Raw genomic sequence first — 53,520 nt, 5'->3', positions numbered from 1 at the left:
CCAACGAGAGCGTGAGCCAGTCCCCGAGGCGCGAGGGCGCGGTGAAGCGCGTCTCGATCTTGCCCATGGGGGTGCAGAGGCCCGCATCGCCCATCTCGCACCAGTCATGGCCGAGGCCTTCTGCGAAGAAGCGTTCGACCAGCGCCGAGATCATCTCGTAATAGCGCGGATAGAACACGAGGCCGGCGGGGTCGCAGTGGTTGAACTCGACCTGGCGGCGGATGGAGAAGCGGGTCATGTCTCCCCTCCGCAGATCGGGATCGCCTGGCCGGTGACCATGGAGGAGCCGGGGGCGCAGAGCCACAGGACCGCCTCGGCCACATCCTCGGGGGGGACGAGGCGGCGCATGGGGCTCACGGCCTCCAGCGCCGCGCGGGCCTGGTCCGGGCTGCGGCCGGTGGTGGCGGCGATGTTGGCGATGGAGCGGTCGGTCATCTCCGTATCCAGGAAGCCGGGGCAGAGGGCGTTGACGGTGATCCCCTTGCGCGCGACCTCCTGCGCGGCGGAGCGGACCAGTCCCACCACCCCGTGCTTGGCCGCGGCATAGGGCGCCACGTAGGCCGCGCCCTTCACCCCGGCGGTGGAGGCGATGGCGACCAGGCGGCCCCAGGGGCGGGACTCCATGCCTCGCAGGCCTTCCCGCAGGGTGAGGAAGGCGGAGGTGAGGTTGGAGTCCATCATCCGCCGGAACGCCGAGAGCGAGGTTTTCGCGAAGGGCGCGCTTTCGGAGGCCCCGGCATTGGCGATGACGATGTCGAAGCCGCCCGCCTCGGCGAAGAGGGCGGCGAGGGCGGCCTCGTCCGTCACGTCGCAGACAAGGGGCGTCGCGCCGATGCGGGCGGCGGTCTCGGCCAGCGGCCCCTCGCGGCGCCCGCAGATGGTGACGGACGCCCCCGCCCCGGCGAGCGCCGCGGCGATGGCCGCGCCGACGCCCGAGCCGCCGCCGGTCACCAGCGCGGATTTGCCCGAGAGGGGGCCGGAAAGGGGGCCGGGGGCGCCCCCGGCATCCGCCCCGCTCATGCCATCGCCTTGGCGCGTTCGGCGAGGGTGATCGCCTGCCGCCGCCCGCCCTCGTACGGCGCGGGCCAGTCCTGCGCACCGTCGCCAAGCTCCACCGCCGCGTGCAGCGTCCAGTAGGGATCGGCGAGATGCGGGCGGGCCAGCAGCACCAGGTCCGCGCGCCCCGCCATCAGGATCGAGTTGACGTGGTCCGGCTCATAGATGTTGCCCGCGACCATGGTGGGGACCGAAAGCTCGTTGCGGATGCGGTCCGAGAACGGGGCCTGGAACATGCGGCCATAAATCGGCTGCTCGGCCTTGTCGGTCTGGCCCGAGGAGACGTTGATCGCATCCGCCCCGGCGGATTTGAAGGCGGCGGCGATGTGGACGGCCTCTTCCGGGGTCACGCCCTCGTCGCCCATCCAGTCATGGGCCGAGATGCGCACCGTCATCGGCCTGGCCTCGGGCCAGGCGGCGCGCATGGCGTTGAACACTTCGAGGGGGAAGCGCAGGCGGTTCTCGAGGCTGCCGCCGTACGCGTCCTCGCGCTTGTTGGTGACGGGGGACAGGAAGCTGGCGAGCAGGTAGCCATGGGCTGCGTGCATCTCGATCATGTCGAAGCCGGCCTTGTCGGCGGCCTGCACGGCGGCGACGAATTCACCCTTCACCCGGTCCATGTCGGCGCGGTCCATGGCCTTCGGGACCACGTTCCCCTCCATCAGCGGGATGGCGGAGGCGGAGAGGAGCGGCCAGTTGCCTTCCGGCAGCGGCTGGTCGATCCCGTCCCAGGCGAGGCGGGTCGAGCCCTTGCGGCCCGCATGGCCGATCTGGGCGCAGATCTTGGCGTCCGTCTCGGCATGGACGAACTCGGCCAGGCGCGCCCAGGCGGGGACCTGCGCGTCCGTCAGGCAGGGGCAGCCGGGGGTGATGCGGCCCTCCATGCTCACGCACAGCATCTCGGTGAAGACGAGGCCCGCGCCGCCCTTGGCGCGCTCGGCGTAATGCACGAAATGCCAGTCGGTCGGGTTCCCGTCCTTCGCCTTGTACTGCGCCATCGGGGACACCACGACGCGGTTCTTCAGCGCCATGCCGCGCATCTGCCAGGGCGCGAACATCGGGGAGCGCGCCGCCTGGCCGCCCGCCTTGCCCTGGAACCACGCCTCGGCCGAGGCGAGCCATTCGGGGTCGCGCAGGCGCAGGTTCTCGTGGCTGATGCGCTGGGACCGGGTGAGCAGCGCGTAGTTGAACTGCATCATGTCGAGGGGCAGGTAACGCTCGATCTCCTCGAACCACTCGGTCGAGTTGCGGGCGGCCGAGGTGACGCGCAGGACCTGGAGCTTGCGCTCCTCCTGGTAGTCATGGAGCGCCTGTTCCAGCGGCTTGCCGGCATGGAGTTCGTCGGCCAGGGCGATGGCGCTTTCCATGCCCAGTTTCGAGCCCGAGCCGATGGAGAAATGCGCCGTGGCCGAGGCGTCGCCCAGCAGCACCACGTTGCCGGTGTACCAGTTTTCGCAGGTCACCCGCGGGAAGCGGATCCAGGCCGAGCCGCGGATGTGGTTCGCGTTGGTCATCAGGCTGTGACCATCGAGGTGCCGGGCGAAGAGCTTCTCGCACAGCGCGATGCTTTCGGCCTGGGTCATGTCCGCGAAGCCGAACGCCTCGAACGCCTCCGGCCCGCATTCGACGATGAAGGTCGCCGTGTCGTCGTCGAACTGGTAGGCGTGCGCCCAGACCCAGCCGTGCTCGGTCTCCTCGAAGATGAAGGTGAAGGCGTCGTCGAATTTCGCCTTCGTGCCGAGCCACACGAAGTGGTTCCGGCGCATGTCGATCTCGGGCTTGAACTGATCGGCGTAGAGCGTGCGCGTCTTCGAGTTCAGCCCGTCCGAGGCGACCACGAGATCGCATTCGGCGCGCAGGGCCTCGATGGCCTCCTCGCCGGTGTCGGCCTCGAAGTGGAGGTTCACGCCCAGCTGGCGCGCGCGCTCCTGCAGCAGCAGCAGCAGCTTCTTGCGGCCGATGCCGCAGAAGCCGTGGCCGCCCGAGGTCATGCTCTCCTCGCCCCGGATCACCTTCACGTCGTCCCAGTAGGCGAAGTTGGAGCGGATCATCTCGTCCGACACGGGGTCGTTGCCCGCGAAGTTGCGCATGGTCTCGTCCGACAGCACGACGCCCCAGCCGAAGGTGTCGTCGGCGCGGTTGCGCTCGTAGACGTCGATCTGGTGCGCGGCGTCGCGCAGCTTCATCGAGATGGCGAAGTAGAGCCCGGACGGCCCCCCGCCCAGCACGGCGATCTTCATGGCGCGGCTTCTCCTGGTGTCGGGCCGGGGGAGGCGGCCCTTCGTCTGGCATGAGTCAGTGCTAGCAGGCGGCCCGATTTGCTTCAAGCCTAAAATAAATCCCGCGGCGGATTCCGGCGGGGCAGGGGGTCGCGCCGCGCCGCAAGGCTTGACCGGGGGCGCGGCGCATGAAAGTTTAGGCTTAAAGCAAAACGCGGCCCCGGGGCCGCCCCATCACAAGGACGAGGCCGACATGCCCTTCACCACCTCCAAGCGGATGCGCTTCGGCGATTGCGACCTGACCGGCATCGCCTATCACCCCGCCTACCTGTCGATGCTGGTCGACGTGAACGAGGAGATGTTCCAGTCCTTCGGCGTGGAATGGAAGGAGCTGATGGAGGTGCGCCGCCTCGGGCTGCCCTCGGTCACCATGCATATCGAGTTCAAGAAACCGGCGGTCTATGGCGACATCCTGACCTTCACGGTGACGCCGAAGAAGGTGGGGCGCGCGTCGCTGGACCTGTGGACGGTGGTGAAGGTCGGCGAGGACGTGATCTGGACCATCGAGCAGCGGATCGTGATGACCTCGACCGTCGATCACAAGTCGCATCCCTGGCCGGATGACTGCCGCGCGGGGCTCGAGGCGCTGATGGAACCGGCGGCCGAGGCTGCGGCGGAACCGGCGGCGTGACGAAATCCGCTTTGGTTCAGGCGGGGAAATTTGATACGTCGAATAACGGTCGCGGGGGGCGTTCCCCCGCTTCGTCCGCAGCTGAGACACGAGCGAGATCGTCCATGAGCCCCCAGCCCGACGCCGCGCCCGCCGCCGCCGAGCCGATCGCGCGCGGTCCCGAAGACCTCGCCCTCGCCCGCCAGCGGCTGCGGCTCTGGCTGCAGATGCTCAAGGCCGTGCGTTATGTCGAGAACGACCTGCGCGAGCGGCTGCGGGCCAATTACGACATGACCCTGCCGCGCTTTGACGTGCTCGCCGCGCTTCATGCGGCCCCCGAGGGGCTGAAGATGGGCGACCTGTCGCAGCAGCTGATGGTGTCGAACGGCAACGTGACCGGCATCGTGGACCGGCTGACCCGGGAGGGCCTGGCCGAGCGCAACCCGGTGGCGACCGACCGGCGGGCCTTCCTGATCAAGATCACCCCCAAGGGCGCGGCGCTGATGGATGACATGGCCGCGGCGCACCTGTCCTGGATCGACGGGCTGTTCGAGAACGTCCCGGAAGGGGACGTGGCGCGGGCGATCTCGATCATGCTCGACCTGCGGCACAAGGCGCAGGGCTGAGGTCCCACCGCCTTGCGGAACGGAAAAAGGGCGGCCCCGCGCGGGGCCGCCCTTTTCGCTTGGGCTCGGGGCGGTCAGAGCAGCCCGGTTTCCTGCGCCACCCGCCGATAGGCGGCGCCGGCGGTGAAGCCGCCGTCGATGACGAAATCCTCGCCGGTGATGAAGCTGGATGCGTCCGAGGCGAGGAACAGCACCAGCTGCGCCACCTCCTCGGCCCCGCCGGAGCGGCCCATCGGCGTCATCTCGATCATCGGCTTGAGGTGCGGCGAGCCGCGGTTGAGCTCGGTCTCGATCAGCCCGGGGCAGACGGAATTGACCCGCACGCCGCTGCGCGCGAACTCCATCGCCGCCGAGCGGGTCAGGCCCCGCAGCCCCCATTTCGACGCGGTATAGGCGGCGTCGTAATGGCCCGAGAAGGCGCTGTTCGAGGCGATGTTGACGATCGACCCGCCGCCCGAAGCCGCCATCATCGGCGCCGCGCGGCGCACGCCGAGGAAGGCGCCGGTGAGGTTGACGTCCAGCACCTTGCGCCAGTCCTCGGGGGTCATGTCCGCGATGATCTTGCGGCTGATGATCCCGGCATTGTTGACCAGCACGTCCACGCGCCCAGTGGCGGCGGCGGCGGCGGTCAGCGCGGCCTGCCACTCGGCGTCCGAGGTGACGTCGAGCTTGAGGAAGGTCGCGTCCAGCCCCTCGGCCCGCAGGGCCTCGGCCTTCGCCTCGCCCTCCTCCACCAGCACGTCGCAGAGCCAGACCGCGGCCCCGGCGCGCGCCAGGGTCTCGGCCTCGACCGCCCCCTGGCCCCGGCCGGCGCCGGTGACCAGGGCGGTGCGTCCCGCCAGCGCGCTCATTTCGCGCGGAACCCTTCGAGGGCGCTGTCCGGCACGTCGGGCAGGTTGGTCACCAGGTTGTCCGGTGTGCGGCAGGTGAGCCAGACGAGCTCGTTCTCGGTGCTCATGTTCACCTCGACATGCGGCATGAAGGGGGGGACGAACACGAAGTCGCCCTCGTAGAGGTCCACGAACTCCTTGTAATCATCGCCGAAATAGATGCGGCCATGGCCGGAGAGGACATAGCCCCCGGTCTCGCAATGCTCGTGGTGATGGGGGGGCGAGCGGTGGCCGGGCTCGTTGCTCACGCGGCCAAACCAGATCTTGGTGGCGGGCGTGTGCTGGGGGCTGACGCCCGAGCGGCGCACGCAGTCGCCGGACTGGTTGGTCTGGTCGGACAGGTCGGTCGCGCGGGTGACGACGGGGACGGCGCGGGCGGGGGCGTCGGGGGCGGCGGCGTCGGTCATGGGGTCTCCTCCTGGGTTGTGTCGGGCGGGGCTGTGTCGCGGGCCGCGCGGTGCGGCGGTCCCACTTGGGTAAGCTTCAAAGTTCTAAATTTCAAACATAAAATAATAGGACGCAACGCGCCTAGGGGGATACGCGCGGCGCAGCGCTCCGCCCCCGGAGCGACGGGGGGGCGGGCTGCTGCGCCGCAACACGCAACGCGAGGGAGGCGCGGCCTGAACTCCGCGCCCCGCCGGTCCTGGCGGGCGCCTCCCGGACGAGGCGCCCGCGCCGGGGCTTACATCTTGCAGTCGGCGACGTAGGGATCGACGTAGTCGTCGAAGATGGTCTTGACGATCGAGGTCGCGTACTTGCCGTCTTCGCGCTCCACCACCGTGGTCAGGTAGAAGTCCTGCACCGGGAAGTGGTTCGAGGAGAACTTGAAGTCCCCGCGCAGCGAGGTGAAGTCGGCGGCCTCGAGCGCGTCGCGCACCTTGTCCATGTCCGACAGGTCGCCCTCGACCCCCTTGATCGCGCTGTCGATCAGCAGCGCCGCGTCATAGGCCTGGAAGGCGAAGGAGGCGGGCACGCGGTCGTATTTCTGGACATATTCCTTGGTAAATTCGACGTTCTGCGGCGTGTCGAGATCCGGGGCCCAGTTGGCGCCCGAGAACATGCCGAGCGCGGCGTCCTTCTGCGCGGGCAGGGTCGACTCGTCCACCGTGAAGGCCGACAGGAACGGGATGTAGTCGAGGCCGGACATCTTGAACTGCTTGACGAAGTTCACGCCCATGCCGCCGGGCATGAAGGCGTAGATCGCGGCGGGCTGGGCGGCGGCGATCTGCGCAAGCTCGCCCGAGTAGTCGAGCTGCCCCAGCGGCACCAGCGTCTCGCCCAGGATCTCGCCCTTGAAGGACCGCTTGAAGCCCGCCATCGCGTCCTTGCCCGCCTGGTAGTTCGGCGTGATCAGGTAGGCGGTGGGGTAGCCCTGCTCCTGCGCGTATTCGCCGGAAACCTGGTGGATCTGGTCGTTCTGGTAGGAGGTGACGAAGAGGTTCTCGTTGCACTCCGCGCCCGCCAGGAGGGACGTGCCGGCATTGGTGGAGATGAGGAACGCGCTCTCGGTCACGCTCGGCAGGATGGCGTAGAGCACGTTGGAGAAGATCGGGCCGACGACGAAGTCCACCTTGTCGCTTTCGACCAGCTCGCGCGCGCGGGAGACGGCGAGGTCGGGCTTCTGCTCGTCATCGATCACGTGCAGCTCGACCTCGAGCCCGCCGAGCGTGCCGCCGAGTTTCTCGAGGGCCAGCAGGAACCCGTCGCGGGACTGCTCGCCGAGGATCGCGGCGGGGCCGGAGAGGGTGTAGAGCAGGCCGACGCGGACCTTGCCGTCCTCGGACAGCGCATGGGCGGGCAGAGCCCCCGCGGCGGAGAGGGCGAGGGCGGCGACGGCGGATTTGAGGGCTTTGGTCACGGGCGTTCTCCTTGGAAAATCAGGGGGATGCGCCGCCCCGGGCCGGGGCGGCGCGGGGCCGTCACTCGGCGGGGGGCAGGAAGTCCACGTTGCACTCGGCCGAGGCCTTCACGACCGCCTCGGGGTCGCTCATGCCGTCGAGGGTGCAGAACAGCTCCCAGATCTTGTCGGAGGGGGAGACCCAGAACAGGGTCGTGACCTCGGCGCCCGAGCGGTTGAACAGGCCGTGCGGGATGCCCTTGGGCATGCACAGCATGTCGCCGGGTTTCGCGACGCCTTCCTTGCCGTCGAGGATGTATTCCAGCTCGCCGGTCAGGATGTAGACGAACTCGTCCTGGCCCGGGTGGATGTGGGGCGGAACGAAGGTGCCCGCGGGCAGGGTCGCGTGCCAGGAGGTCGAGGACTCGCAGCGGGATTTCGGCACGTAGGTCTGCCCGAGGACGTCCCAGACGACGCCTTCGACGGAACCGGCGGCGGGGGTGACTTCAGCTTTCATGGGGATGCTCCTTGAAGGGCGCGCTCAGGCGCGCATGCGGGTCTGTTCGGCCGAGAAACCGGCGGTGGAGGCGTAGCCGCGCACGATGGCGGCGCGTTCTTCCTGGGTGATGACGGCGTCGAGATCGGCGAAGCCGTCCGGGGCGCGGCGCTCGACCTCGTCGATCACGCCCTCGGGGCCGCCCTGGCGGTTCATCGCCACCACCTGCGCGGTGGCCGGGCGGCGGGCCGCGTCATAGGCGGCGAGGGCGGGGATCGGGTCCTGCGCCGCCAGCAGGTCGGCCAGCGCGCGCCCGTCGATGATCGCCTGCGAGGCGCCGTTGGAGCCGACCGGGTACATCGGGTGCGCGGCGTCGCCGAGCAGCGTGACGCGCCCGTCGGTCCAGCTGGGCAGCGGGTCGCGGTCGGCCATCGGGTATTCGAGGAATTCGGGCGTGGCGCGCACCAGCGCGGGCAGGTCGATCACGTCGACGCCGAAGGCGCGGGCCAGCGGCATCAGCTCCTCGAGCGTGCCGCGGCGGTTCCAGTCCTCGCGCTTCGGGGCGACATCGCCCTCCTTGCCCGGGCGGTGGCAGACCACCCAGTTCATCAGCACCTTGCCGGGCGTGGTCCCGGGGGCGATGGGGTAGAGGACCAGCTTGGTCTCGAAACCCCCCGCCACGATCATGGTGCGGCCATCGGCGAGCGGGTCGGCCTCGATCGCGCCGCGCCACATCATCACGCCGTTCCACTTGAGGCCCGGCTCGTCCGGGAACATCTGGCGGCGAATCGCCGAGTGGATGCCGTCGGCGCCCAGCAGCACGTCGCCCGCGGCCTTGCCGCCGCCTTCCAGCAGCAGGCGGGCTTCGCCCGCGTCCTGCTCGAAGCCGATGCCGCGGGAGGAGAGGGTGATGGCCTTGTCCCCGAGGCGCGCGCGCACCGCGTCGGCCAGCATCTTGTGCATGAAGCCGCGATGGATCGAGAATTGCGGGTAGTCCTGTCCCTGCTCCACGCCGCGCAGCTCGCGCCAGATTTCCTGGCCCTGGCGGTTCATGTAGATCAGCTCGCGCGTGCGGATGGCGATGCGGTCGAGTTCCGGCAGCAGGCCCAGTTCCGCCAGCTCGCGGATCGCGTGGGGCAGCACGTTGATGCCGACGCCGAGCTCGCGCAGCTCGGGGGCTGCTTCGTGGATCTCCACCTCGATGCCGCGGGCGTGGAGCATGAGGGCGGCGGTCAATCCGCCGATGCCCGCCCCGTTGATGAGCACCTTCATCTGGCGCCTCCTTGGTTGGATCGTCTCGCCCCTGGCGGGGCCGTTGGACCCAGAGTTCGCGAGGGGGCGCCCCCGCGCCATCGGCTCAGCGCCACGGAATCGCGTCAGCGCCAAAGCGCGCGAAAAATCCGCATCCCCCGCGCCCATTTTTGTGCAAAGCAGCATCAGACCGGCGCAGGGCCGCCTGTTTTGCGGGCAGGGCGTGCTTGTATGGCAGTTTTATGGTCAATGCGCTTGACCGATTCTGCGGGGCGGATACCCTTTAAATATGAAATGTTCCAAGGAGCGTCCCCCGTGCAAACCGTGACCGACGACCGATCCGCGCTGTGGCGGCGCAGCGACTCGCTGGCCGATTTCGAGGCGACCATGTCCGGCCTGCTGCGCCCCTGCCGCGCGCAGGAGCGGCGCGGCGCCCGCTACCGCACCGAGGTGCTGCACGACCGAATCGGCGGCGTCGGCCTGACCGCCGTGCGCACCGGCGGCGCGGCGCGGATCACGGTCGAACCCGACCGGGCGCTGTCGCTGCTGCAGATCCCGATCCACGGCGCCTTCGACAGCCATGCCCCGCGGCAGGAGAGCGAGCGCTACGAGGCCGGGGCGGCGGCGCAGCTGGTCGACGCCTCGGCGCCGCTGGAACTGGATTTCCACGCCGCCACAAGGATGCTGATCGTCGATCTCGCGCCCGAGCAGCTCGAGGCCCTGGGCGGGTCCGGCATGGCCCGCGCGCGCGGCGGGCGGCGGCGCGTGTCGCTGGAGAGTCCCGCGGGCGCGCGGCTGCTGCGGCTGTCGCGCTTCCTGCTGGCCGAGATCGAGGCGCAGCCGCTCGATCACGGCGCCGATGCGCTGGCCGAGGGGCTGGAGCAGGCGCTGATCGCCGCCGTGGGCGGGGCGCTGGACCATTCGGCGGCGCCCGAGCCTGCCGCGTCCGTTGTGGCGGCGGGCGATGGCGGGCCGCTGGACCGGGCCGAGCGGTTCATGCGCGCGCATCTCGACCAGCCCGTCACCCCGGCCGAGATCGCCGCGGCGGCGGGGGTGAGCCTGCGCAGCCTGCACCGGCTGTTCCGCGCCCGCCGCGGGGCCACGCCGCTGGCGGTGTTCAAGGAGATGCGGCTCGAGCGGGTCCACCGCGAGATCGTCTCGGGGCGCTGCAAGCCCAACGGGCTGACCGCGCTGGCGCTCGACTGGGGGTTCAACCACGCGGGCCTGTTCGCCGCCGATTACCGGCGCAAGTTCGGCCAGGCCCCGTCGGAGACGCTGCGCGCCCGCGCGGCCGGGTCTTCCTGCGGCTATATGCTTTAAGCATGAATATATTCACCGGCCCGCACCGCCCGAATCCCCGCGCGCCGGGGCCGCCCGGCGACTCCCGCGGCGCCCGGCGATTTCCCCCGCCGCGCATTTACCCCTTGCATAAAAATTTTAAACCTGAACCATTAACCCGTCCCCTCCTCCCACCTCCCGGAGACGCCATGACCCCCTCCCTCCCCCTCCGCGAGCCGCGCCGATGACCGACCTTCTCCTCCTCCAGGCGATCGGCGGCGCGCAGTTCGGCGTGCTGCTGTTCCTCGTCGCCGCGGGCCTGACGCTGGTCTTCGGCATCATGGACTTCATCAACCTCGCCCACGGCGTGCTCTACATGATCGGCGCCTACCTGATGGCGAGCTTCGCGGCCTTCTTCGACAATTACTGGCTCGGGCTGCTGCTGACGCTGCCCGCGGTGCTGATCCTCGGGCTGGCGCTCGAGTTCCTCGTGTTCCGCAAGCTCTATGACCGGCCGCATCTGGACCAGGTGCTGGCGACCATGGCGCTGATGATGATGATCACGGAAGCCGTGCGGATGATCTGGGGGGCGGCGCCGCTGAACGTGGACATGCCCGACGCGCTCTCGGCCTCGATCCCGCTGGTGGGGCCGATGCGCTTCCCGGTCTACCGCCTCGCGATCATCGCCGCCGGGGTCTCGGTGGCGATCGGGCTGTGGCTGGTGATCGCGCGCACCCGGATCGGGATGCTGCTGCGCGCCGGGGCCTCGCGCCGGGCCATGGTCTCGGCGCTCGGCGTCGACATCTCGAAGCTGTTCATGATCGTCTTCGCCTTCGGCGCGATGCTGGCGGGCTTCGCCGGGGCCATCGTGTCGCCGGTGCTGTCGGTGGGGCCGGGGATGGGCGATTCCATCCTGATCCTGACCTTCGTGGTGATCGTCATCGGCGGCGTGGGGTCGATCAAGGGCGCCTTCGTGGCCGCGATCCTGGTCGGGATCATCGACACCGTGGGCCGCATCTTCGGCCCGATCCTTCTGCGCGAGATCATGGACCCCGGCGCGGCCGCCTCGGCGGGCCGGACGCTGGCGCCCATGCTGATCTACATCCTGATGGCCGCGGTGCTGTGCTGGCGCCCCTCGGGCCTGTTCGGCCGGAGGGCCTGAGACATGAGCGACATGACCTCCACTTCCCTCCCCGCCCTTCCCGGCGCGCGGCTTGCGCCGCGGCTGAAGGCGGCGGCGGCGATCTTCGCCGTGCTCGCGGCGCTGCCGCCCGTCTTCGCGGCGATGGGCGAGCCCTACCTGACCTCCATCGCCACGCGGATGATGGTCTATGCCATCGCGGCGCTGTCGCTGGACCTGATCCTGGGCTATGGCGCGCTGGTCTCCTTCGGCCACGCGGCTTACCTCGGCATCGGCGCCTATGCGGTGGTGGGGTTGTCCCGGAACGGGATCGACGAGATCTGGCTGCAGATGGCGGCGGGGATCGGCGCCTCGGCGGTGTTCGCCGCCATCACCGGCGCGATCTCGCTGCGCACCCGCGGGATCTATTTCATCATGATCACGCTGGCCTTCGGGCAGATGGCGTATTTCTTCTTCGTGTCCCTGTCCGCCTGGGGCGGGGATGACGGCACGGCGCTGGCCGCCCGCTCGACCGTGTTCGGGCAGGACTGGCTCGGGGACGACCTCTCGCTCTTCTACCTCGTGCTCGCGCTGCTGGCGCTGTGCTTCGCGCTGCTGCACGCCATCACCCGGTCGCGCTTCGGGCGGGTGCTGGTCGGCGCGCGCGAGAACGAGACCCGCATGCAGGCGATCGGCTTCACGCCCTTCCCCTACCAGCTGGCGGCCTACGTGATCTCGGGCTGCATCTGCTCGGTCGCCGGCGTGCTGCTGGCCAATTCGACCGAGTACGTGTCCCCCGATTTCATGACCTGGCACCGCTCGGGCGAGCTCATCGTCATGCTGATCCTCGGCGGGATCGGCACGCTGACCGGGGCGCTGGTCGGGGCGCTGATGACCATCGGCCTGGAAGAGGGTCTCGCCCGCGCCTGGGACCACTGGCGGCTGATCTTCGGCTTCCTGCTGCTGATGGTCGTCCTCTATTCCCCCGGCGGCCTGTCGGCGCTGGCGGACAAACTCGGGCTGGGAGCGCGCAAATGACCGTCCTTCTGAACGTGAGCGACCTGCGCAAGTCCTATGGCGCGCTGAAGGTCACCGACAGCGTGGACCTGCAGGTCGAGGAGGGGATGCTGCACGCCCTGATCGGCCCCAACGGCGCGGGCAAGACGACGCTGATCAGCCAGCTTTCGGGGCAGCTTCGCCCCGACAGCGGCCACGTGGTCTATGACGGCAAGGACGTCACCCACCTGTCGATGCCCCAGCGGGTGCGGCGGGGGCTGGCGCGCAGCTTCCAGATCACCAGCATCCTGCCGAGCCTGTCGCTGCTGGAAAACGTCGCCGTGGCGGCGCAGGCGCGGGACGGGTCCTCCTTCCGCTTCCTGCGCGCCGCCGCCGCGGAGGCCGCGCTGAACGACGAGGCCATGCGCTGCCTGGCGGAAGTGGGCCTCTCCGCCGCGCCCCACCGCCTCGCCGGCTCGGTGAGCCACGGGGAGAAGCGCCAGCTCGAGATCGCCATCGCGCTGGCCACCCGCCCGCGGATGCTGCTGCTGGACGAGCCGCTGGCCGGGACCGGCCCGCAGGAATCCGAGATCCTGGTCGAGGTGATGCAGCGCCTGAAGGGGCGCGTGACCATGCTGCTGATCGAGCATGACATGGACGCGGTCTTCGCCCTCGCCGACCGGATTTCCGTGCTGGTCTATGGCCGCGTCGCCGCCGAGGGCAGCCCCGAGCATATCCGCACCGACCCCAAGGTCCGCGCCGCCTATCTGGGCGAAGAAGAAGGAGCCGCCTGATGCTGGTGATCGAGGATCTTCACGCCGCCTATGGCGACAGCCGGGTTCTGTTCGGCATGAATCTGTCCATCGACCGGGGCGAGGTGGTCGCCATGCTCGGCCGCAACGGCATGGGCAAGACGACCACCGTGTCCTCGGCCTTCGGGCTGGTGCGGCCCACGAAGGGCAAGGTCAGCGTGGATGGCCGCGACCTGACCGGCGCCGCCCCGCACCTGGTGGCGCGCGCGGGTCTCGGGCTGGTGCCCGAGGGGCGGATCATCTTCCCGAACCTGACGGTCGAGGAGAACCTGGTGGCCACCGCCCGCGCCAGCGCGCGCAAGGGCAAGTGGACGCTGGAGGCGATCTACGACCTGTTCCCGCGCCTCAAGGAGCGTCGGCGCAACATGGGCGACCAGCTTTCGGGCGGCGAGCAGCAGATGCTCGCCATCGGCCGGGCGCTGATGACCAACCCCGAGCTGATCGTCCTCGACGAGGCGACCGAGGGGCTGGCGCCGCTGATCCGCGACCAGATCTGGGACTGCCTCAAGCGGCTGAAGGCCGAGGGCGAGGCGATCCTGGTGATCGACAAGAATGTCGACGCGCTGGCCCGTTTCGCCGACCGCCACGTGGTGGTCGAGAAGGGCCAGGTGGTGTGGGAGGGGAGCAGCGACGAGCTGCTCTCCACCCCCGAGGTGAAGGACCGCTTCCTCAAGGTCTGACGCCTCGCGCGCCGCGCGGGCGCCCCCCCTCCACCCGGCCCGCGCGGCGCGAAACAGTTCAATCTTCAAATGCCGATGCGCCCTGCGCGCGTCGAATTCCCGTGTTTTCATGTGCGAAACCGGGGCAAGACCGGCCTGCCAAGAAAATCTGACCGCCGAATAACTTTAAACTTGAAGCATTAAGATTCGCGGCGTTCAATCAGGCCAACCCTCCCTTTTCGCCTCGCAGGAGATCCCCCATGCTCGGCCCCACCGCCCATACCGACAGCTTCGCCCGCGACAACCTTCCCCCCGCCGAGGCGCAGCCGGTCTTCAACCTCTCGGCCTTTCCCTATCCCGACATGATGAACGCCGCCGTCGAGCTGACCGACCGCATGGTAGAGAAGGGCTTCGGGGACCGCATCGCGCTGGTGGGGCAGGGGCGCTCGCGCAGCTATGCCGAGCTTGCCGACTGGACCTCGCGCATCGCGCGCACGCTGGTCGAGGATTACGGGATCGAGCCGGGCAACCGCATCCTGATCCGCTCGGCCAACACCCCGGCGCTGGTGGCCTGCTGGCTCGGCGCCACCAAGGCGGGGGCGGTTGTGGTCAACACCATGCCGCTGCTCAGGACCAAGGAGCTGCGCCAGCACATCGAGAAGGCCGAGGTGCGCCTCGCGCTCTGCGACGCGCGGATGCTGGATGAGCTTGAGCCGTGCCTCTCGCTGTGCCCGTCCCTGAAGCGCATCGTCGCCTTCGACGGCACCGCGACGCTGAAGGAGGAGCTGGACCAGGCCGCCGCCGCCAAGCCCGCCGGGCCCTTCTGGGTCGAGACCGGGCGGGACGACGTGGCGCTGCTCGGGTTCACCTCCGGCTCCACCGGCGTGCCCAAGGCGACGATGCATTTCCACCGCGACCTGCTGACCATCGCCGACGGCTACGCCAAGGAAGTGCTGGACGTCGCTCCCTCGGACATCTTCGTCGGCTCGCCCCCCCTGGCCTTCACCTTCGGGCTCGGCGGCCTCGCCATCTTCCCGCTGCGCTTCGGCGCCTCGGCGGTGCTGCTGGAGAAGGCCCCGCCGGCCGAGCTGATCCGCATCATCGAGGATCACAAGGCCACCATCTGCTTCACCGCCCCGACCGCCTACCGCGCCATGCTGCTGGCGATGGAGGAGGGGCATGACCTCTCCTCGCTGCGCTGCGCCGTGTCGGCGGGCGAGACGCTGCCCGCGCCGGTGTTCGAGGCCTGGGTGAAGCAGACCGGGCGCCCGATCCTGGACGGGATCGGCGGGACCGAGATGCTGCACATCTACATCTCCAACCGTTTCGGCGATGCGCGCCCCGGGGTGACCGGCAAGCCGCTGACGGGTTACGAGGCGAAGATCGTCGATGACGAGATGAACGAGGTGCCGCGCGGCACGCCGGGCCACCTCGCCGTGCGCGGCCCGGTGGGCTGCCGTTACCTGGCGGACGACCGGCAGGCGAAATTCGTCAAGGACGGCTGGAACCTGCCCGGCGACACCTTCGTGCAGGACGAGGACGGCTATTTCCGCTTCGCCGCGCGCTCGGACGACATGATCGTGTCCTCGGGCTACAACATCGCGGGGCCGGAGGTGGAATCGGCGCTGCTGGCGCACCCGGACGTGCTCGAATGCGGCGTGATCGGCGCCGAGGACGAGGCCCGCGGGATCATCGTCCAGGCCCATGTCGTGCTGAAGGACGGCGTGCCCGCGACCGAGGAGACCGCCAAGGCGCTCCAGGACTTCGTGAAGGCGACGATCGCCCCCTACAAGTACCCGCGCTCGGTGATTTTCACCAAGGCGCTGCCGAAGACCGAGAGCGGCAAGATCCAGCGCTTCCGCCTCAAGACCGAAAAGGCGCTCGCCTGATGATGTGGCCCGCGATCACCGACTGGGACGCCGTCTATGACAACGCGCCCGCGATCCCCAATGGCGGCGACTGGCCGGGCGTGTGGGTGGACCCCGCCGCCGCGGCGCGCAGCGCGCTCTTCGCCGCCGGGCGGGCCCGGCTGGGGGTGAAATACGCCGAGGCCGAGCGCGCCCGGTACGACCTGTTCCTGCCCGAGGGGACGCCGAAGGGCCTTTGCGTCTTCATCCATGGCGGGTTCTGGATGGGGCTGGATGAGAGCTTCTGGTCCCACCTCTCCGCCGGGCCGCTGGCCCATGGCTTCGCCGTCGCCATCCCCACCTACACCCTGGCGCCCGAGGCGCGGGTGTCGGAGATGACGCTCCAGATCGCCGCCGCCGTGACCCATGCGGCGGCGGAGGTTCCGGGGCCGATCCATCTCTCGGGCCATTCCGCGGGCGGGCACCTGGCGTCGCGCATGGTCGTCGCGGGCGGCCCGCTGGCCGAGGACGTGGCGGCGCGGATCGCCCGCGTCGTGTCGATCTCCGGCCTGCATGACCTGCGGCCGATGCTCGGCTACTGGCGCAACGAGGTGCTGAAGCTGACGGCGGAGGAGGCGGCGGCCGAGAGCCCGGCGCTGCTGACCCCGCGCCCGGGGCTGCGCCTGACCTGCTGGGCTGGGGCGATGGAGACCTCGGAATTCCTGCGCCAGAACGCGCTGCTGGCGAATATCTGGCGCGGGCTCGGCGCCGCGACCGAGGCGGTGGAAGAACCGATGCGCCACCATTTCAACGTGGTGGACGGGCTGGCCGAGGCGGATCACCCGCTGACCCGGACCCTCTGCGCCGCCTGAGCGGCGCCGCGCAGGCAAGACGCAAGGGCCGCCCCCCCCGGGGCGGCCCTTTTTGCATGGGCGGGCGGGCAGGGGGCGCAGGCGGGCGGGGCGTCCGCTCCCTTTCGGGCGTCCCATCTCTTTCGGGCGTCCCTCCCCCCCTTTCCCCCCCCGCGCAAAGACGCCGGGCGGATCGCTCCGCCCGGCGCCCGGGGTCTTGCAGCGGGGCAGGCGGCGTCAGGCCGCCGCGGCCTCCGGCTCTCCTTCCGCCGCCGGAGAGACCCGGCGCAGCGTCAGCGCGCACAGGGCGACGAGGAACAGCGCCTCGACCCCCGCGAAGGCCAGGAACGCGGCCGAAAAGCCCCCGGACCCGCCGATGATGATCCCCATCATGGTCGGGGCGAGGAAGCTCGAGAGGATCCCGAACACCTCGGCCATGCCGATCGCCGCGGGGCCGAGCTTCGCCGGGTACGCCTCGGACATCAGCGCGAAGATCGCCCCGCCGCAGAGCACCGCCGCCCCCGACAGCGCCGCCATCAGCACCAGCATGGCGAAGGGCAGCGGCTCGACCGTCGCCACCCAGAACATCAGCGCGACGCCCACGGCGATGACGGTGGACACCCGGATCAGCCGCAGCTTGTCGCCCGCATCGGCCATGCGCCCGCCGATCACCAGGAAGACCACCTGGCTGAGGCCCATCAGCGTGCCGATCAGCGCGGCCGAGCTTTCGGGCATCCCCTGCAGCGTGATGAAGGCCGGCACCACCCAGGTCGCCGTCCCCGCGATGGCGAAGGTGCAGGCGGCGATGGCGAAGCCGCCGACATAGACCCAGCGGGTGCGGAAGATGGCCGCGAGCGACACCTCGCCCGTCTCCGCCGTCTCGCCCTTCCAGCGGAAGCCTTCGATCCCCAGCGCGGCGGGGCCGGGACGGGCGAAGGCCACCACCAGCGCGCCGGCGACCAGCGTGCCGACGGCGAGGGCCGCGAAGAACACGCGCCAGCCATAGGCGATGGTCAGCGGGATCCCGAGGCTGAAATCGAGCGTGATCGCCAGCGAACAGGCCGCCAGGATCAGCCCCACGATCAGCCCGCGCCGCGCCGGCGGGAACCAGGCCAGCAGCAGCTTCATCACCCCGATGAACACGCCCGCGTCGAAGAAGCCGATGACCAGCCGCAGGACCAGCAGCTGCGTGAAGTTCTGCACGAAGACCTGGAGGACCATGCCGACGCCGACCCCGAACAGGCCCACGATCAGCATCTTCTTCGCGCTCCAGTCCCGCGACAGCGCCGACCAGACCAGCATCCCGAGGCCGTAGGTCAGCGCGAAGATCCCCTGCGCGAGGCCCGCCTGCGCCTCCGACAGGCCCAGCTCGGGGGCCAGGAACGGCAGGGCTGCGGCGACGCCGTACCAGTCGGCGGCGAGGAACAGCTCGCATGTCAGGCCGAGGGCGAGCATCCCCCATTGCCAGCGTTTCACCGAGGCGCGCTGCGCCCCGGACAGATCGTCCATCGTGGTCATGTCATGTCTTCCTGTTGCAATGGCGAAGAGGCCGCGCCCGGGATCGGGCGGCCCGTCTGTCGCGGGCCTTCGCGCGGCATGGCGGCGCCGGTCCCCCGCGCGGGCGGCGGGGGGCGGCAGGCGGGCGCCCCGGAGCGGGCGCGGAAGGGGGGACGGGGGAAAAGCCGGGCCGCCGCGGGAGAGAGGGAGGGGCGGCGGCCCGGAGGCGCCCCCGCGGAAAGGCCCGCGGGGCGCCCAGCGGAAGGTCAGTCCGCGGGCGGCAGGAAATGCACGTTGCGCAGGGCGGCGAGGCGCACGACCTCCTCGGGGTCCGGCACCTCGTGGATGTCGTCGAAGAGCGCGCGCAGGTCCCGCGTCGGCGCCACCCAGAACAGGCAGGTCGAGGTGGCGCCCGAGCGGTTGAAGAGCCCGTGCGGAATCCCGCGCGGCATCACCACCAGGTCGCCGGGCCCGGCGGTCTTCGCCATGCCGCCGAGCTCGATGGCGAACTCGCCCGTCAGCACATAGACGAACTCGTCCTGGTCGGGGTGGATATGCGGCGGTGCGAAGGTCCCGTCGGGGAAGGTCGCGTGCCAGGACATGCTGTATTCGCCCTGCTGCTTCAGCACGTAGGTCTGCCCGAGGATGGACCAGGAGGTCTCCTCCCACGCCGCCTCGGCCGCGATCACGTCGCCGGGCATGGACATGTCCGTCTCGGCCAGGAAATGCGGGATCGCGGCGGCGGCGGCGGGGGTCTCCTCGAACACCAGGTGGCCGGTGTCGGGGATGGCGGCGAGCCGCGCCGCGGGCAGCCCCGCCATCCATTCCGCCGCCTGCGCACAGGGCCGCAGCCGGTCGTTCCCGCCCCAGACCAGCAGCGTCGGCATGGTGAGGCGCGGCAGGCGGGCGGCGAGCCTCGGGTTCCCCTGGGGATGCGCCTCGAGCAGCTTCGCATAGCCCATCACCTCGCGCCCCAGCGCGGCGTCGAAATCGGGATCGGGGGCGGCGGGGAACAGGGGCAGGATCTTCGCGACGTCATGGGCGAGATAGCCGGGCAGCTCGGGCGGCGCGATGTCGAGGAGCGCGGGGGCCGGGGCGGCCTCGCTCACCAGCCCGGCGGGGGCGACCAGGATCAGCTGCGCGACCTGCTCGGGGCGGATGGCCGCGTATTCCGCCGCGATCCAGCCGCCGAGCGAGAACCCCGCGAGGGCGAAGCGGTCGAGCTTCAGCGCGTCGAACAGGGCGGCGTAGTGGAACACCATGTCCTCGATCCCGGCGATGGCGGGGGCGTCGCCGCTGGCGCCGAAGCCGGGATGGAAGGGAATGATGACGCGGTGGGTCTGCGCCCAGGCGCGCGCCGCCTCGAAGCCGGTGAAGGCGCCGGTCCCGTGCAGGAACACCAGGTCGGGCCCTGCGCCGATGGTCATCACCGCGGCGTCGACGCCGTCGATCTGGTAGCGCGTGGTCTCGAAGCCCTCGGCGGGCGGGGGAAGGCCGTCTTTCATGGCGGGGGTCCTTGGTCTGGGAATGGGGCCTGGTCCGGGAAAGGGAAGGGAGGGGCGGGGCGGCGTCAGGCCGCCCGGCGCCCCGTCGTCCTGCGCGGGGCCATCAGGGCGGCGAGCTGCGCGGCCGCGGCCTCGATCCGCTCGGCCAGCGCCGGGGCGGGGGCGCCGTCCGACAGCTCGGCGGTGCCGGCATAGACGGCGGTGGGGCAGGTCAGCGCCTCGAAATAGCCGAACAGGGGGCGGATCTGGTGCTCGACCACCAGCGCGTGGCGCAGGCCGCCGCCGCAGGCGGTGATGAGGACCGGGCGACCCTTCAGCGCCCCCTCGGGCGCCTGGTCGAACAGGTGCTTCAGAAGCCCCGGCATCCCGCCCTGGAACACCGGGCAGCCGATGATCAGCGCCTCGGCGGTCTCCACCTTCGCGATCAGCGCCTCGGCCCGGGCGTCCATGTCCCGGCGCTGGAAGGCCCCGAGGCCCGGCCCGGCGTCGAGCAGGTCCGCGACCTCGGTCCCGATCCCGTGCGCGGCGGCGAGGCGGGCGGCGGCGGCCTCGACCAGCATCCGCGGGCGGGCGGGCCGCCAGCTTGCGCCGACGAGGCCGAGCACCCGCGACCCCGTCGCAGGGGGCGCGGCGGCGGGGGAGGCGCCGGTCATTTCGCGCCGTCGGCGATGCCGAACACGGTCCAGGGCGCCTCGGGGTCGGCGACGCCCAGCAGGCCGCGGCCGCATTCCTCGACGATCTGGTCGGCCATCAGGATGTGCTGGGCGCCGGCATGGATGTCGCGGTACGTCCGCTGCATCGCCGTCTTGTGCAGCGACGCGCCGCGGGCCGAGCGGTGGGCGAAGGTCGCGGTCTCGGAGATCACGTCATGGACGTGCCGCAGGGCGAGCTTGATCATCGTCATCTGCTCCTGCGCCAGCGGCTGGCCGGAGGAGAGCGTGTCCGATGCGTCCTTCCACGTCTCCAGCGCCAGCGCGCGGGCGGCCCGGTATTTCGCCTCGGCCTGGGCGAACTGGAACTTGAAGCTGGCGCTCTCGGCGGACGGCCCGAACGCGTCGCGGCGGGCGGTGATGACGTCCCGCAGCTCGTCCAGCATCCGGCGGCCGACGCCGATGGCCCAGGTCGAATGCGCCCAGGCCGAGAACCCGGCGAGGCCGATCGCCCCCTGCAGCTTGCCGCGCTGCGGGCCTTCCACGTCGAAGCCGTAGACCATGTCGTCCGGCACGAAGATCGTCTCGCCCTCGGCCACGCGGTAGTCGAAGCTGCCGGTGGCGCGCAGGCCCAGCACGTCCCAGTTGCCCTTGAGCTCCACCGTCTCGCGCGGGTGGTGGCAGATGACGACCTCGGGGCCGCCCTCGCCCATGATCATCTCGCCCGCCTCGTCGACGACGAAGCAGCCGGTGTGGATCCATTCCGCGTGGGCGATGCCCGACCCGTAGGCCCACTGGCCCCAGATCTCGTAGCCGCCACCCACCTTGCGGGCGAAGCCGCGCGGCACGCCGTTGCCGGCGATGGTGATGTCGACGCCGTCCTTGAAGATCCGGTCGACCCCGGCCTGGTCGATATAGAGGGCCATGGCGGCGCCCTCCATGTTGTTCACGCCGATATACCAGCCGGCCGAGGCATGGGCGTGGGCGACCTTCTCCGAGATCAGCATCGCCTCGTAATGGGTGATCTCGGCGCCGCCGACCTCCTCGGGGTAGAGCATGGTGAACAGGCCCGCGTCGCGCATGGCGCGGACCACGTCGTCGGTCAGCTGCCCGAGGGCCTCGGCCTCGTGGGCGCGTTCGCGCACCAGCGGCAGCAGGGCGTCGGCGGCGGCGGAGATCGCCTCGGCGGCGGTCGGGGGGGTGGCGGACATGTTCATGCGGGCGGCCTTTCGGTTGGGCCCCGGCGCGGGCTGCGCGCGGGGGCCGCGGGTTGGATCTGCGGGGCGGGGCGGCCGGCGGCGCGCGGCATGGCGCGATCCCCCCGGCCGCGGAGGGGTCCGCGGCGGGCCGAGCGCCGCAAGACGTTCGGGTGTGAAGGAAATCGGGTCTGCCGGGCGCGGCGCCCGGCGCCTCGTCCCCTGTGAAATGATCCTTCCGGGATACGGATTTTCGCTCACCCCCCCCGGTTGGGGGGATTGGGCGCCGCATTTCCGGGCGCCGAGATGTTTTGCGTTTAAAATTTATTCGGGTAAGCTTCGGGTGCGACGCGAGTCCGCCTGCATCCTGTGCAACGCCTCGCGGCGCGGTGCACCCGGACCGTGACCCCGGGCGTCGCCGCGCCGCCCAGCCGAGGGGGCCGTCCCATGACCGAAGCCCGCCTGCCGATCCCGCAAGCCGCCGCCGCGCTGCCGCCGCCGCAGCTGCCGGCCGTGGCCGAGAGCCGCTCGACCGAGGAGCTGGGCCGCGCCTGCCAGGCGGCGCTGGACCGGATGACCGGCTCGGCCACGGTGGGGATCTACATGCTCGGCGGCCCGGCGCCGCGGCTCCTGTACAGCGGCGACGTGCCGAGGGGGTTCCTCGAGCAATACGCGGCGCGGTTCGGGGCGGACGACCCGCTGATCCGGCGCCTCGGGGCCGGGGCGCAGGTGACGGATGGCGAGAGCTGCGTGGGGGCCGAGACCTGGCGGGCGAGCCCGCTGCACGACCTGCTGCGCAGCTGGGGCTTCGCGTGGAACATATGCGGGCTGGTGCGGGCCGGGACGGCGCGCTGGGGGTGATCTACACCGCCGGGCGGCGCGGCCAGGCCATGGGCGGTCCGGCGGCGATGGCGCAGATGGGCCGGCTGTGCCGCGGCGCGGCGCTGTCGCTGCGCACGATCCTCGCGGCCGATGCGGGCGGGGACGCCGGGCCGGGCGCGGCGGGCGGGCCGGGCGCCGCCGCCGGGGCGGACCCCGCGCGCCCGCCGCTGCCGCCGCAGCTGCTGCGGGTGGCGATCCTGCTGTGCGAGGGGATGTCGAACAAGGGCATCGCCCGCGAGACGGGCCTGTCCGAGCACACGGTCAAGGAATACGTGCAGACCCTGATCCGCCGCTACGAGGTCGAGAACCGCACCGCCCTCGCCGCCCGCCTGGTGCGCGACGGCGCGGCGGCGCCCGCGCGCTGAGCCGGGGCCAGGGCCGGGATCGGGACCCGGGCCGCGGACCCGGCGCTATGCCGGGCCGGGCGCAAGGGCGCGGCACGCGGCGGCGATCCGCTCGGGCGCGCGGTAGAGCGCCAGCTGCCCCGCCCCCTCCACCGCCAGGCAGGACAGGGCCGGGCCCCTCGCGACGAGCGCCTCGACCGCCGCGAGGGGCAGGAAGTCATGCGCCGCGCCATGGGCGAACAGCACCGGGACCCGCGCCGCCGCCGCCTCCAGCGCCCCGGACCAGTCCGCGCCCCAGGCGCCGACGTCGCGCGCGACCTGGGCGGGCCGCTCGAAGCAGAAGCGCAGGTTCTCCCGCACCGCGTCGAACAGCGCCGGGTCGGACAGCGCCGCGGCGTCGGCGGGGTTCTCGTGGCAGAAATAGCGCACGAATTTCTCCTCGGCCGCCGGGCCGGTGCGGAAGGCGCGCGCGGCGGCCTCGTAACCCAGCTGCAGCGCCGGCCCCGCCAGCCGCCCGGCGGCCAGCGTGCGGCGCGTCGCCTTCGGCGCGGCGTCGAATTGCGACGGGTCCCGCACCGGCGCCCCGGTCGAGACCAGCGCCAGCCCCGCAACCGCGCGCCCCCGCGCCAGCGCCCGCGCGGCGGCCCGGGCGGCGAGGATCCCGCCCTCGCGGTGCCCGGCGATCAGCGGGGCCGCGCCGCCGCCCGCGAGATCGAGCAGCGGGTCGAGCCAGTCGTCCAGCAGCGCGTCCGAGGCGTCGCCCCCGGGCGCCCCCACCCCTTCATTCCCGGCCGGACGCAGGAGGTCCGCATGATCCAGGACATCGATGTCGCGGGGGTCTTCACCCCCGCCCTGCTGATCCTCGCCGTGCTGAGCTACGCGGCCCATCGCGGGGTTCACCGCCTGCTCGCCCGCGCCGGGCTCTACCGGCATGTCTGGCATCCCGCCCTGTTCGACGCCGCCCTCTACATCTCGATCCTGGGCGCCTCCGCCCTTTTGCTGGAGCATCTTCCGACATGATCGCCCGTCTCAAGCGCAATGGCGGACCCGTGCTGCTCACCGCCGCCATGCTGGTCTGCGCAGGCGTCTGCGCGCAGTTCTTCCGGGCCTCCTACATGACCGCGCCCTGGACGCGGGACGGGCGCGTCAGCGCCGAGTCCGTGCGCATCGCGCCCCAGGTCTCGGGCGTGGTCGCCGGCGTGGCCGTCGCCGACAACGATATCGTCCACGCGGGCGACCTGCTGTTCCGCATCGGCGCCGAGAGCTTCGAGCTGGCCGTCGCGCTGGCCGAGGCGACCCTCGACGCCGAGCGCGAGGCGATGGAGTTCAAGGCCTCGGTCGCCGCGCGCCTCGAGGCCTCGGCGGCGATCAGCGCCCCGAGCATCGAGCAGGCCCGGCACGACCCCGCCGCCGCCCGCGCGCAGGTGCGCGGCGCGCAGGTCGCGCTCGACATGGCCCGGCTGGACCTTGCGCGCACCGAGGTCCGGGCGCCGGTCGACGGCTACGTGACGAACCTGAAGCTGCGGACCGGCGACTACGTGGTCGCGGGGGCCCCGTCGGTCACCGTGATCGACGCCGGCAGCTTCGGCGTGACCGGGTATTTCCGCGAGACGCAGCTGGCGCGCATCCATGTCGGCGACCGGGTGGAGATCTCGCTGATGGGCGCGCCGGGGACGATCATCGGCCATGTCGAGAGCCTGGGGCGCGGCATCGCGGACGGGAACGGCGCCACGGACGCCGACGGGCTGCCCGCGGTCGACCCGGTGCTGGACTGGGTCCGCCTGGCTCAGCGGATGCCGGTGCGGATCAGCATGGACGAGACGCCCGAGGGCGTGTTCCTGGCCGCCGGCATGACCGCCGCGCTCAGCGTTGAAGGGCCGCTGGACGCCGCGCGGTAAGCGCCGCCCCGCACCCGCGCCCCCCTCAGGCGATGGGCAGGCTGCGCGCATAGCGCCGGACGACCAGCGGCGCGCCGCCGGTCCCCGGCGCGTCCGGGCCGCCGCCGAAGGGCCAGCCCGCCTCCACCGTCACCTCGAGCGAACCGCTCGCCCCCGCGGTCAGGGTGAAGGAGAGCCGCCCCTCGGGGTCGGTCCAGCCATGCAGCCGCTCGGTCCCGCCCGCGGCCCCGGTCGCGGTCACGTCATAGCCGACCGGGGGCGCAAGCAGGGGCGGGTTGCTCCCGATCCTTGCATAGGCGGCGAAGGAGAACGCGACCTGCGCCCCCGGCGCCGCCGCCACGGGTTCGTCCACCGGCACCAGCGCCACCGACAGCGAGGTCAGCGCCACCGCCCCCACGCTGTCCAGCGGCGCGGCGGGGTCGTCGTCAAGCTCGAGCTGCATCGCCATCGCCGACCAGGCCAGCACGTCGCGCAGATAGGTGTAGTCGTTGCTCTGCTGCATCCGCGCATCGGCCTGGCGGATGGCGGAGACGAGCCCCTCGCGCATCAGGGCCCGGCCTTCCTCGTGCTGGGGGACGAGGCTGGGCGGGTCGGTCCCGTCGCGCCCGGTCTGGGCCGTGGCGGCCCACCAGCGCAGGTATTCCTCGATCGCGCCGCGCAAGAGGGCGTCGTCATCCTGGGCGCGCAGCAGCCCGGGTTTCACCGACACGTCGTACCAGTTCTTCAGCGCGCCATGCAGGTCGGCGGCGGACGGCGTGCCGCCGCCGCGCAGGATCGGGTCGATATCGTTGCGGAACCCCGCCTCGCCCGGCGAGGTCGGGTGCGCGCCCTCCGGGGGCGCGGTGACGGCGCCCGGGGCGGGCAGGCCGCCGCCGCTTCCGCCGCTTCCGCCGGTCCCGGTCCCGCCGCCGCCCCCATCGCCGCCGCCGCCGAACAGGTCCCCGAACCCGTCCCAGCCTAGCCCCGACAGCAGCTCGTCGAGATCGAAGCCCTCGGTCAGCCCGCCGAATCCGCGGGTCAGGATGTCGGTGAACCGGTCCATCAGCTCGGCGCGCTTGGCGGGATCGGTCTCGGCCTCGATCGCGGCGCCGATGCCGTTGAGCGCGCCGCCCAGCCGGGTCGCGGGCCGCGTCGCCGCCGCCTCGGCCCCCGCGTGCTTCAGCGTCTCGGCGGCAAGGCCCGCCGACAGCTCCGCCACCTTCGTCGCGGCCCCGAGCGTGCGCGCCGCGGCCTCTCCGGTCATGCCCGTCGCCGCGTCGCCCAGCTTGCCCGCCAGCTGGTTGAGGCTGCCGATCATCCCCGCCAGCTCGCCCGACTTGGACATGTCGCGGAACAGGCCGGGCGTGCGCAGCGCGGCGAAAGCCTCGGCGAAGCCCGCCGGGTCCGGGAAGGCGGGGGGCGCCGCGACGTCGAGGCTCGCCGCGGGCACGTTCGGCGACAGGTCCGGCAGCATCGCCCGGCTGCCCGCCGAGAGCGGCGCGATGGCGGGCGGCTGGTGCGGGATCGGCGTCTCGTGCCAGTCGGTGCGGCGCGAGACGTCGAGCTTCTCGGCCCCGTTGGCCCGCCCCAGCAGCGCCTCGGCGAAGAGGCCGGGGCTGGGCAGGTCCACCACCCCGGCCCCCAGCGGCGCGGCGGAGAGGGCGGCGAAGCGCTTCTCGGTCTCGCCCGCGTGCTGGATCAGCTCGGTCAGCGCATCGGGGACCCCCGCGGCGGGATCGTCGATGGAGATGCGCCCGCCAAGGCCGCTGGTCACGGTCTTGAGCCGCAGGATGATATGCGCCCCCGCCACGGCGACCGGCACGGTATGGGCGACGGCATGGAGCGGCAGGGACGCGCCCCCGGCGGTCAGCTCGGCGGCGTCGAGCGCGGCGGCGAGCAGCTCCGGCTCGGCCCCTTCGAGGATCGCGCGGGTCAGCTCGTAGCGGCGGCCCCGGGCGATCTGCAGCACCCGTGCGACGGCGTCGGCCTGGGCATCCGCGCGCGCGGCGAGGGCCTGCTGGTACGCGGCCTCGGCCGCGGCGGCGCGGGCGGTGGCGTCGGCCCATTCGGGGTGGGCGGCGTCGTAATCCTCCCACGCCTCGGCGGCGCCCGAGAGGGGCGTCCAGGCGAAGAGGCGCAGCGTGTCGTCATGGCCCGCGGTGTAGAAGGTCTTGCGCCCCAGCTGCACGGTCGTCTGCCCCGAGGCGGCGGTGGAATCGTAGGTGACGGAGATTTCGACGGGGATGGTCTGCAACAGGCCGACCGAGGCCTGCAGCGCGCTGGCGTCCTGCATCCGCATCTCGACCCCCGCCACCCGGTCGGCGCGCAGGGTCGGAAAGCCGCCATCGGGCTTGAGCACCTGGTCATGCGGGTCGGACCCGTTCGCCTGCGTCAACGGCAGGCGCCGCCGCCCCTCGGCCGGGTCGTCCCAGGCGAAATAGAGGTCCGAGTTCGCGACGTCGAAACCCCCGGCGACGGTGATCTTCACCCGCACGCTGTCGGGGGTGATCTCCACCTCCTCCGGGCGCGGCAGGTCGGGGCGCTGCGGCTCGGGCGGGACCTCGATCGCCTCGCGCGGGATGTCGGCGGCGGGGCGCAGGCCGAAGCGTTCGTCCACGAGGCGGACCAAGTCGCCCTCGCCGAACAAGGGCCGGATGCGGGGCCAGAGGGCCTCGAGTTCCTCGGCGGTGGCGAAGTGCAGCGCGCCGAAAGGCACGAAGAGCAGCGGCGCGAGGCTGTCGAGGCGCATCTCGACCTCGTAGCGGTGCAGCAGCTCGTAATACTGCATCGTCAGCGCATGCATGTGGTTGTAGTTGGTGATGGTGCTGGTGCGCAGGCTCTCGCGCTCGGCCTCGGCGTCTTCCACGACCACAGAGGCGCGCAGGGACCGGACGGCGGAGGCGTTCTGCTGGGTGCTCTGCAGGATGTTCTGGGCGGTCTCGCCCTCGATCCCCCGGTCGCCCTCGGATTCGGCCTGGATCATGCCGAGCGCGGCGCCCCCGGCGATGGCGAGCCCGGCCGAGGCGACGCCCGCCGCCCCGCCCACGCCCGCGCCGATCAGCGCGCCCGGCCCGGCGCCCACCCCGCCGATCAGCGCGCCGACCCCGGCCCCGGTCAGCGCCCCGGCGCCGCCCCCGACCAGCCCCGCGGCGGCGACGGCCCCCACGGCGCCCGCGGCGGTGACCGCCTGCGCGTCGGTGCGGCCGAACTGGTGCTCTGCGGCGGTGGTGGCGACGGTCTCGTCCAGCGCGCGGGCATGGCGGATGCGGGCGGAGAGGGTCTCGGCGCCCTCGGTGTCCTCCCGCCGCGCGGCCTGCTGGTCGCGGCGCCAGTCGACCACCGCCACCTGTCGGCTTTCCCCGGGAGCGAGGGCGAGGGAGTGGCGCAGCTCGCCCAGCATGGTCGGCCCGAGGGTCCAGCGCTGCGCATAGCCCGCGAGGCGGCCGAGATAGAAGACCGGGCAGGGCAGCAGGCGCGGGTCGAAGATGGCGGCCATCATCTCGTCCGGGGCGCAGTCCTTGCCGATGCCGATGCGCAGCCCGCGCAGGTCGCGCCCGCGGAAGAACCCGTTGAAGCGGTGGAGCGAGGGGACGGCGCCGTGCATCCGGGGCATCAGCTCCTCCGGCGCCGAGGCCGGGGCGTGGTAGCCCGCGCCGGGCGCGTGGGGGATCGGCGCCGCGGGTTCGGATCCGGGATGGCCTGAACCGGGATGGCCTGTTCCGGGACGCCCGCCCCCTGCGCCCGGATCGGCGGGCGCGGGGCGCGGGGCGCCGGGGAGGCGGCCCGCCTCCGCGCCCGCGCGCGCCTCGGCCAGCAGCCGTTCCGCCGCCACGTAGGGCGGCAGCGCGGCGATGTCGGCGAGCCGGTCATACCCCGCCGCGGCGAAGGCCCGGCGGGCCTCGGCCCCGATCCCGTCCAGCGCGTCCAGCGGCCAGTCCGGCGCGCCCTCCGGCGCCATTCCCTGGAACCGCCGCCCGGCGAGGCGGCGGGTTTCCGCGGCGTCCCCCGCGGCGGCGGCGGCCAGCAGCGCCCGCGCCCGGCGCACCGGCCCGAGGCCGAGCACGGCGGCGACGGTCTCCAGCCCCAGCGCCGAGAGCAGGCCCGCGTCCCGCGGCCCGGGCGCGATCGCGTCCGACACGGGGGCGGCCAGGAGGTCGGAAACAGTCCAGGTCATCGCGCGCGCTCCCGTCGAAAGGGTCAAGGCCTTTCAAGATGCGGCGGCGCGGGGGGCCGATGCGTCAAGTGAAAAGCCCCGGGACGATGAAAAGACCATGCTCCGGCCATGATGATGTCCGGTGAATGACAGGCGTCTTCACGGATTACGCGAATATTTTCAGAGGCTGCCTTGCGGGCGCCGCCCCGGACCCGGCGGAGATCTCCGCGAGGTCATCGGCCGCGTCACCATCTCGCCGCCGTGCCGCAAGGGCGCCGCCCCGGACGCGCGCGCCGGGCGGCATTGGGAGGTCGGTCCGGTGCAGGCGCGGTCGATGCGGCATCGCCGCCCCCCCGGGCCGCGCAGGGGTCGGCGGGATGTCGTCTGCGCCGTTTTTATACATAACGGACATTATGGGTTTCGCGCCTCCACGCCGGGCGCACAGCCGCGCAGGGCGCGCGCAGCGCCCTGGTCGGCCCCCCAGACCCGCCCCTCAGATCCGCCCCTCTGGGCGCAGCGCCGCGAAACCGTCCTCCGGGGCGCCGTCGATCATCCCGGCCAGGATCCCGGCCGTCGTCGGCCCCAGCGTGAAGCCCTGGTGGCCATGGCCGAAATGCAGCCACAGCCCCGGCCGCCCCGGCGCCGGGCCGACCAGCGGCAGCATGTCCGGAAGACAGGGCCGAACCCCCGACCATTGCGGCTCCTCCACCCGCGGGCCGAGCGCGATCAGCCCCGACAGCCCGCGCGCCCCCCGCTCCAGCTGGCGCAGGTCCACCGGCGCGTCGCGGCCCGCCAGCGCGGCGCCCGTCGTCACCCGCAGCCCGGCGACCATGCCCGCCGCCACCACCCCGTTGGCGGCGTCGAGGAACGGGCGCACGGGCAGGCGCGGCGCGTTGTAATGGCCGTGCACGCCGCGCTTGAAGATCATCGGAACCCGCAGCCCGAACCGCGCCAGCAGGGGCGGCGACCAGGGCCCGAGCGCCACCACCGCCTGCGCCGCCTCGACCGGGCCCTCCGCCGTCGCGACCCGCCAGCCCGCGCCCGCCGCCTCCAGGCTGTCCGCGTCGCCGAGCAGCGCCCGCCCGCCGCGCCGCGCGAACAGGTCCGCATAGCCCGCGGTCAGCGCCCCGGGATCGGCGCAGCTCCAGCTGTCGAGCCAGTGGACCGCGCCCGCCGGGTCCGCCGCCAGCGCCGGGTCCTCGCGCCGGTAGGCCGCCCCGTCCATCGCCCGGAACCGGGTCCCGTAAAGGGACCGCACCCGCTCCGCATCCGCCGCCGCGGCCTCGAAGGCGGCGGGGTCGCGGAACAGCATCGCCAGCCCCTCGCGCGCGACCAGGTTCTCCTGCCCCGAGGCGGCGATCAGCGGCGCGTGATCCGCCGTCGCCCGCGCGGTCAGCCGCGCATAGGTGCGCGAGATCGCCTCGTGCCGCGCCGGGGCCGAGTTGCGGAAATAGCGCCACAGCGCCGGGGCCATGCGCGCCGCCCCGGCGGCGGTCCAGGTCACGTCGTTGCTCAGCCCCAGCGCGTAGCGCAGCAGCGTGGCGGAATCGCGCGGCAGCGCGTAGGGCTCGGCCGCCTCGGCCTGGATCACGCCCGCATTGCCGTACGAGGTCTCGCGCCCCGGGGCCTTGCGGTCCACCAGCGCGACGTCATGGCCGCGCGCCTGCAGCGCCAGCGCGGTGGAGACGCCGACCATCCCGGCGCCGAGGACGAGGAATTCGGCCATCGCGGGCCTCCGTTGAACTGGCGCGGGCCCCGCCCCGCCGCGGGCGGGGGGGCGGGCACGCCGCGCGCCGGGGCTCAGGCCTCGGCGATGACGGTGATCTCGACCTTCGCGTCGATCATCAGGTCGCAGCGCACGGTGGTGCGCACCGGCAGCGGGTCCGAGAAATGCTCGGCATAGACCGCGTTGAACGCGGCGAAATCGGCGGCGTCGGTCAGGTAGCAGGTGGCCGAGACCACGTGTCCCAGCGTCAGCCCCTCGGCCTCCAGCGTCGCCGAGAGGCGGGCGAAGATGTTGCGGGTCTGCGCCTCGATCCCCGCGGGGACGGTCCCGTCGGGGGCGAAGCCGATCTCGCCCGAGAGATACACGGTCGAGCCGACGCGGCGGGTCTTCGAGAAGGGAAGGGTCATGGATCAGTCCTTGGCCTGGGGGGTTCCGGGGCCGGGCGCATTGGCGCGCAGCCCCTCGATCAGCAGCTCGAGCAGCAGCGAGAAGCCGCTCTCCAGCGGGATGTCGGCGCCGTTGCGCCAGCGCAGCACGAAGATGCGGCCCGCGATCTCGGGCAGGGCCGCGTGGGTCAGGGGATGCGCCGCGGGGTCGATCGCCCCGAGCCGCTCGGCGAAGCGCGCGCCCCAGTCGTCGGCCCCGGGGGCGGGGGCGAGCTCCATCGTCACGAAGCCCGCAAGCCCGCCGACCAGCGCGTTGAAGGCCGCGCGCAGGGCCGGGCCGCGATAGCCCGCCTCCTGCAACGCCGAGAGGATCGTCTCGACCCAGTCGAGATTCGCGACCCCGTTGGATTTCATCTGCGCGCCCAGCAGCGGCGCCACGGCGGGGTGGCGATGGACCAGCGCGCGGTAGCGTTCGAACACCTGCCGCAGCCGCGCGTCCCAGGGCATGGAGGCATCCAGCCCCGCCGACAGCGCGCCGGTGATCGAGGCGGAGATCTCGGCGAAGAGGTCCTCCTTCGCGCCGCCGACATGCCAGTAGATCGCCGCCGGCGAGACGCCGAGCCGCCGCGCCAGCTCGCGCAGCGAGAAGGCGGCGAGGCCGCGCTCGTCGATCAGCGCCACCGCGGCGTCCACCACCTGCGCCTTGTCGAGGCCGATGGCCGCCGCCCGCCCGCGCGGGGCCCGGGTCGGGAGTCCTGCCGGGGGTTCGGCCACGGACCCTCCCGCGGCGCCGCCCGGCGCCCTGCCCCGGGTTTTCGCTCCGGGCGCCTGCGCATCGGGGGCCTGCACGCCGGGGACCGTCGCTCCGGGCGCTTTCCCATCCTGCGCCTTCGCATCCGGCGCCCGCGCATCGGGGGTCTTTGCATCGGGGGGCGGCGGCGGGGGCATCGGCGCTCCTTCGCGCGGCCCGGGACGGGAGCGCTTTCCCCGCCTATAGGACATCGTTCTATTGGCGCGCAACCCCGCCGTCCCGCCCCCCCGGCGCCGGGCCTTGCGCCGGGCCTTGCCAAGCGCCGCGCGGCGCCGTCCACTCCCCCTCCCCCGCCGCGCCCGGCCCGGGGAGGAGGCGAGAGGATGGACGCAAGCGACCTGCACCGGACCCTGACCATCCGGCATATCCGCGTGATCGCGGCGCTGGCCGAGCTCAAGCTCGTCGCCCGCGTGGCCGAGGAGCTGAACGTCACCCAGCCCGCCGTCTCCAAGCAGATCGCCGAGCTGCAGCGCATCGTCGGCGCCCCCATCGTCACGCGCGACCGCAACCGGCTGCACCTGACGCCCATCGGCCTGCGCCTCGCGGAGCACGCGCGCCAGGTCCTCAACCAGATCGACCGCGCCGCCTTCGACATCGAGGCGATGGCCAGCGGCGTCACCGGCGCCGTCTCGGTCGGCATCGTCGCCTCGGTCGCGCCGACCATCATGCCCGACGCGCTGGCGCTGCTGAAACGCAGCGCGCCGCAGACCTCGGTCGCCATCGTCGAGGGCCATTTCAACGCGCTCTTCCCGCAGCTCGAGTCCGGGATGACGGACCTGCTGATCGCCCGCGTCTGGCAGGCCCAGGACCTGCCGGGGATCGAGCAGACCGCCCTGTTCAGCGAACCCGTGGCGGTGGTGGCCGGGCGCGATCACCCGCTGGCGGCCGCGGGGCCGCTGGACTGGGCGCAGGCGGCGGACCAGCCCTGGATCTTCCCGCAGGCGAACTCGGTCGCGCGCCGGGCCATCGACGCGCTGTTCGCCGAGCACGGCCTCGCCACCCCCACCGACATCATCGCCTCCGCCTCGCTGACGCTGAACCTCGGGATCATGCGCAAGATGCCCGCGCTGGGGCTGTTCCCCGAGGGGCTCGCCAACGCCCATGCCGCGCGGGGCGACATCGTGGTGCTGCCGCTCGACACCCGCGGGCTGCTGTCCGAGGTGCGCTGCTTCTGGCGCGCCGGCGCGCAGGAGGCGAACAGCGCCCTGGCGCTGCTGCTGCGCTGCCTCGAGCAGACCGCCGCCCCGGGCTGAGCCGCGGGCGCGGCGGGCGGGCGGGCTGGACGGGCGGGGCGGAGCCCGACCGCAAACCATTCCCCCTGGTTATGGCTCCATGGGAATTACTCAGTATGACGCGGCGTTTCCCCGCGATAACCTTCAGGAAATGGAATTCCACGGGAGGGGAATCGCGGAGCGGCCGAACCGGTCCGCGAGGCACGCATACATGCCCCATGACATGACGACCGAACGCTCCGCCACGCAGATGCTGGCGGATTTCGCGGCTGGACGCCTGGCGCCGAGCGCGCTGCTCGAGGCCTGCCTCGCGCGCATCGCCGCGACCAATCCCGCGATCAACGCGCTGACCGCCTTCGACACCGCGCGCGCGCGGGCCGAGGCCGCGGCCGCCGACCGCCGCTGGCGGGACGGCGCCCCGATGGGCCTGCTCGACGGGCTGCCGATCGGGGTGAAGGACCTCCAGGACACCGCGGGGCTGCTGACCACCTATGGCAGCCGCCGGATGCGCGGCCACGTGCCGGGCGCCGACCTGCCGATGGTCGCCCGCCTGCGCGCCGCCGGGGCCATCGTGCTGGCCAAGACCAACGTGCCGGAAATGGGCGCGGGCGGGAATTCGCGCAACCCGGTCTGGGGCGCCACCGGCAACCCGTTCAACCCGTCGCTGATCGCCGGCGGCTCCTCGGGCGGGTCGGCCGCGGCGCTGGCCGCGGACATGGTGCCGCTCGCCACCGGCTCGGACACCGGCGGCTCGCTGCGCCTGCCGGCCGCGCTGTGCGGGATCGTCGGCTACCGCCCCTCGGTCGACGTGGTCGCCCACCCGACCCGGCCGCTGGGCTGGTCCGCGATCTCGGTCCTCGGGCCGATGGCGCGGGACGTGGACGACCTGGTGCTGATGCTGCGCGCCTGCCATGGCTGGGACGCGGGGGATCCGCTCTCGTCGCCCTCGGACCCCGCGCGCTTCGACATGCTGCCCGAGACCCCCCTCGGCGCGCTGCGCCTCGGCGTCTCCGAGGATTTCGGCGGCGCCCCCGTCGACCCCGCGATCCGCGAGACGTTCCGGGCGCGCGTCGCGTCGATCGCGCCCCATGTCGCGGAGATCCGCGAGGTGGACCTCGACCTCGGGGACATGGACCGCTGCTTCGACGTGCTGCGGGCCGAGAGCTTCGTCGCCGCCTTCGGCGCGGCCATCGACGCCGCGCCCGATGATTTCGGCGACCACATCCATGTCAACGTCGCCCTCGGGCGGAGCATGACCCTTGCGGACCGGGCCTGGGCCCATGCCGAGCAGACCCGCATCCTGCGCGCCTTCAACGCCCGCATGGAGGGGCTCGACGCGATCCTGCTGCCCACCGTCCCCGTCTCGCCCTTCCCCTGGACCCGCTCGCACGCGGAGACGGTCGAGGGCCGGGAGATGGACATCTATTACCGCTGGCTGGCGCTGACCTATCGCGGCTCGCTCTCGGGCGGACCGGCGATCACCATCCCGGCGGGGCGCGACCCGGCGGGGATGCCCTTCGGGCTGCAGATGCTCGGGCCGGTGCGCGGCGACGCGGGGCTGCTTTCGGCCGCGCGCAGCCTCGAGGCGCTGCTGGCGCGGGATCCCGCGACGGCGCGTCCGCGCCCGGACCTGCCCCGCCTCGCCATCCCCGATCCCGCGCCGCGTTCCATCGTCACCCACCCGCCGCAGATCGGCGCCGCCCAAGCGGCCGCCGACGCGACCGCGGTCTGAGCCAGGGAGGGAGACGCGCCATGTGGTTCATCCCCGTCGCCTTCGTCCTGCTGCTGATCAGCGGCGCCGCCTTCGCCTACATGATGGGCGCGGTGTCGGTCCTCTCGTTCATCGCCGTGGACAAGGCGCAGTTCCTGTCGGTGCTGCCGCAGCGGATCTTCGCCCAGCTCGACGCCTTCGCCTTCATGGCGATGCCGCTCTTCATCCTGACGGCCGAGATCATGACCCGCTCCGGCGTCACCCGCAGCCTGATCGACTTCGCCCTGTCGATGGTCGGCCGCTTCAAGGGCGGGCTGGGGCATGTCAACATCCTGACCAGCGTGTTCTTCGCGGGCATATCCGGCTCGGCCATCGCCGACAGCGCCGCGCTGTCGCGCACCTTCGTCCCGGAGATGGAGGAGCGCGGCTATGACCGCTATTACGCCGGGGCGATCACCGCGGCCTCCTCGATGATCGGGCCGATCATCCCGCCCTCGATCATCATGATCATCTATGGCGGCCTCACCGGCGCCTCGGTCGCGGCGCTGTTCGCGGCGGGGATCGTGCCGGGACTGCTGCTGGCCGCGGCGCTGATGGCGCTGAACGCGGTCATCGCAAGGCTGCGCGGGCACCCCGGGGGCGACGGCGCCGAGCTGCCGCGCTTCGGGCCCAGCCTGCTGCGCGCCGCCCCGGCGCTGCTGCTGCCGGTGGTGATCCTCGGCTCCCTCGTCTTCGGCCTCGCGACGCCCACCGAGGGCTCGGCCGTCGCCGTCCTCTTCGCCCTGGTCGCCGGGCAGTTCTACACCGGCATCAGCCGCGCCATGCTGCTCGACGCGCTCGAGGCGACGGCGCGGATGACCGGCACCATCTTCATCATCCTCGCCGCGATCTCGGCGCTCGGCTTCCTCGCCGGGCAGATGGGCTGGTCCCAGGCGCTGGCCGACTGGGTCGAAAGCCTCGGGCTGACCGGCACGCGCTATCTCTTCTTCCTCGTGGGCGTGTTCCTGCTGGCGGGGATGTTCATGGACACGCCGGTGGCGCTGTCGCTGCTGATCCCGCTCTTCGCCCCGCAGGCGCTGGAGCAGGGGATCAACCCGATCCATCTCGGGATCGTGCTGTGCTTCAATCTCTGCGTCGGGCTGATCACGCCGCCGCTGGGCAAGTGCCTGGTGGTCGTGGCGGCGCTGACCGACCTGAACTACTGGCGGCTCGCCTGGACCGCCCTGCCCTTCGTCGCCGTGCAGGTGCTGCTGCTGGCCGCCCTGGCCTACTGGCCCGAGATCAGCCTCTTCGTGCCCCGGCTCGCCGGCTTCTCGGTCGAATGACCGCCCGCAACCAAACGCAACCATGCACCTGGGAGGATACCGCATGAACCTCAAAGCCCTCGCGATGGCCGCGCTGATGGCCTCCGCCGTTCCCGCCGCGGCGGAAGTGAAGATCGCCCTCGACGGCAAGCCGGACCTGGAGCTGTCCGGGTCCTACAACTGGTCCCACGCCTTCGCCGAGGCGCTCAAGGCGGGCGGCATGGAGGTGCGCGAGATGCCGCGCGGCTCGGTCGGCGAGGAGGCCGAGAAATTCGACCAGGTCTCCACCGGCCTGCTCGAGGTCTCGCTCTCGGACGTGCGCGCCGTGGCGCAGGTCGAGCCCTTCATCTACGGCGTCCGCCTTCCTTACATCTTCGACGACGCCGCCCACATGGACCGCGCGCTGGACGCGGGCGGGGTGTTCGCGCGGGTGAACGAGACGCTGGCCGCGCAGGACGTGATGCTGCTGGCGCTGACCCCGATCGGCCCGTCCTCGGGGATCATCACCACCGACGCCGCGGTGCGCAAACCCGCCGACATGGCCGAGCTGCGGATGCGCGCGCTCGACGACGCGCAGATCGCGATGTACCAGGCCTGGGGCTCCACCGGCACCATCGTGCCCTGGGGCGAGGTCCCGGCGGGCCTGCAGACCGGCGTCATCGACGGCTATCTCAACTCGCCCTTCGTGCCGGTGATGTTCGGCCAGACCGACTTCGTGAAGAACTTCTCGGACGCCGGGGTCATCATGCCCATGCGCGCCGTGATCGCCTCGAAGATGTGGTATGACGGGCTGTCGGACGAAGACCGCGCCACCGTGGACAAGGCGGTCGCCGCCGGCGACGCCGCCAACCGCGCCTGGCTGGAGAAGGCCTCGGTCACCGCGCTCGAGCAGCTCGAGGCCAAGGGCGTGACCGTCCAGCGCCTGTCGGCCGAGGAGCGCGGCGCGTTCCGCGAGCTGTCGAAGGCGGTCTACAATTCGGGCCTGATGCCGGAGCAGGACGTCAAGGCCTGGACCGGGATGTCGGACGGCGCGCGCTGAGCGCCCGCCTGCCGGACCGGCGGCCCCCGCCGCCGGTCCGGCCCCCCGCGACGCCCCCCGGCGCCCGCCCGCAAGACCGTCTGCACGCCCGCCGCCCGCAAGACCGCCCGCCCGCAACACCGAAAGGCCGTTCCATGCGCCGCATGATCCTGTCGCTCAGCGACGCTCTGCACCAGGTCGCCCGCGCCGTCGCCATCTGCGCGGTGGCGGGAATGTTCGCTGTGGTGATGATCCAGGTCGTCGCGCGCTACGGCTTCTCGGCCCCCCCGGTCTGGACCGAGGACGTGGCCCGCTACATGATGGTCTGGACCGGGCTTCTCGGCGCCACCCTGTCGTTCAAGGCCCGCGCCGACGCGGTGCTGATGCAAAGCGTGTTCCCCGCGCGCCCGCACCCGCTGGGCCTGCTGGCCGAGGCGGTGCAGAGCGCGGCGGTGATCGCCTTCCTCGCGCCGGTGATCTGGTTCTGCTTCATCGGCCTGCGCGGCGGCTTCGCCAAGGGCTATCTCTCGCGCCAGGCGGGGCTGACGGCGGACACGCTGGGCATCCCGATGGTCTATGTCTCGGTGATCGTGCCGATCGCGATGATCATCATCCTCATCCACCTCGCCGCCCGCTGGGCCGAGCGGGGCGCCCCCGCCAGGGGCCCCGAGGCGTCGCAGCTGGACTGAAGGCCGCGCCCGCGGCGCCTGCCGCCTTGCCCGCGCCCTCCGCGCGCCGCTATTCTTCGCGGCGCAGCATGGAGCGCCCCAGCATGTCCGACCCCGTCGCCGCGGCGAAAGCCCTCGTCGAGGGCCTATCTCGAACGCTCCATGGTCCCGGACCCGGAGGGCGCGCGGGCCTGCGTCTCGGAAGACTTCACCCTGACCTTCACCGGGGGCCGCCGCTTCGCGGACCCGTCGGACAGCGCGGCGTTCAACGCGAAACGCTACAAGTGGGTCAAGAAGCGCTTCCTGCGCACGGACGCGGCGCTGGACGCGGCGACCGGCGACGTCCACGTCTACAACACCGGGCATCTCTACGGCGAATGGCCGGACGGCACGCCCTTCGACGGCAACCGCTATATCGACATCTTCGTGGTGCGCGGCGGCAAGATCGCCGCCACCCACGTGTGGAACGACAGCGCCGAGATCCTGCTCTCCCGCGCCGGCCTCGCCGAGGCGCCGCTGTGACGCTGCCCAGCCATGGCCGCTTCGACTATTCCCCCATCACCGACCGCCCGGATTTCACCTGGCCCGGGGGCAAGCGGCTGGCCGTCTATCTCGGCGTCAATCTCGAACACTTCGCCTTCGGGGAAGGGCTGGGGGCCGAGCTCGCCCCCGGCGGGCCGCAGCCCGACATCCTCAACCACGCCTGGCGCGAGTATGGCAACCGCGTCGGCGCCTGGCGGATGCTCGAGCTGCTCGACGCGCTGGACCTGCCCGCGACGGTGCTGGTGAACTCCGCCCTCTACGACCACGCGCCGCAGCTGATGGACGCCCACCGCGCCCGCGGCGACGAGATCGCGGGCCACGGGCGCACCAACAGCGAGCGGCAGAGCGAGATGGACCCGGCCGCCGAGGCCGCGATGATCGCCGAGGCGACCGCGGCGATCGCGAAGGCCGAGGGCGCCCCGCCGCGCGGCTGGCTCAGCCCCTGGATCGCCGAGAGCGCCGCGACCCCCGACCTTCTGGCCGGGGCGGGCTACGCCTACACCCTGAACTGGTGCATGGACGACCAGCCGGTCTGGATGCGCACCGCCTCGGGGCCGCTGCTGTCGGCGCCCTGCCCGCAGGAGGTCAACGACATCCCCGCCATCGTCGCCCGCAAGGACGGCGCGGCGCAGTTCGCCGACATGATCGTCGATAATTTCGACGAGATGCTCGAGCAGAGCCGCGGCCAGCCCCTCGTGATGGGCGTGGCGCTGCATCCCTACATCGTCGGCCAGCCCTATCGCCTGCGCCACCTGCGCCGCGCGCTGACCCATATCGCGCAGCGGCGCGAGGAGGTCTGGATCACCACGGCCGGAGAGATCGCGGAGCATTTCGCGGGTCTCGGGCGGGTGTGACCGGGGCGGCGGTTTCGCCGGCCCGACACGACCCGGCCCGGCACGACCTGGCCCGACACGACCCGGCCCGGGCCGCGACCGCGAGGCCCCTGCTGCGCCGCGGCCCGGGCGGCCGCCGGGGGACGCGACCGGCCGCCGCCCCGCCCCCCCTCACAACAGGTTGCGGAACGACCTGAACCCCTTCTCGGCCGTGTAATCATGCCGCTCGCGCCAGATCTCCCGCCCGACCGCGTCCCGCGCCGCCGCCGGGTCATGATTTCGTCGCTGGCCAGCCGCGAAGTGTTATGAGATAACATATCACGCCGCCGCCGCCCGCGATCCTTCCGCGGCGCGGCCATCCCCCGCGCCCGATCGCCCCCTGCCCGGAGCTTGCCGATGCCGATCCGCACCGCCGCCCTGTCCGCACTCGCCCTCTCGCTGCCGACCCTCGCCCTCCAGACCCTCGCCCTGCCGACCCTCGCCATGGCCGAGGAGGCCCGCCACGCCGAGGCCCATGTCCACGGCGTCTCGCGCCTGCAGGTCGCCGTGGAAGGCGCGGCGGTGGAGGCCGAGCTGCGCGCCCCCGGCGCAGACATCGTCGGCTTCGAGCACGCCGCCCGGAGCGACGCCGACATCGCCGCGGTCGAGGCCGCGCTGACCGCGCTGCGCGACCCCGCCGCGCTGTTCGGCCTGGCGGGCTGCGCCGTGCAGCAGGTCGAGGCGCATGTGGACCGCGAGGGGGACGAGCATCACGATGGTCATGACGATGGTCATGACGACCACGCGGATGAGCATGACGAGGACGGCCACGCCGAGCACGAGCACGAGCACGAGCACGAGCACGACGAAGATGCCCACGCTGACCACGAGGACCACGCCGACGACGAACCCGGCCATGCCGAGTTCCACGCGGTCTACGCGCTGACCTGCGACGCGCCGGCGACGGCGCTCGACCTCTCGGGCTTCTTCGCCGCCTTCCCCCGGGCCGCCGAGGTCGAGATCGAGACGATCACCGATCACGGCGTCCACGCCGACGAGGCCACCCGCGCCGCCGCCGCCGTCCCGCTGCGCTGACGCCCATGACCACGCCGCTTGCACTGCGCGACGTCGCGTTCCGCTGGCCGGGAACCGGGGCCGGGGGCGCGGGCTTCGCGCTCTCGGTCCCCGCTTTCGCCATGACCCGGGGCGAAAGCGCCCTGCTGCTCGGCGACAGCGGCTCGGGCAAGTCCACCCTCCTCTCGCTGATCTGCGGCATCGTCCAGCCGCAGCGGGGCGAGGTCGAGCTCGACGGCGAGATCCTCTCCGCCCTCTCCGCCGCCCGCCGCGACCGGCTGCGGGGCGAGCGGATCGGGGTGATCTTCCAGCAGTTCAACCTGCTGCCCTGGGCCTCGGTCGAGGACAACATCCTGCTCGCGCTGCAATTCGCGCCCGAACGGCGCCGCCGCACCCCGGACGCCCCGGCCGAGGCCGCGCGCCTCTGCGCCGCGCTCGGCCTGCCGAAAGGCATCGGCGCGACCCCGGCCGGGCGCCTCTCCACCGGCCAGCAACAGCGCGTCGCCGCCGCCCGCGCGCTGATCGGCGCGCCGCCGCTGATCGTGGCGGACGAGCCGACCAGCGCCCTCGACGCCTCGGCCCAGGGCGCGTTCCTCGACCTTCTCTTCGACCAGTGCCGGGCCGCCGGATCCACCCTGCTGATGGTCAGCCATGACGCCCGCATCGCCCCGCGCTTCGACCGGGCGGTGAACCTCGCGGACATCGCGACCGCGGAAAGGAGCGCGGCATGATCCTGCGTCTCGCCTGGCGCTCGCTGCTCGCACGGCGCCTCACCGTCGCGCTGACGGTGCTCTCCATCGCGCTCTCGGTCGGGCTGTTCCTCGGGGTCGAGAAGGTGCGCACCGGCGCGCGGGCCAGCTTCGCCGACACCATCTCGGACACCGACCTGATCGTCGGCGCCCGCTCGGGCTCGGTGCAGCTGCTGCTCTACTCGGTGTTCCGCATCGGCGCCGCCACCAACAACGTGACCTGGGAGAGTTACCAGGACATCGCCGCCCGCCCCGAGGTCGACTGGATCGTGCCGATGTCGCTGGGCGACAGCCATCGCGGCTTCCGGGTGATGGGCACGACCGAAGAATTCTTCACCCGCTACAAGTACCGCGGCGGCCGCTTCCTGCGGGTCGCCCGGGGCGCCCCCATGGCCGATCTCTATGACGCGGTGATCGGCGCGGACGTGGCGACGAGCCTCGGCTACGCGCCCGGCGATCCCATCGTGGTGGCGCACGGCCTCGCCAGCTTCCTGAAGCATGACGACCAGCCCTTCCGCGTCGCGGGGGTGCTGGAGAAGACCGGCACCCCGGTGGACCGCACCGTCATCGTCAGCCTCGAGGCGATCAGCGCGATCCATGTCGACTGGGGCTCGGGCGCCCGCGCCCCCGGCCCCGGCACGCCCGCCGACCGGATCCGCGCCATGGACCTGACCCCCGAGGCGATCACCGCCGCGCTGGTGGGCGTGAAATCGCGGCTGAAGATCTTCAGCCTCCAGCGCTGGGTGAACGAGTACGGCGAGGAGCCGCTCCTCGCCATCCTGCCCGGGCTCGCGTTGCAGGAGCTCTGGGCAATCGTCGGCGTGGCCGGAACCGCGCTGATCGCAGTGTCGGGGATGGTGGTGGTCACCGCGCTGCTGGGGATGATCGCGATGATCCTCTCGGGCCTCGATGCAAGGCGGCGCGAGATGGCGATCTTCCGCGCCATGGGGGCCCGCCCGCGGGTGATCCTGGGGCTGCTGGTGCTCGAGGCGATGCTCTGCGCCGCGCTCGGGGCCGCGCTCGGCCTCGCGCTCGTCTATGGCGGGCTGGCGCTGGGGCGCCCCGCCATCGACGCGGCCTGGGGGCTGTGGCTGCCGCTCGACCCGCCGGGTCGGGCCGAGCTGGCCGTTCTTGCAGGCGTCATCGCCGCCGCGGGGATCGCAAGCCTTGTTCCCGCCCTGCGCGCCTATAAACTCTCGCTCTCCGACGGGATGATGGTGAAGACATGATCGCACGCCCCCTCGCCGCCGCGGCGTTCGCCCTGCTGGCGCTGCCCGCCCTCGCGGCCGAGCCGCGGGAGACCTGGTTCGAGGACCTGGTCCCCGAGGGCGTCGCCCCGGCCGAGATCATCGGCATGGGCGAGATCAACGCCGGCGCCGACACCTGGAAGCCGGAATATGACGAGAACGCCGTGCGCTACAACGTGGCGCTCGACGGCGCGCTGATCCGCATGCCCGGCTACATCGTCCCGCTCGCCGGGGATGCGGAGGGGGTGACGAGCTTCCTGCTGGTCCCTTACGTGGGCGCCTGCATCCACGTGCCGCCGCCGCCCCCGAACCAGATCGTCTTCGTCTCGACCCCCGAGCCGTGGCGGAACGACCTCTGGGATCCGGTCTGGGTGACCGGCACGCTCAGGATCCAGTCGCTGTCGACCGACCTGGCCGAGGTGGGCTACGCTCTCGAGGCCACCGGCATCGAGCGGTATACCGAGGAATGAGGCGCGCGGCCCGCGCCCGCCCCCGCGCCCGCGCGGCGCCGGCGGCCCTCTGCGCCGCGCTGCTCTGCGCCGCCGCGCCCGCCGCGCCCGCCGCGGCCAAGGAGGTCGTCGCCCTCGAATGGTCCGACCTGCTGCCCGCGGGCGGGGTCGCGGCCACCGGCGCCGTGTCCCATGACGCCGCCGCCGCCGTGCCCGGCGCCGAAGAGGCCCCACTGCGCCGCGACTGGGACGGGCGCACCGTCTCGCTCCCCGGCTATGTCGTGCCGCTCGACTATGACGGGACCGGGACCACGGCCTTCATTCTCGCGCCCTTCGTCGGCGCCTGCGTGCATGTCCCCCCGCCCCCGGCCAGCCAGCTGGTGTTGGTCACCACCGCCGAGCCCTACGAGGTCCAGGGCCAGTTCGACCCGGTGATCGTCACCGGCATGTTCGGCGCCGCCGCCCAGTCCACCGCGCTGGCCGAGATCGGCTACGCCCTCTCGGCCGACCGGATCGTCCCTTACGGCCGCTGAGCGCGGGGCGGCGCGCGGCCGATGCGGACCTGCTGCGGGCCGCCTGCACGCCGCTTGTGTTACATAATAACGTAACATATGGCGCCGGCCATCCGACCCCCCGTCCTCCGGCCCCCCCTCCTCCGGCCCCCCGTCAACGGAGTCCCCATGACCGACCCCCGCCTTCCCGTCACCGTCCTCTCCGGCTTTCTCGGCGCCGGGAAGACCACCCTGATGAACCGCGTGCTCAACGACCGCGGCGGGCGCCGCGTCGCGGTGATCGTCAACGACATGTCCGAGGTGAACATCGACGCCGACCTGGTGCGCGAGGGGACCGAGCTCAGCCGCACCGACGAGACCCTGGTCGAGATGTCCAACGGCTGCATCTGCTGCACCCTGCGGGACGACCTGCTGGAGGAGGTCCGCCGCCTCGCCGCCGAGAACCGCTTCGACCACCTGCTGATCGAAAGCACCGGCATCGCCGAACCCCTCCCCGTCGCCGCGACCTTCGAGTTCCGGGACGAGGACGGGACCAGCCTGTCGGACGTCGCCCGCCTCGACACCATGGTCACCGTGGTCGACGCGGCGAACCTGCTCGCGGATTACGCCAGCCACGATTTCCTCTCGGACCGGGGCGAGACCAATGGCGACGCGGATGACCGCACCCTGGTCCACCTGCTCACCGACCAGATCGAGTTTGCGGACGTGGTGATCCTCAACAAGGTCTCCGCCGCGGGGCCCGAGAAGACCGACGCCGCGCGCAAGATCATCCGCGCCCTCAACGCGGACGCCGAGATCATCGAGACGGATTTCGCCGACGTCCCCGCGGAGCGGATCCTCTCCACCGGCCTGTTCAGCTTCGAGCGCGCCCATACCCATCCCCAATGGGCGAAGGAGCTTTACGGCTTCGCCGACCACGCGCCCGAGACCGAGGAATACGGCGTCTCCTCCTTCGTCTACCGGGCCCGGCGGCCCTTCGCGCCGGAGCGGATCCTCGCGGTGCTCGACGGCGATCTGCCCGGGGTGATCCGCGCCAAGGGGCATTTCTGGATCGCCACCCGGCCCGAATGCGTGGCCGAGTTCTCGCTCGCCGGGGCGCTGTCCTCGGTGACCCCGCTCGGGACCTGGTGGGCCTCGGTCCCCGAAGACCGCCGCCCGGACCACGACGCCGCCCGCGCCTACCTTGCGAAACACTGGGCCGAGCCCTGGGGCGACCGGCGGCAGGAGCTGGTCTTCATCGGCGCCGGCATGGACCGCGCGGGGATCGAGGCGAAGCTCGACGCCGCCCTCGCCACCCGGGCTGAGGTCGCGGGTCCCGGCGACGGGCTGGACCTGCCCGACCCGTTTCCCCGCTGGGCCATGGGCCGGGCGGCGGCGGAATGATCCCCGGCGCCGGGCGGACGCGGCGCCGCCCGCCCGGCGCGCTTCCCTGCCCTGAACGGCCCCCGCCGCGCCCGGTCCATGCCGATCCCCCCATGCGATGGGTGCAGTGACGGAGACAATTCCCCGAACCGTACCTTTTCATTGTTCCCGTTCCCGGTAGCCTGGGCCCCGTTCGCATCGCGGCCAACCCCGTCGCCCCGCCCCCGGCGGCGGCGGCGGCGGGACCGCGACGCTCCAGGGACGATGCCATGACGCTGCACGGCGCGCCCGCGCAGGACGGGTTCGAAACCATGACGCCGCGCGAGCGGCTGGACGCCGCGATCCGCTTCGCCGGGCTGGACGCCGAAGATCACGCCCTGCTCGCCGCGCCCGGCCTCGATCCCGACATCGCCGAGCGGATGATCGAGCAGCAGGCCACGACCCTCTCGATCCCGGTCGGCATCGCCACCGACATGATCGTCGACGGGGCCGGGAAGATGGTCCCCATGGCGACGGAAGAGACCTCGATCGTCGGCTTCGTCACCGACGCCGCCCGCCGCTGCCGCGCCGCCGGGGGCTTCTTCACCTCCTCCTCCGGCGCGGTGATGATCGCCCAGGTGGTGATCCATGACCTGCCCGACCCCGAGCGCGCCCGCCACGCGGCGCTGGCGCGCGAGGCCGAGATCGGCGCGCTCTGCAACGCCTGCGACGAGACGCTGGTCCGTTTCGGCGGCGGGTTCCGGGGCCTCGAGGCCCGGGTCGTCGACACAGCCTCCGGCCCGATGCCGGCCCTGCACCTGCTGATCGACATGCGCGACGCCATGGGCGCCAACGCCGTCAACACCATGGCCGAGGCGGTCGCGCCCCATGTCGAACGCTGGACCGGCGGGCGCGCGGCGCTGCGCATCCTGTCGAACTTCGCCGACCGCCGCCTCGCCCGGGCCCGCGCCAGCTGGCGGCCGGAAGACATCGGCGGCGCGGCCGCGCGCGACGCGATGCTCCGCGCCGCCCATTTCGCCGCCGCCGATCCCTGGCGCGCCGCCACCGACAACAAGGGGATCATGAACGGCATCTCGGCCGTCGTCCTCGCCACCGGCGCCGACACCCGCGCGGTCGAGGCCGGCGCCCATGCCTGGGCCGCCCGCACCGGGCGCTGCGACAGCCTGACCCGGTGGGAGATCGACGCCGAGGGGAACCTCTGCGGCGCCATCGAGCTGCCGATGGCGGTCGGCACGGTCGGCGGCGCCACCCGCGCCCACCCCACCGCCGCCGCGCTGCTGCGCATGACCGGAGAGACGACGGCCGACGGGCTCGGGCCGCCTGATCGCCGCCGTGGGCCTTGCGCAGAACCTCGCCGCCCTGCGGGTGCCGTGCACCGAGGGCATCCAGAAGGGCCGCATGGCCCGGCACGCCGCCAACGTGGCGCTCGAGGCGGGCGCGCGCGGCGCCGACGTGGACCGCGTCGCCCGCGCGATGATCGCGGAGGGGAGCGTCGGCGCCGACGCCGCCCGCCGCATCCTCGCCGCCCTTGCGGGCGACGGCTGACGGAAAGGCAGGAGGGGACCCCATGAAACTCCGGGACAAGGTCGCGGTGGTCACCGGCGCCGCGAACGGCATCGGCCGCGCCATCGCCGAGCGGTTCGTGCGCGAGGGCGCGCGGGTCGCGCTCGCCGATCTCGACGGGAAGGCCGCCGCCGAGGCCGCCGCGCGCCTGAACGCCATCGCCCCCGGCGCCGTGCGCACCGCGATGACCGACACGCTGAACGACCCGCCCTCGGTGCGCGAGGGCATCCCGCTGGGCGAGTACGGCGAGGTCGCGGACATCGCCGCCGCCGCCCTCTACCTCGCCTCCGCCGACGGCAAATACGTCACCGGCGCCACGCTCGACGTCAATGGCGGGCTGTTCATGCGCTGACCGGCGCAGGCCCGGACGAAAGGACCGATCCCATGGACATGTACGAAAAACGCATCCGGCTGCGCGAGCTGCTCGAGGCCCCGGAATGCGTGCCCCTGATGGGCGCTTACGACGTCCTGAGCGCAAGGGTGATCGAGCGCACGGGCTTTCCCGTCCTCCACACCGGCAGCCTCGTGACCGGGGCCAGCGCCCTCGGCCTGCCCGATGTCGGGCTGGTGCAGGTCTCGGACCTCCTCGGCCTCGCGGAACGCATCGCCAAGGAAACCGACCTGCCCATCGTCTGCGACGCCGACAGCGGCTGGCGCCACGCGGGCGCCATCTGGCGCACGGTGCACGAATTCGAATCCGCCGGCGTCTCCGCCATCCATATCGAGGACCAGATCTTCGGCAAGCGCACCGACCGCGACCCGCTCCTCACCCCCGCGGAGGTCATGTGCGAGCGGATCCGCGCCTGCTGCGACGCGCGCAAGGACCCCAACTTCCTCATCATCGCCCGCACCGACGCGCTCTACCTGCGCGACGACCAGGAGGACGCCGTCGCCCGCGCCAACGCTTACCTCGAAGCCGGGGCCGACGCGGCGTTCGTGGTGTTCAAGGGCTCGATCCGCGGCCTCGCCGAATTCCGGTCCCGCATCAAGGGCCGCCTGATCGTCATCAGCGTCGATTTCCAGGATTCCATCGACGACGAGACCGCCGCCGGGGCCGACATGTCGGTCTACTGGCCGCTGACCATCTACGCCGCGTTCAAGGCGGTGCAGGAGGTCTGCGCCCGGTTCCACGAGACCCGCGACGCCAGCAAGCTGCGCGAGTTCACCTTCGACGAGGGCGCGCTCAACGCGCTGATGCCTTACGGGCGCTTCAACGCGAACGCCGAGACATACCGCGTGCGCGAGGCGCTGGCGCCCCAATCGGACCGGGCCGGGGAGGGCTGAGGCCCCCCCGTCAGCCCCGCACAGGCAGCCGGTTGGTCGCCTTCATCTCCTTCAGCGAGAGGTTCGAGCGGATGCCCGTCACCCCCGGCAGCCGCCGCAGCACCTCGTCCACGAAGCGGCTGTAATCATCGAGATCCCGCGCCACCGCGATCAGCAGGAAATCATCCGCCCCCGTGGTGTTGTGACAGGCCAGGATGTTGGGGCTCGCCTCCACCGCGCGGTGAAAGGCGCGGGTCGCCTCCGGGTCATGCTCCGAGCAGCGCAGCTGCACGAAGGCCATCACCCCCAGCCCCAGCTTCCGGCGGCTCAGCACCGCCTGGTAGCCCTCGATCACCCCGCTCTCCTCCAGCTTCTTCAGCCGCCGCCAGCAGGGCGTCTCGCTCATCCCCAGCCGCTCGGAGAGCCTGGCGTTGCTCATCCGCCCGTCGCCCTGCAGCAGCTCCAGCAGCTCGGCGTTGACGGCGTCGATCTCGGTCATGGGCGGATTCCCCCTCTGGAAGGCGTCAGGTAGAAAGCTTCTGACCCATTATGGCGCAAATCGGGCAAGATCGGCAAAGCTCTTCCCCCCGATCCGGGCATGATGCCCCCAGGCCGACGCACCGAACCGGAGGAACCCGCCATGAAAGCCGTCCTGATCGAGAAATTCCAGCAGACCCCCGTCATCGCCACCCTGCCCGACCCCACCCCCGCCCCCCATGGCGTGGTGCTGAAGGTCGCGGCGACCGGGGTCTGCCGCAGCGACTGGCATGGATGGATGGGGCATGATTCCGACATCGACCTGCCCCATGTCCCGGGGCATGAGCTGGCGGGGATCGTCGAGGCCGTGGGCAAGGACGTGCGCAACTGGAAGCCCGGCGACCGGGTCACCGTGCCCTTCGTCGGCGGCTGCGGGTCCTGCCCCGAATGCCATGCGGGCCAGCAGCAGGTCTGCCGCGACCAGTTCCAGCCGGGCTTCACCCACTGGGGCTCCTTCGCCGAATATGTCGGCATCCACCACGCCGACCTCAACCTCGTCGCCCTGCCCGAGGAGATGGGCTTCGCCACCGCCGCCAGCCTCGGCTGCCGCTTCGCCACCTCGTTCCGCGCGGTGGTCGACCAGGGCCGGGTCGCGCCGGGCGAATGGGTCGCGGTGCATGGCTGCGGCGGCGTCGGGCTCTCGGCCGTGATGATCGCCTCGGCCATGGGCGCGAACGTCATCGCCATCGACATCGACCCGGCCAAGCTGGCGCTGGCGCAGGACCTGGGCGCCGTCGCCTGCATCGACGGCGCCTCGGCCGCCGACGTGCCCGAAGCGGTGGCCGAGATCACCGGCGGCGGCGCGCATGTCTCGCTCGACGCGCTCGGGCATCCCGCGACCTGCTTCAACTCCGTCTCCTGCCTCGGGCGGCGGGGACGGCACGTGCAGGTGGGGCTGATGCTGGCCGACCACGCCGCGCCCGCGGTCCCGATGGCGAAGGTGATCGGGTGGGAGCTGGAGATCCTCGGCTCCCACGGGATGCAGGCGCATCGTTACGGCGCGATGCTGGCGATGGTGCGGTCGGGCAAGCTCGACCCCGCGCGGCTGGTCGGGGCCGAGATCAGCCTCGAGGAGGCGATCCCGGCGCTGACCGGCATGGACAGCTTCGCCGGCGTCGGCGCGACGGTGGTGACGCGGTTCTGAGCGCCGCCGGGCGGGGGGCCGGGGCAAACCTGCGCCCCCCCTCACGCCGCCCCCTCACGCCGCGGCAATCACTCCGCCGCCTCGGCCAGCAGCCGCGCGCGCACCTCGGGCTTGACCACCTTGCCGACCTTCGAGCGCGGCAGCTCCGCCCAGGCGTGGACCTCCTTCGGGGTCTTCACCGCGCCGATCAGCGCCTTCACATGGGCCTTCAGCGCCTCCGCCTCGACCGCGCGCCCCGGCCGGGGCTGCACCACGCAGACCAGCCGCTCGCCCCATTTCGGGTCCGGCAACCCGATCACCGCGCAATCCTGCACGGCCGGGTGGCTCTGCAGCGCCTGCTCGACCTCGATCGAATAGACGTTGAAGCCGCCGGTGATGACCATGTCTTTCGCCCGGTCGACGATGTGCAGGAACCCGTCGCCATCGAGGAACCCGACGTCGCCGGTGCGCAGCCAGCCGTCCCGGATCGCCGCCGCCGTCGCCTCGGGGTTGCGGTAATACCCCGCCATCACCAGCGGCCCGCGCACGCAGATCTCGCCGCGCTCTCCCACCGGCAGCACGGCCCCGTCCGCGTCCCGGATGGTCGCCCGCACCAGCGGCGCCACCCGCCCCGCCGACCCGAGCTTCTCCGTGCGGATCGACCCGTCCGGCCTGCGGTGATCGGCGGGCGGCATCATCGAGATCATCATCGGCGCCTCGGTCTGCCCGAAAAGCTGCGCCATCGGCCCGATCCGCTCCAGCGCCTCCGCCAGCCGGGCCGAGGAGATCGGCGCCGCCCCGTACCAGAAGCAGCGCAGCGAGGAGAGGTCGGCGCCGTCCAGCCCCGGGTGGTCGAGCAGCATGTAGATCACCGTCGGCGGCAGGAAGGTGTGGGTCACCCGCCGCTCCGCGATCAGCTCCAGGAACCGCCCGAGGTCGGGGCCCTTCATGATCTCGATCTCGCCCCCCTTCGCCATGACCGGGAAGCACAGCACCCCCGCGGCATGGGTCAGCGGCGCGACGGCGAGGTAGACGGGCCGCTTCGGGAACGGGTAGCCCATCAGCGTCAGCGCGGTCATCGCCTCGATGTTGCGCCCGGTCAGCATCACGCTTTTCGGCTTGCCCGTGGTCCCGCCGGTGCCGGGCAGCATCACCAGGTCGTCCACCGGCGCGATGTCCACCGGGGCCTCCGGGACCCCCGCCAGCCAGTCCTCCAGCGCCGGCGCGAAGCCAAGCGCACGGTCGAGGCAGATCACCGCCCGCAGCTTGCCCAGCTCCGGCAGCATCCGCTCCACCATCCGCGCGTAATCGCTGTGAAAGATCAGCAGGCTGCAATCGGTCCCGTCCAGTAGCTCGGCGTTCTCGCGCGCCTCGTTGCGCGGGTTGATCGGGCACCAGACCGCCGCGGCGCGGGAGATGCCGAAGACGCAGGCGAAGGCGGTCGGGTCATTGCCCGACAGGATCGCCACCTTGTCGCCCGGCGCGATCCCCGCCCGGCCGAGGCCGCGCGCCACGCGGTGACTGAACCGCTGCACCTGCCCATAGGACAGGACCCGACCGTCCATCCGCAGGCAGGGCGCGTCGGGGCCCAGGTCGGCCCCCTTGTCGAGATAGTCGGTCAGGCGCATGTCGCGTCCCCCCCTTGTCATGGCGGGCCCGGGCGGCGCGCACCCCCCGGCCCCCGGCGCATCAGTCCTGCACCGTCAGCTGCGGCTTCATCACCAGCCCGAAGGCGCGCAGCTGGCCCAGCAGCTCGCGGTGGCCGAAGGCCTGGCAGGCGCTGGCGAATCCGACCCGCTTCGGGGCCTGCTGCAGCAGCGAATACGCGGCATAGGCCTGCAGCAGCCCCGTCTGCTTGTAATTGCAGTTCCCGTGGATCACGCAATGCGCGCGCCCCAGCGGCCCCGAGGCATGGACGCTGTCGACGGTGGTGTTCTCGCGCGGGTTCTCCCGCGGGGGCATCTCGGCCTGCACCGAATCCGCGATGGCGCTGAGGGCCTTCTCCTGCTCCTCGAAGGGCAGCGGGCGGATCTCGTCGGCCACCATCTTCGTGGTGGCGATCACCCCCTCCATCACCTGCCGGTTCATCACGCCCCCCAGCACCTTGCAGTTGGCCACGCGCGGGTCGTCCTTGAACCAGACGGGATGCGCGGTGCCGCCCCAGGGCACGGCGATGGCGGTCTCGTGCATCCCCGGCACCACCACCTCGGCCGAGGCGGTCAGGTCCCACTTAACGTATTGGTTCCGCTCGAGGTAATGCCAGTCGGCCTTGAGGATGGTGAAGATCGTCTGGGTGGACGCATAGGTCGGGAAGCCCTTCCACAGCACCAGGATGTCGAGGCTGTCGAGGCCCGGCGTCTCGAGGCAGATATTCGCCGCGATCTCGCCGGTCGTGTACATCTGCGCCACGTTCGGGGCCAGCAGCAGGCCCTTCTCGGCGAAGGCGTCGCCCCAGTCCTGCCGGCACTTCAGGACCCAGTCCTGTTCGCCGGTGGTGTCGGTGTAATGCACCCCGGCGCGCAGGCAGGCCTCGACCACTTCAGGCCCGAACTTGATGAAGGGCCCGACCATGTTCGACACCACGCTTGCGCCGCGGAACAGCTCGGTCAGCGCCTCGACGCTGTGTTCGACCTCGACCACCTCGTAATCGGCGGATTCGATGCCCGGGATCTTGTCGACCACCGCCTGCACGCGCGCCTTGTCGCGGCCCGCGGCGATGAAGGGGATGTTGTATTCGCGCAGGTATTCGCACACCAGGCGGCCGGTATAGCCGGAGACGCCGTAGACGACGACGGGTTTCTTGTCGCTCATGTTCTTGTTCCTTGGAAAAGTTCGGGTCACATGCCCATGCCGCCGTCGACCGGCAGGCCCGCGCCGGTGACGAAGCGCGCCTGGTCGGAGGCGAGGAACACCGCCGCGTCGGCGATGTCCGCGATGTCGGCGAGCCGCCCCAGCGGGGTCTGCGCGACCACGTCGCCGATGGCCGCCTCGACGCTCTCGGCCAGCCCGAGGCGCACGATGTCGTCGGCCAGCTTCAGCCCCATCTCGGTGGCGGCGAGGCCGGGATAGAGGCAGTTGACCCGCACGTTCAGCCCCAGCTTGCCCGCCTCCATCGCCGCGACGCGGGTCATCCGGTCCACGGCCGACTTGGTGGCCGAGTAGCCGGCGATGGACGGGAAGGCGATGGTGGCGGCGACCGAGGCGATGTTGACGATCGCCCCGCCCTGCCCCGCGGCGCCCCCCGGCCCCATGGCGCGGAAGGCGTGCTTCATCCCGAGCAGCGGGCCGACCACGTTCACGTCGCACATCCGCCTTATGTCCTCGGCCTCGACTCTCAGCACCAGCGAGGTGATCTCGACGCCCGCATTGTTGACCAGGATGTCGAAGCCGCCATGGGTCTCGATGGCAGCGTTCACCGCCGCCTCCCAGGACGCATCATCCGTGACGTCGAGGCGCGTGGACGCGGCGCCCGCCCCGATCTCGCGCGCCGTTTCGGCGGCGAGGTCCTCCAGCACGTCGCCCAGCATCACCTTCGCGCCCTGCGCGGCCAGGGCGCGCCCGATGGCTGCGCCGATGCCACGGGCGCCGCCCGTGACCAGTGCAGTCTTTCCAGTCAACATGTCTTCGATCCTCCCAGATCGCCGCTTCTCGCGGTCGTTGTCCCGAGCCCGGGCGCCGGTCCTCCCGACCGGCCCCGAACTCTTGACGACTGTCCAAAAAAATCTGGACACCTGTCAAGGCGGATTCTGGACACTTGTATAAAAACCGTTTTCGCCTTATTTTGCAGGGAGATCGGCGGGGAAGGGCTCGGGCCGGCGCCCCCGGCGCGGCTCGAAACCCGGCCCCGGGCGCAGCAGAGGTGGCGGAGAATGCAGGCCTTGGACGTGGGCGCGAGCCTCGAAAACCTGGAGCGGATCGCGGCGCGCGCGCAGCTCGTGACCGGCGCCGACAAGGTCGCGCGCAAGCGCACCGAGCTGGCGCGCGCGGCGCTGGAGACGCTGGCGACCTTAGGCTATGCGCGCACCTCGCTGCGCGAGATCGCCCAGAACACCGAGTATTCGCACGGCGTCCTGCACTATTATTTCAAGGACAAGCTCGACCTCATCACCTGCTGCGTCGGCTACTACAAGTCGATCTGCGTCACCCGCTATGACGACGTGGTGGTCGAGGCCGAGACCCCCGAGGCGTTGCTCGACGGGTTCTGCGACCGCCTCGCCGTCTCGCTGCGCGCCGAGGCGCCGCTGCACCGGCTCTGGTACGATTTGCGGGCGCAGGCGCTGTTCGAGGACGCGTTCTCGGAGGACGTCGCGGTGATCGAGGCGAAGCTCGAGGACATGGTCTGGCGCATCAGCGCCGCCTATTGCGCCCTGTCCGGCGGCGCCCCGACGATGTCGCGCACCGCGCTTTACGCGGTGTTCGACGGGCTGTTCCAGAGGGCGCTGTTCCAGCACATCCACGGCGACGCGCAGGCCGCCGACGCCCTGGTCGCAGAGATCCGCGCGCTGCTGCCCGTGCTGGTCGAACGGGGGTGATCGGCGGACGGGCGGTCGCCGCATCCCCGTCAGGCTCGAACGAAAGGGCGTGACTTGCGGCTCGTGGAACGCAAAAACGCCGCCAAGCTGGTGCTTGGCGGCGTTTTTATTTGGTTGCGGGGGCAGGATTTGAACCTGCGACCTTCAGGTTATGAGCCTGACGAGCTACCGGGCTGCTCCACCCCG

Annotated in this window: 52 protein-coding genes (1 of these 52 only partly in view); 31 read left to right on the top strand and 21 right to left on the bottom strand. The window is 72.1% G+C overall.

Annotated features, from left to right (window positions below; all coding sequences use genetic code 11):
* The 3 genes in view from ACQ5SO_RS11515 to ACQ5SO_RS11505 are tightly spaced (each overlapping or abutting the next) and all read right to left on the bottom strand, a layout consistent with a single transcriptional unit that may run on beyond the window.
* Positions 1-238 carry the 5' portion of an acyl-CoA thioesterase gene (locus ACQ5SO_RS11515; RefSeq protein ID WP_430941748.1) on the bottom strand. Its footprint begins 230 nt before the window's first position, so 238 of the gene's 468 nt are visible here — the first part of the coding sequence; the start codon lies at positions 236-238; its stop codon lies beyond the left edge, outside the window.
* Positions 235-1,020: an SDR family NAD(P)-dependent oxidoreductase gene (locus tag ACQ5SO_RS11510; protein WP_430941747.1), complete on the bottom strand. Its 786-nt coding sequence runs from the start codon at positions 1,018-1,020 to the stop codon at positions 235-237. Before ACQ5SO_RS11510 ends, ACQ5SO_RS11515 begins: the two co-directional genes overlap by 4 nt.
* Complete coding sequence (locus tag ACQ5SO_RS11505) at positions 1,017-3,296, bottom strand: bifunctional salicylyl-CoA 5-hydroxylase/oxidoreductase (RefSeq protein ID WP_430941746.1); 2,280 nt, start codon at positions 3,294-3,296, stop codon at positions 1,017-1,019. The genes ACQ5SO_RS11510 and ACQ5SO_RS11505 overlap by 4 nt, the downstream gene beginning before the upstream one ends.
* 232 nt (positions 3,297-3,528) lie before the next feature.
* Here ACQ5SO_RS11505 and ACQ5SO_RS11500 point away from each other — a divergent pair, with 232 nt between their 5' ends.
* Entirely contained in the window at positions 3,529-3,966 is a 438-nt protein-coding gene (locus tag ACQ5SO_RS11500) for an acyl-CoA thioesterase (RefSeq protein ID WP_430941745.1), read from the top strand.
* Positions 3,967-4,070: 104 nt separating this feature from the next.
* Positions 4,071-4,571: a MarR family winged helix-turn-helix transcriptional regulator gene (locus tag ACQ5SO_RS11495; RefSeq protein WP_430941744.1), complete on the top strand. Its 501-nt coding sequence runs from the start codon at positions 4,071-4,073 to the stop codon at positions 4,569-4,571.
* 74 nt (positions 4,572-4,645) lie between these two features.
* Here the strand turns inward: ACQ5SO_RS11495 and ACQ5SO_RS11490 are convergent, their stop codons facing one another.
* The 5 genes from ACQ5SO_RS11490 to ACQ5SO_RS11470 all read right to left on the bottom strand — a co-directional run bounded on the left by ACQ5SO_RS11490 (position 4,646) and on the right by ACQ5SO_RS11470 (position 9,066).
* The gene (locus ACQ5SO_RS11490) at positions 4,646-5,422 is read right to left on the bottom strand and encodes an SDR family NAD(P)-dependent oxidoreductase (RefSeq protein ID WP_430941743.1); all 777 of its coding nucleotides are present in this window, start codon (positions 5,420-5,422) and stop codon (positions 4,646-4,648) included.
* Positions 5,419-5,868, bottom strand: coding sequence for a cupin domain-containing protein (locus tag ACQ5SO_RS11485; RefSeq protein WP_430941742.1), 450 nt, complete (start codon positions 5,866-5,868; stop codon positions 5,419-5,421). The genes ACQ5SO_RS11490 and ACQ5SO_RS11485 overlap by 4 nt, the downstream gene beginning before the upstream one ends.
* A 275-nt stretch (positions 5,869-6,143) precedes the next feature.
* Positions 6,144-7,319 carry an ABC transporter substrate-binding protein gene (locus tag ACQ5SO_RS11480; protein ID WP_430941741.1) on the bottom strand — a complete coding sequence of 392 codons (1,176 nt, stop codon included), beginning with the start codon at positions 7,317-7,319 and terminating at the stop codon, positions 6,144-6,146.
* 61 nt (positions 7,320-7,380) lie between these two features.
* Positions 7,381-7,815, bottom strand: coding sequence for a cupin domain-containing protein (locus ACQ5SO_RS11475; RefSeq protein WP_430941740.1), 435 nt, complete (start codon positions 7,813-7,815; stop codon positions 7,381-7,383).
* A 24-nt stretch (positions 7,816-7,839) separates the two neighbouring features.
* Positions 7,840-9,066, bottom strand: a complete 1,227-nt coding sequence (locus tag ACQ5SO_RS11470; protein WP_430941739.1) for a flavin-dependent oxidoreductase — start codon at positions 9,064-9,066, stop codon at positions 7,840-7,842.
* Positions 9,067-9,360: 294 nt separating this feature from the next.
* Here ACQ5SO_RS11470 and ACQ5SO_RS11465 point away from each other — a divergent pair, with 294 nt between their 5' ends.
* The 7 genes from ACQ5SO_RS11465 to ACQ5SO_RS11435 all read left to right on the top strand — a co-directional run bounded on the left by ACQ5SO_RS11465 (position 9,361) and on the right by ACQ5SO_RS11435 (position 16,629).
* Entirely contained in the window at positions 9,361-10,365 is a 1,005-nt protein-coding gene (locus ACQ5SO_RS11465) for an AraC family transcriptional regulator (protein ID WP_430941738.1), read from the top strand.
* A gap of 202 nt (positions 10,366-10,567) precedes the next feature.
* On the top strand, positions 10,568-11,485 hold the full coding sequence (locus ACQ5SO_RS11460) for a branched-chain amino acid ABC transporter permease (protein ID WP_430941737.1): 918 nt from the start codon (positions 10,568-10,570) through the stop codon (positions 11,483-11,485).
* 3 nt (positions 11,486-11,488) lie between these two features.
* A complete protein-coding gene (locus ACQ5SO_RS11455) occupies positions 11,489-12,481 on the top strand; it encodes a branched-chain amino acid ABC transporter permease (RefSeq protein WP_430941736.1) in 993 nt (330 codons plus the stop codon).
* Positions 12,478-13,233, top strand: coding sequence for an ABC transporter ATP-binding protein (locus tag ACQ5SO_RS11450; RefSeq protein WP_430941735.1), 756 nt, complete (start codon positions 12,478-12,480; stop codon positions 13,231-13,233). Before ACQ5SO_RS11455 ends, ACQ5SO_RS11450 begins: the two co-directional genes overlap by 4 nt.
* A complete protein-coding gene (locus tag ACQ5SO_RS11445) occupies positions 13,233-13,931 on the top strand; it encodes an ABC transporter ATP-binding protein (RefSeq protein WP_430941734.1) in 699 nt (232 codons plus the stop codon). The genes ACQ5SO_RS11450 and ACQ5SO_RS11445 overlap by 1 nt, the downstream gene beginning before the upstream one ends.
* Before the next feature lie 239 nt (positions 13,932-14,170).
* Entirely contained in the window at positions 14,171-15,799 is a 1,629-nt protein-coding gene (locus ACQ5SO_RS11440; protein ID WP_430941733.1) for an AMP-binding protein, read from the top strand.
* Positions 15,799-16,629 (top strand): alpha/beta hydrolase, encoded by an 831-nt coding sequence (locus ACQ5SO_RS11435; protein WP_430941732.1) that lies wholly within the window; start codon positions 15,799-15,801, stop codon positions 16,627-16,629. The genes ACQ5SO_RS11440 and ACQ5SO_RS11435 overlap by 1 nt, the downstream gene beginning before the upstream one ends.
* Positions 16,630-16,845: 216 nt before the next feature.
* Here the strand turns inward: ACQ5SO_RS11435 and ACQ5SO_RS11430 are convergent, their stop codons facing one another.
* The 4 genes from ACQ5SO_RS11430 to ACQ5SO_RS11415 all read right to left on the bottom strand — a co-directional run bounded on the left by ACQ5SO_RS11430 (position 16,846) and on the right by ACQ5SO_RS11415 (position 21,477).
* Positions 16,846-18,126, bottom strand: a complete 1,281-nt coding sequence (locus tag ACQ5SO_RS11430) for an MFS transporter (protein WP_430941731.1) — start codon at positions 18,124-18,126, stop codon at positions 16,846-16,848.
* Between the two features lie 245 nt (positions 18,127-18,371).
* Complete coding sequence (locus ACQ5SO_RS11425) at positions 18,372-19,610, bottom strand: alpha/beta fold hydrolase (protein WP_430941730.1); 1,239 nt, start codon at positions 19,608-19,610, stop codon at positions 18,372-18,374.
* 65 nt (positions 19,611-19,675) lie between these two features.
* Positions 19,676-20,263, bottom strand: coding sequence for an NAD(P)H-dependent oxidoreductase (locus ACQ5SO_RS11420; RefSeq protein WP_430941729.1), 588 nt, complete (start codon positions 20,261-20,263; stop codon positions 19,676-19,678).
* Positions 20,260-21,477, bottom strand: coding sequence for an acyl-CoA dehydrogenase family protein (locus tag ACQ5SO_RS11415; protein ID WP_430941728.1), 1,218 nt, complete (start codon positions 21,475-21,477; stop codon positions 20,260-20,262). The genes ACQ5SO_RS11420 and ACQ5SO_RS11415 overlap by 4 nt, the downstream gene beginning before the upstream one ends.
* Positions 21,478-21,903: 426 nt before the next feature.
* Between ACQ5SO_RS11415 and ACQ5SO_RS11410 the strand changes: the two genes are divergently transcribed.
* Both ACQ5SO_RS11410 and ACQ5SO_RS11405 read left to right on the top strand, forming a co-directional pair.
* Complete coding sequence (locus ACQ5SO_RS11410) at positions 21,904-22,317, top strand: hypothetical protein (protein WP_430941727.1); 414 nt, start codon at positions 21,904-21,906, stop codon at positions 22,315-22,317.
* Positions 22,314-22,703, top strand: coding sequence for a response regulator transcription factor (locus ACQ5SO_RS11405; RefSeq protein WP_430941726.1), 390 nt, complete (start codon positions 22,314-22,316; stop codon positions 22,701-22,703). The genes ACQ5SO_RS11410 and ACQ5SO_RS11405 overlap by 4 nt, the downstream gene beginning before the upstream one ends.
* Positions 22,704-22,748: 45 nt before the next feature.
* Here ACQ5SO_RS11405 and ACQ5SO_RS11400 read toward each other — a convergent pair whose 3' ends face one another.
* Positions 22,749-23,459, bottom strand: a complete 711-nt coding sequence (locus ACQ5SO_RS11400; protein WP_430941725.1) for an alpha/beta fold hydrolase — start codon at positions 23,457-23,459, stop codon at positions 22,749-22,751.
* A 33-nt stretch (positions 23,460-23,492) separates the two neighbouring features.
* Here ACQ5SO_RS11400 and ACQ5SO_RS11395 point away from each other — a divergent pair, with 33 nt between their 5' ends.
* Complete coding sequence (locus ACQ5SO_RS11395; protein ID WP_430941724.1) at positions 23,493-23,702, top strand: DUF1656 domain-containing protein; 210 nt, start codon at positions 23,493-23,495, stop codon at positions 23,700-23,702.
* Positions 23,699-24,580, top strand: coding sequence for an efflux RND transporter periplasmic adaptor subunit (locus ACQ5SO_RS11390; RefSeq protein WP_430941723.1), 882 nt, complete (start codon positions 23,699-23,701; stop codon positions 24,578-24,580). The genes ACQ5SO_RS11395 and ACQ5SO_RS11390 overlap by 4 nt, the downstream gene beginning before the upstream one ends.
* Positions 24,581-24,605: 25 nt before the next feature.
* On the opposite strand, the gene ACQ5SO_RS11385 is transcribed toward ACQ5SO_RS11390, so the two are convergent.
* The 4 genes from ACQ5SO_RS11385 to ACQ5SO_RS11370 all read right to left on the bottom strand — a co-directional run bounded on the left by ACQ5SO_RS11385 (position 24,606) and on the right by ACQ5SO_RS11370 (position 31,598).
* Positions 24,606-28,733 (bottom strand): hypothetical protein, encoded by a 4,128-nt coding sequence (locus tag ACQ5SO_RS11385; protein ID WP_430941722.1) that lies wholly within the window; start codon positions 28,731-28,733, stop codon positions 24,606-24,608.
* Between the two features lie 472 nt (positions 28,734-29,205).
* On the bottom strand, positions 29,206-30,438 hold the full coding sequence (locus tag ACQ5SO_RS11380) for an NAD(P)/FAD-dependent oxidoreductase (protein WP_430941721.1): 1,233 nt from the start codon (positions 30,436-30,438) through the stop codon (positions 29,206-29,208).
* A gap of 74 nt (positions 30,439-30,512) precedes the next feature.
* Positions 30,513-30,845 carry a RidA family protein gene (locus ACQ5SO_RS11375; RefSeq protein WP_430941720.1) on the bottom strand — a complete coding sequence of 111 codons (333 nt, stop codon included), beginning with the start codon at positions 30,843-30,845 and terminating at the stop codon, positions 30,513-30,515.
* A gap of 3 nt (positions 30,846-30,848) precedes the next feature.
* Entirely contained in the window at positions 30,849-31,598 is a 750-nt protein-coding gene (locus tag ACQ5SO_RS11370; protein WP_430941719.1) for a TetR/AcrR family transcriptional regulator, read from the bottom strand.
* A 360-nt stretch (positions 31,599-31,958) separates the two neighbouring features.
* Here ACQ5SO_RS11370 and ACQ5SO_RS11365 point away from each other — a divergent pair, with 360 nt between their 5' ends.
* From ACQ5SO_RS11365 to ACQ5SO_RS11290, 16 genes are all read left to right on the top strand, one after another.
* Positions 31,959-32,888, top strand: coding sequence for a LysR substrate-binding domain-containing protein (locus tag ACQ5SO_RS11365; RefSeq protein WP_430941718.1), 930 nt, complete (start codon positions 31,959-31,961; stop codon positions 32,886-32,888).
* Positions 32,889-33,078: 190 nt separating this feature from the next.
* On the top strand, positions 33,079-34,599 hold the full coding sequence (locus ACQ5SO_RS11360; protein WP_430941717.1) for an amidase: 1,521 nt from the start codon (positions 33,079-33,081) through the stop codon (positions 34,597-34,599).
* 20 nt (positions 34,600-34,619) lie between these two features.
* Positions 34,620-35,903, top strand: coding sequence for a TRAP transporter large permease (locus tag ACQ5SO_RS11355; RefSeq protein WP_430941716.1), 1,284 nt, complete (start codon positions 34,620-34,622; stop codon positions 35,901-35,903).
* Positions 35,904-35,946: 43 nt separating this feature from the next.
* Positions 35,947-36,921, top strand: coding sequence for a TRAP transporter substrate-binding protein (locus ACQ5SO_RS11350; RefSeq protein WP_430941715.1), 975 nt, complete (start codon positions 35,947-35,949; stop codon positions 36,919-36,921).
* A gap of 134 nt (positions 36,922-37,055) precedes the next feature.
* Positions 37,056-37,589, top strand: coding sequence for a TRAP transporter small permease (locus tag ACQ5SO_RS11345; RefSeq protein WP_430941714.1), 534 nt, complete (start codon positions 37,056-37,058; stop codon positions 37,587-37,589).
* A 141-nt stretch (positions 37,590-37,730) separates the two neighbouring features.
* Positions 37,731-38,090, top strand: coding sequence for a nuclear transport factor 2 family protein (locus ACQ5SO_RS11340; RefSeq protein WP_430941713.1), 360 nt, complete (start codon positions 37,731-37,733; stop codon positions 38,088-38,090).
* Positions 38,087-38,965, top strand: coding sequence for a polysaccharide deacetylase family protein (locus ACQ5SO_RS11335; RefSeq protein ID WP_430941712.1), 879 nt, complete (start codon positions 38,087-38,089; stop codon positions 38,963-38,965). The genes ACQ5SO_RS11340 and ACQ5SO_RS11335 overlap by 4 nt, the downstream gene beginning before the upstream one ends.
* Positions 38,966-39,340: 375 nt before the next feature.
* Positions 39,341-40,018: a ZrgA family zinc uptake protein gene (locus ACQ5SO_RS11330; protein WP_430941711.1), complete on the top strand. Its 678-nt coding sequence runs from the start codon at positions 39,341-39,343 to the stop codon at positions 40,016-40,018.
* 5 nt (positions 40,019-40,023) lie between these two features.
* On the top strand, positions 40,024-40,728 hold the full coding sequence (locus tag ACQ5SO_RS11325; protein WP_430941710.1) for an ATP-binding cassette domain-containing protein: 705 nt from the start codon (positions 40,024-40,026) through the stop codon (positions 40,726-40,728).
* Complete coding sequence (locus ACQ5SO_RS11320; RefSeq protein WP_430941709.1) at positions 40,725-41,975, top strand: ABC transporter permease; 1,251 nt, start codon at positions 40,725-40,727, stop codon at positions 41,973-41,975. The genes ACQ5SO_RS11325 and ACQ5SO_RS11320 overlap by 4 nt, the downstream gene beginning before the upstream one ends.
* On the top strand, positions 41,972-42,463 hold the full coding sequence (locus ACQ5SO_RS11315; RefSeq protein ID WP_430941708.1) for a DUF3299 domain-containing protein: 492 nt from the start codon (positions 41,972-41,974) through the stop codon (positions 42,461-42,463). Before ACQ5SO_RS11320 ends, ACQ5SO_RS11315 begins: the two co-directional genes overlap by 4 nt.
* A complete protein-coding gene (locus ACQ5SO_RS11310) occupies positions 42,460-42,975 on the top strand; it encodes a DUF3299 domain-containing protein (protein ID WP_430941707.1) in 516 nt (171 codons plus the stop codon). The genes ACQ5SO_RS11315 and ACQ5SO_RS11310 overlap by 4 nt, the downstream gene beginning before the upstream one ends.
* Positions 42,976-43,122: 147 nt before the next feature.
* Positions 43,123-44,337: a GTP-binding protein gene (locus ACQ5SO_RS11305; protein ID WP_430941706.1), complete on the top strand. Its 1,215-nt coding sequence runs from the start codon at positions 43,123-43,125 to the stop codon at positions 44,335-44,337.
* A gap of 248 nt (positions 44,338-44,585) precedes the next feature.
* Positions 44,586-45,887, top strand: a complete 1,302-nt coding sequence (locus ACQ5SO_RS11300; RefSeq protein ID WP_430941705.1) for a hydroxymethylglutaryl-CoA reductase, degradative — start codon at positions 44,586-44,588, stop codon at positions 45,885-45,887.
* Positions 45,884-46,231, top strand: a complete 348-nt coding sequence (locus tag ACQ5SO_RS11295) for an SDR family oxidoreductase (RefSeq protein WP_430941704.1) — start codon at positions 45,884-45,886, stop codon at positions 46,229-46,231. Before ACQ5SO_RS11300 ends, ACQ5SO_RS11295 begins: the two co-directional genes overlap by 4 nt.
* A 32-nt stretch (positions 46,232-46,263) precedes the next feature.
* Entirely contained in the window at positions 46,264-47,163 is a 900-nt protein-coding gene (locus ACQ5SO_RS11290; RefSeq protein WP_430941703.1) for an isocitrate lyase/PEP mutase family protein, read from the top strand.
* Positions 47,164-47,173: 10 nt separating this feature from the next.
* Here the strand turns inward: ACQ5SO_RS11290 and ACQ5SO_RS11285 are convergent, their stop codons facing one another.
* Positions 47,174-47,641 (bottom strand): Lrp/AsnC family transcriptional regulator, encoded by a 468-nt coding sequence (locus tag ACQ5SO_RS11285; protein WP_430941702.1) that lies wholly within the window; start codon positions 47,639-47,641, stop codon positions 47,174-47,176.
* A gap of 141 nt (positions 47,642-47,782) precedes the next feature.
* Here ACQ5SO_RS11285 and ACQ5SO_RS11280 point away from each other — a divergent pair, with 141 nt between their 5' ends.
* On the top strand, positions 47,783-48,823 hold the full coding sequence (locus ACQ5SO_RS11280) for a zinc-dependent alcohol dehydrogenase family protein (RefSeq protein WP_430941701.1): 1,041 nt from the start codon (positions 47,783-47,785) through the stop codon (positions 48,821-48,823).
* A gap of 68 nt (positions 48,824-48,891) precedes the next feature.
* Here the strand turns inward: ACQ5SO_RS11280 and ACQ5SO_RS11275 are convergent, their stop codons facing one another.
* From ACQ5SO_RS11275 to ACQ5SO_RS11265, 3 genes are all read right to left on the bottom strand, one after another.
* Positions 48,892-50,430 (bottom strand): AMP-binding protein, encoded by a 1,539-nt coding sequence (locus ACQ5SO_RS11275; protein ID WP_430941700.1) that lies wholly within the window; start codon positions 50,428-50,430, stop codon positions 48,892-48,894.
* A 61-nt stretch (positions 50,431-50,491) separates the two neighbouring features.
* Positions 50,492-51,613, bottom strand: coding sequence for a DUF5938 domain-containing protein (locus ACQ5SO_RS11270; RefSeq protein ID WP_430941699.1), 1,122 nt, complete (start codon positions 51,611-51,613; stop codon positions 50,492-50,494).
* 26 nt (positions 51,614-51,639) lie between these two features.
* Entirely contained in the window at positions 51,640-52,422 is a 783-nt protein-coding gene (locus tag ACQ5SO_RS11265; protein ID WP_430941698.1) for an SDR family NAD(P)-dependent oxidoreductase, read from the bottom strand.
* A 249-nt stretch (positions 52,423-52,671) separates the two neighbouring features.
* On the opposite strand from ACQ5SO_RS11265, the gene ACQ5SO_RS11260 reads away from it, so the two are divergent.
* Positions 52,672-53,334: a TetR/AcrR family transcriptional regulator gene (locus tag ACQ5SO_RS11260; RefSeq protein WP_430941697.1), complete on the top strand. Its 663-nt coding sequence runs from the start codon at positions 52,672-52,674 to the stop codon at positions 53,332-53,334.
* The last annotated feature ends 186 nt before the right edge of the window (positions 53,335-53,520 follow it).

The organism is Rhodovulum sp. DZ06, from assembly GCF_050586345.1.
Classification (GTDB): Bacteria; Pseudomonadota; Alphaproteobacteria; order Rhodobacterales; family Rhodobacteraceae; genus JBOCEF01.
The sequence above is the reverse complement of the archived record's forward strand: the minus strand, read 5'-3'. Positions and strand labels throughout refer to the sequence as shown.

What these genes read in the sequence shown, in the direction of transcription:
- ACQ5SO_RS11510 (WP_430941747.1), bottom strand. Translation starts at nt 1,020, where the DNA reads ATGAGCGGGGCGGATGCCGGGGGCGCCCCCGGCCCCCTTTCCGGCCCC.
- ACQ5SO_RS11505 (WP_430941746.1), bottom strand. Translation starts at nt 3,296, where the DNA reads ATGAAGATCGCCGTGCTGGGCGGGGGGCCGTCCGGGCTCTACTTCGCC.
- ACQ5SO_RS11500 (WP_430941745.1), top strand. Translation starts at nt 3,529, where the DNA reads ATGCCCTTCACCACCTCCAAGCGGATGCGCTTCGGCGATTGCGACCTG.
- ACQ5SO_RS11495 (WP_430941744.1), top strand. Translation starts at nt 4,071, where the DNA reads ATGAGCCCCCAGCCCGACGCCGCGCCCGCCGCCGCCGAGCCGATCGCG.
- ACQ5SO_RS11490 (WP_430941743.1), bottom strand. Translation starts at nt 5,422, where the DNA reads ATGAGCGCGCTGGCGGGACGCACCGCCCTGGTCACCGGCGCCGGCCGG.
- ACQ5SO_RS11485 (WP_430941742.1), bottom strand. Translation starts at nt 5,868, where the DNA reads ATGACCGACGCCGCCGCCCCCGACGCCCCCGCCCGCGCCGTCCCCGTC.
- ACQ5SO_RS11475 (WP_430941740.1), bottom strand. Translation starts at nt 7,815, where the DNA reads ATGAAAGCTGAAGTCACCCCCGCCGCCGGTTCCGTCGAAGGCGTCGTC.
- ACQ5SO_RS11470 (WP_430941739.1), bottom strand. Translation starts at nt 9,066, where the DNA reads ATGAAGGTGCTCATCAACGGGGCGGGCATCGGCGGATTGACCGCCGCC.
- ACQ5SO_RS11460 (WP_430941737.1), top strand. Translation starts at nt 10,568, where the DNA reads ATGACCGACCTTCTCCTCCTCCAGGCGATCGGCGGCGCGCAGTTCGGC.
- ACQ5SO_RS11455 (WP_430941736.1), top strand. Translation starts at nt 11,489, where the DNA reads ATGAGCGACATGACCTCCACTTCCCTCCCCGCCCTTCCCGGCGCGCGG.
- ACQ5SO_RS11450 (WP_430941735.1), top strand. Translation starts at nt 12,478, where the DNA reads ATGACCGTCCTTCTGAACGTGAGCGACCTGCGCAAGTCCTATGGCGCG.
- ACQ5SO_RS11445 (WP_430941734.1), top strand. Translation starts at nt 13,233, where the DNA reads ATGCTGGTGATCGAGGATCTTCACGCCGCCTATGGCGACAGCCGGGTT.
- ACQ5SO_RS11440 (WP_430941733.1), top strand. Translation starts at nt 14,171, where the DNA reads ATGCTCGGCCCCACCGCCCATACCGACAGCTTCGCCCGCGACAACCTT.
- ACQ5SO_RS11435 (WP_430941732.1), top strand. Translation starts at nt 15,799, where the DNA reads ATGATGTGGCCCGCGATCACCGACTGGGACGCCGTCTATGACAACGCG.
- ACQ5SO_RS11430 (WP_430941731.1), bottom strand. Translation starts at nt 18,126, where the DNA reads ATGACCACGATGGACGATCTGTCCGGGGCGCAGCGCGCCTCGGTGAAA.
- ACQ5SO_RS11425 (WP_430941730.1), bottom strand. Translation starts at nt 19,610, where the DNA reads ATGAAAGACGGCCTTCCCCCGCCCGCCGAGGGCTTCGAGACCACGCGC.
- ACQ5SO_RS11420 (WP_430941729.1), bottom strand. Translation starts at nt 20,263, where the DNA reads ATGACCGGCGCCTCCCCCGCCGCCGCGCCCCCTGCGACGGGGTCGCGG.
- ACQ5SO_RS11415 (WP_430941728.1), bottom strand. Translation starts at nt 21,477, where the DNA reads ATGAACATGTCCGCCACCCCCCCGACCGCCGCCGAGGCGATCTCCGCC.
- ACQ5SO_RS11410 (WP_430941727.1), top strand. Translation starts at nt 21,904, where the DNA reads ATGACCGAAGCCCGCCTGCCGATCCCGCAAGCCGCCGCCGCGCTGCCG.
- ACQ5SO_RS11395 (WP_430941724.1), top strand. Translation starts at nt 23,493, where the DNA reads ATGATCCAGGACATCGATGTCGCGGGGGTCTTCACCCCCGCCCTGCTG.
- ACQ5SO_RS11390 (WP_430941723.1), top strand. Translation starts at nt 23,699, where the DNA reads ATGATCGCCCGTCTCAAGCGCAATGGCGGACCCGTGCTGCTCACCGCC.
- ACQ5SO_RS11385 (WP_430941722.1), bottom strand. Translation starts at nt 28,733, where the DNA reads ATGACCTGGACTGTTTCCGACCTCCTGGCCGCCCCCGTGTCGGACGCG.
- ACQ5SO_RS11380 (WP_430941721.1), bottom strand. Translation starts at nt 30,438, where the DNA reads ATGGCCGAATTCCTCGTCCTCGGCGCCGGGATGGTCGGCGTCTCCACC.
- ACQ5SO_RS11375 (WP_430941720.1), bottom strand. Translation starts at nt 30,845, where the DNA reads ATGACCCTTCCCTTCTCGAAGACCCGCCGCGTCGGCTCGACCGTGTAT.
- ACQ5SO_RS11365 (WP_430941718.1), top strand. Translation starts at nt 31,959, where the DNA reads ATGGACGCAAGCGACCTGCACCGGACCCTGACCATCCGGCATATCCGC.
- ACQ5SO_RS11360 (WP_430941717.1), top strand. Translation starts at nt 33,079, where the DNA reads ATGCCCCATGACATGACGACCGAACGCTCCGCCACGCAGATGCTGGCG.
- ACQ5SO_RS11355 (WP_430941716.1), top strand. Translation starts at nt 34,620, where the DNA reads ATGTGGTTCATCCCCGTCGCCTTCGTCCTGCTGCTGATCAGCGGCGCC.
- ACQ5SO_RS11350 (WP_430941715.1), top strand. Translation starts at nt 35,947, where the DNA reads ATGAACCTCAAAGCCCTCGCGATGGCCGCGCTGATGGCCTCCGCCGTT.
- ACQ5SO_RS11345 (WP_430941714.1), top strand. Translation starts at nt 37,056, where the DNA reads ATGCGCCGCATGATCCTGTCGCTCAGCGACGCTCTGCACCAGGTCGCC.
- ACQ5SO_RS11340 (WP_430941713.1), top strand. Translation starts at nt 37,731, where the DNA reads ATGGTCCCGGACCCGGAGGGCGCGCGGGCCTGCGTCTCGGAAGACTTC.
- ACQ5SO_RS11330 (WP_430941711.1), top strand. Translation starts at nt 39,341, where the DNA reads ATGCCGATCCGCACCGCCGCCCTGTCCGCACTCGCCCTCTCGCTGCCG.
- ACQ5SO_RS11325 (WP_430941710.1), top strand. Translation starts at nt 40,024, where the DNA reads ATGACCACGCCGCTTGCACTGCGCGACGTCGCGTTCCGCTGGCCGGGA.
- ACQ5SO_RS11320 (WP_430941709.1), top strand. Translation starts at nt 40,725, where the DNA reads ATGATCCTGCGTCTCGCCTGGCGCTCGCTGCTCGCACGGCGCCTCACC.
- ACQ5SO_RS11315 (WP_430941708.1), top strand. Translation starts at nt 41,972, where the DNA reads ATGATCGCACGCCCCCTCGCCGCCGCGGCGTTCGCCCTGCTGGCGCTG.
- ACQ5SO_RS11310 (WP_430941707.1), top strand. Translation starts at nt 42,460, where the DNA reads ATGAGGCGCGCGGCCCGCGCCCGCCCCCGCGCCCGCGCGGCGCCGGCG.
- ACQ5SO_RS11305 (WP_430941706.1), top strand. Translation starts at nt 43,123, where the DNA reads ATGACCGACCCCCGCCTTCCCGTCACCGTCCTCTCCGGCTTTCTCGGC.
- ACQ5SO_RS11300 (WP_430941705.1), top strand. Translation starts at nt 44,586, where the DNA reads ATGACGCTGCACGGCGCGCCCGCGCAGGACGGGTTCGAAACCATGACG.
- ACQ5SO_RS11295 (WP_430941704.1), top strand. Translation starts at nt 45,884, where the DNA reads ATGAAACTCCGGGACAAGGTCGCGGTGGTCACCGGCGCCGCGAACGGC.
- ACQ5SO_RS11290 (WP_430941703.1), top strand. Translation starts at nt 46,264, where the DNA reads ATGGACATGTACGAAAAACGCATCCGGCTGCGCGAGCTGCTCGAGGCC.
- ACQ5SO_RS11285 (WP_430941702.1), bottom strand. Translation starts at nt 47,641, where the DNA reads ATGACCGAGATCGACGCCGTCAACGCCGAGCTGCTGGAGCTGCTGCAG.
- ACQ5SO_RS11280 (WP_430941701.1), top strand. Translation starts at nt 47,783, where the DNA reads ATGAAAGCCGTCCTGATCGAGAAATTCCAGCAGACCCCCGTCATCGCC.
- ACQ5SO_RS11275 (WP_430941700.1), bottom strand. Translation starts at nt 50,430, where the DNA reads ATGCGCCTGACCGACTATCTCGACAAGGGGGCCGACCTGGGCCCCGAC.
- ACQ5SO_RS11270 (WP_430941699.1), bottom strand. Translation starts at nt 51,613, where the DNA reads ATGAGCGACAAGAAACCCGTCGTCGTCTACGGCGTCTCCGGCTATACC.
- ACQ5SO_RS11265 (WP_430941698.1), bottom strand. Translation starts at nt 52,422, where the DNA reads ATGTTGACTGGAAAGACTGCACTGGTCACGGGCGGCGCCCGTGGCATC.
- ACQ5SO_RS11260 (WP_430941697.1), top strand. Translation starts at nt 52,672, where the DNA reads ATGCAGGCCTTGGACGTGGGCGCGAGCCTCGAAAACCTGGAGCGGATC.